The sequence below is a fragment of the Ornithinimicrobium murale genome, assembly GCF_003352835.1.
Taxonomy (GTDB): domain Bacteria; phylum Actinomycetota; class Actinomycetes; order Actinomycetales; family Dermatophilaceae; genus Ornithinicoccus; species Ornithinicoccus muralis.
This window is the reverse complement of the sequence record NZ_QLVD01000008.1, coordinates 1-56363: the sequence shown is the minus strand read 5'-3', so window position 1 is coordinate 56363 and position 56363 is coordinate 1. Positions and strand designations below refer to the sequence as shown.

At 69.3% G+C, this 56363-nt stretch carries 52 protein-coding genes, 3 pseudogenes and 1 riboswitch (1 of these 56 running past the window's edge); of the genes and pseudogenes, 21 read left to right on the top strand and 34 right to left on the bottom strand.

The window, feature by feature from the left end; translation table 11 throughout:
- The 8 genes from DPQ65_RS03060 to nrdR all read right to left on the bottom strand — a co-directional run.
- Positions 1 to 1841, bottom strand: the beginning of a protein-coding gene (locus DPQ65_RS03060; protein ID WP_114905915.1) for a hypothetical protein. It extends 2434 nt beyond the left edge of the window; only the first 1841 of its 4275 coding nucleotides appear in the window; its start codon is at positions 1839 to 1841; the stop codon falls past the left edge of the window.
- Positions 1842 to 1981: 140 nt separating this feature from the next.
- The gene (locus tag DPQ65_RS03055) at positions 1982 to 3208 is read right to left on the bottom strand and encodes a hypothetical protein (protein WP_114905914.1); all 1227 of its coding nucleotides are present in this window, start codon (positions 3206 to 3208) and stop codon (positions 1982 to 1984) included.
- A 139-nt stretch (positions 3209 to 3347) separates the two neighbouring features.
- Positions 3348 to 6005, bottom strand: coding sequence for a DUF3427 domain-containing protein (locus DPQ65_RS03050; RefSeq protein WP_420330064.1), 2658 nt, complete (start codon positions 6003 to 6005; stop codon positions 3348 to 3350).
- A 525-nt stretch (positions 6006 to 6530) separates the two neighbouring features.
- The gene (locus tag DPQ65_RS03045) at positions 6531 to 7676 is read right to left on the bottom strand and encodes an LCP family protein (RefSeq protein ID WP_114905912.1); all 1146 of its coding nucleotides are present in this window, start codon (positions 7674 to 7676) and stop codon (positions 6531 to 6533) included.
- A gap of 113 nt (positions 7677 to 7789) precedes the next feature.
- Positions 7790 to 8077, bottom strand: a complete 288-nt coding sequence (locus tag DPQ65_RS03040) for a WhiB family transcriptional regulator (protein WP_238146649.1) — start codon at positions 8075 to 8077, stop codon at positions 7790 to 7792.
- A gap of 293 nt (positions 8078 to 8370) precedes the next feature.
- Complete coding sequence (locus tag DPQ65_RS03035) at positions 8371 to 9048, bottom strand: hypothetical protein (protein WP_162801988.1); 678 nt, start codon at positions 9046 to 9048, stop codon at positions 8371 to 8373.
- A 98-nt stretch (positions 9049 to 9146) separates the two neighbouring features.
- Positions 9147 to 12032, bottom strand: coding sequence for a vitamin B12-dependent ribonucleotide reductase (locus DPQ65_RS03030; RefSeq protein WP_114905909.1), 2886 nt, complete (start codon positions 12030 to 12032; stop codon positions 9147 to 9149).
- Between the two features lie 159 nt (positions 12033 to 12191).
- Positions 12192 to 12680, bottom strand: a complete 489-nt coding sequence (gene nrdR, locus DPQ65_RS03025) for a transcriptional regulator NrdR (protein ID WP_114905908.1) — start codon at positions 12678 to 12680, stop codon at positions 12192 to 12194.
- A gap of 440 nt (positions 12681 to 13120) precedes the next feature.
- Between nrdR and DPQ65_RS03020 the strand changes: the two genes are divergently transcribed.
- Positions 13121 to 13498, top strand: a complete 378-nt coding sequence (locus DPQ65_RS03020; protein ID WP_114905907.1) for a hypothetical protein — start codon at positions 13121 to 13123, stop codon at positions 13496 to 13498.
- Between the two features lie 130 nt (positions 13499 to 13628).
- Here the strand turns inward: DPQ65_RS03020 and DPQ65_RS03015 are convergent, their stop codons facing one another.
- Positions 13629 to 13880, bottom strand: a complete 252-nt coding sequence (locus DPQ65_RS03015; RefSeq protein WP_114905906.1) for a hypothetical protein — start codon at positions 13878 to 13880, stop codon at positions 13629 to 13631.
- A 34-nt stretch (positions 13881 to 13914) separates the two neighbouring features.
- Between DPQ65_RS03015 and DPQ65_RS03010 the strand changes: the two are divergent.
- A pseudogene (locus DPQ65_RS03010) lies at positions 13915 to 14421 on the top strand (IS5 family transposase); the annotation flags it as partial.
- 459 nt (positions 14422 to 14880) lie between these two features.
- Here the strand turns inward: DPQ65_RS03010 and DPQ65_RS03005 are convergent.
- Entirely contained in the window at positions 14881 to 15108 is a 228-nt protein-coding gene (locus DPQ65_RS03005) for a hypothetical protein (protein WP_162801987.1), read from the bottom strand.
- Positions 15109 to 15461: 353 nt separating this feature from the next.
- On the opposite strand from DPQ65_RS03005, the gene DPQ65_RS03000 reads away from it, so the two are divergent.
- Positions 15462 to 15836, top strand: coding sequence for a hypothetical protein (locus tag DPQ65_RS03000; protein ID WP_114905904.1), 375 nt, complete (start codon positions 15462 to 15464; stop codon positions 15834 to 15836).
- 192 nt (positions 15837 to 16028) lie between these two features.
- On the opposite strand, the gene DPQ65_RS15475 is transcribed toward DPQ65_RS03000, so the two are convergent.
- From DPQ65_RS15475 to DPQ65_RS02985, 3 genes are all read right to left on the bottom strand, one after another.
- Positions 16029 to 16538, bottom strand: coding sequence for a hypothetical protein (locus DPQ65_RS15475; protein ID WP_162801986.1), 510 nt, complete (start codon positions 16536 to 16538; stop codon positions 16029 to 16031).
- A gap of 278 nt (positions 16539 to 16816) precedes the next feature.
- On the bottom strand, positions 16817 to 17122 hold the full coding sequence (locus DPQ65_RS02990; protein ID WP_114905902.1) for a helix-turn-helix domain-containing protein: 306 nt from the start codon (positions 17120 to 17122) through the stop codon (positions 16817 to 16819).
- 5 nt (positions 17123 to 17127) lie between these two features.
- Complete coding sequence (locus tag DPQ65_RS02985) at positions 17128 to 17478, bottom strand: type II toxin-antitoxin system RelE/ParE family toxin (RefSeq protein ID WP_114905901.1); 351 nt, start codon at positions 17476 to 17478, stop codon at positions 17128 to 17130.
- A 530-nt stretch (positions 17479 to 18008) separates the two neighbouring features.
- On the opposite strand from DPQ65_RS02985, the gene DPQ65_RS02980 reads away from it, so the two are divergent.
- The 5 genes and pseudogenes from DPQ65_RS02980 to DPQ65_RS15995 all read left to right on the top strand — a co-directional run.
- The gene (locus DPQ65_RS02980) at positions 18009 to 18488 is read left to right on the top strand and encodes a (2Fe-2S)-binding protein (RefSeq protein ID WP_272947629.1); all 480 of its coding nucleotides are present in this window, start codon (positions 18009 to 18011) and stop codon (positions 18486 to 18488) included.
- Positions 18485 to 20956 carry a xanthine dehydrogenase family protein molybdopterin-binding subunit gene (locus DPQ65_RS02975; RefSeq protein WP_114905900.1) on the top strand — a complete coding sequence of 824 codons (2472 nt, stop codon included), beginning with the start codon at positions 18485 to 18487 and terminating at the stop codon, positions 20954 to 20956. Before DPQ65_RS02980 ends, DPQ65_RS02975 begins: the two co-directional genes overlap by 4 nt.
- A complete protein-coding gene (locus tag DPQ65_RS02970) occupies positions 20953 to 21813 on the top strand; it encodes an FAD binding domain-containing protein (RefSeq protein WP_114905899.1) in 861 nt (286 codons plus the stop codon). Before DPQ65_RS02975 ends, DPQ65_RS02970 begins: the two co-directional genes overlap by 4 nt.
- A gap of 4 nt (positions 21814 to 21817) precedes the next feature.
- On the top strand, positions 21818 to 22612 hold the full coding sequence (locus DPQ65_RS02965; protein ID WP_238146648.1) for an SRPBCC family protein: 795 nt from the start codon (positions 21818 to 21820) through the stop codon (positions 22610 to 22612).
- 60 nt (positions 22613 to 22672) lie between these two features.
- A pseudogene (locus DPQ65_RS15995) lies at positions 22673 to 22816 on the top strand (ISL3 family transposase); the annotation flags it as partial.
- Between the two features lie 49 nt (positions 22817 to 22865).
- On the opposite strand, the gene DPQ65_RS02955 reads toward DPQ65_RS15995, so the two are convergent.
- From DPQ65_RS02955 to DPQ65_RS02945, 3 genes are all read right to left on the bottom strand, one after another.
- Positions 22866 to 23372 carry a DinB family protein gene (locus DPQ65_RS02955; protein ID WP_114905897.1) on the bottom strand — a complete coding sequence of 169 codons (507 nt, stop codon included), beginning with the start codon at positions 23370 to 23372 and terminating at the stop codon, positions 22866 to 22868.
- A 247-nt stretch (positions 23373 to 23619) separates the two neighbouring features.
- Complete coding sequence (locus tag DPQ65_RS15470; RefSeq protein WP_162801984.1) at positions 23620 to 24033, bottom strand: hypothetical protein; 414 nt, start codon at positions 24031 to 24033, stop codon at positions 23620 to 23622.
- The gene (locus DPQ65_RS02945) at positions 24030 to 24647 is read right to left on the bottom strand and encodes an IS607 family transposase (protein ID WP_114905895.1); all 618 of its coding nucleotides are present in this window, start codon (positions 24645 to 24647) and stop codon (positions 24030 to 24032) included. The genes DPQ65_RS15470 and DPQ65_RS02945 overlap by 4 nt, the downstream gene beginning before the upstream one ends.
- Positions 24648 to 24801: 154 nt before the next feature.
- Between DPQ65_RS02945 and DPQ65_RS02940 the strand changes: the two genes are divergently transcribed.
- A complete protein-coding gene (locus DPQ65_RS02940) occupies positions 24802 to 25107 on the top strand; it encodes a hypothetical protein (RefSeq protein WP_114905894.1) in 306 nt (101 codons plus the stop codon).
- A gap of 107 nt (positions 25108 to 25214) precedes the next feature.
- On the top strand, positions 25215 to 26264 hold the full coding sequence (locus tag DPQ65_RS02935) for a zinc-dependent alcohol dehydrogenase (RefSeq protein ID WP_114905893.1): 1050 nt from the start codon (positions 25215 to 25217) through the stop codon (positions 26262 to 26264).
- A 39-nt stretch (positions 26265 to 26303) separates the two neighbouring features.
- Here DPQ65_RS02935 and DPQ65_RS02930 read toward each other — a convergent pair whose 3' ends face one another.
- The 6 genes from DPQ65_RS02930 to DPQ65_RS02905 all read right to left on the bottom strand — a co-directional run bounded on the left by DPQ65_RS02930 (position 26304) and on the right by DPQ65_RS02905 (position 33432).
- On the bottom strand, positions 26304 to 27443 hold the full coding sequence (locus tag DPQ65_RS02930) for an XdhC family protein (protein ID WP_114905892.1): 1140 nt from the start codon (positions 27441 to 27443) through the stop codon (positions 26304 to 26306).
- Positions 27436 to 28587 (bottom strand): vWA domain-containing protein, encoded by a 1152-nt coding sequence (locus DPQ65_RS02925; protein ID WP_114905891.1) that lies wholly within the window; start codon positions 28585 to 28587, stop codon positions 27436 to 27438. Before DPQ65_RS02925 ends, DPQ65_RS02930 begins: the two co-directional genes overlap by 8 nt.
- Positions 28584 to 29501, bottom strand: a complete 918-nt coding sequence (locus DPQ65_RS02920) for an AAA family ATPase (RefSeq protein WP_114905890.1) — start codon at positions 29499 to 29501, stop codon at positions 28584 to 28586. Before DPQ65_RS02920 ends, DPQ65_RS02925 begins: the two co-directional genes overlap by 4 nt.
- A 9-nt stretch (positions 29502 to 29510) precedes the next feature.
- Positions 29511 to 30113, bottom strand: coding sequence for a nucleotidyltransferase family protein (locus DPQ65_RS02915; protein ID WP_238146647.1), 603 nt, complete (start codon positions 30111 to 30113; stop codon positions 29511 to 29513).
- Between the two features lie 42 nt (positions 30114 to 30155).
- Complete coding sequence (locus DPQ65_RS02910) at positions 30156 to 32672, bottom strand: DUF6351 family protein (RefSeq protein WP_202862986.1); 2517 nt, start codon at positions 32670 to 32672, stop codon at positions 30156 to 30158.
- A 208-nt stretch (positions 32673 to 32880) separates the two neighbouring features.
- Positions 32881 to 33432: a glycine cleavage system transcriptional repressor gene (locus tag DPQ65_RS02905; protein ID WP_238146646.1), complete on the bottom strand. Its 552-nt coding sequence runs from the start codon at positions 33430 to 33432 to the stop codon at positions 32881 to 32883.
- A 39-nt stretch (positions 33433 to 33471) separates the two neighbouring features.
- Here DPQ65_RS02905 and DPQ65_RS02900 point away from each other — a divergent pair, with 39 nt between their 5' ends.
- On the top strand, positions 33472 to 33909 hold the full coding sequence (locus tag DPQ65_RS02900; protein WP_114905889.1) for a YdeI/OmpD-associated family protein: 438 nt from the start codon (positions 33472 to 33474) through the stop codon (positions 33907 to 33909).
- Positions 33910 to 33921: 12 nt separating this feature from the next.
- Here DPQ65_RS02900 and DPQ65_RS02895 read toward each other — a convergent pair whose 3' ends face one another.
- Entirely contained in the window at positions 33922 to 34707 is a 786-nt protein-coding gene (locus DPQ65_RS02895; RefSeq protein WP_238146645.1) for a helix-turn-helix domain-containing protein, read from the bottom strand.
- A gap of 137 nt (positions 34708 to 34844) precedes the next feature.
- Between DPQ65_RS02895 and DPQ65_RS02890 the strand changes: the two genes are divergently transcribed.
- From DPQ65_RS02890 to DPQ65_RS02875, 4 genes are all read left to right on the top strand, one after another.
- Positions 34845 to 35192, top strand: coding sequence for a DUF1330 domain-containing protein (locus DPQ65_RS02890; RefSeq protein ID WP_114905887.1), 348 nt, complete (start codon positions 34845 to 34847; stop codon positions 35190 to 35192).
- Positions 35193 to 35347: 155 nt separating this feature from the next.
- Positions 35348 to 36178: an amino acid ABC transporter substrate-binding protein gene (locus tag DPQ65_RS02885; RefSeq protein ID WP_114905886.1), complete on the top strand. Its 831-nt coding sequence runs from the start codon at positions 35348 to 35350 to the stop codon at positions 36176 to 36178.
- A gap of 51 nt (positions 36179 to 36229) precedes the next feature.
- Positions 36230 to 36901 carry an amino acid ABC transporter permease gene (locus tag DPQ65_RS02880; protein ID WP_114905885.1) on the top strand — a complete coding sequence of 224 codons (672 nt, stop codon included), beginning with the start codon at positions 36230 to 36232 and terminating at the stop codon, positions 36899 to 36901.
- Positions 36891 to 37667: an amino acid ABC transporter ATP-binding protein gene (locus DPQ65_RS02875; RefSeq protein WP_114905884.1), complete on the top strand. Its 777-nt coding sequence runs from the start codon at positions 36891 to 36893 to the stop codon at positions 37665 to 37667. The genes DPQ65_RS02880 and DPQ65_RS02875 overlap by 11 nt, the downstream gene beginning before the upstream one ends.
- A gap of 40 nt (positions 37668 to 37707) precedes the next feature.
- Here DPQ65_RS02875 and DPQ65_RS02870 read toward each other — a convergent pair whose 3' ends face one another.
- The 6 genes from DPQ65_RS02870 to DPQ65_RS02845 all read right to left on the bottom strand — a co-directional run bounded on the left by DPQ65_RS02870 (position 37708) and on the right by DPQ65_RS02845 (position 44017).
- The gene (locus DPQ65_RS02870; RefSeq protein ID WP_162801983.1) at positions 37708 to 38973 is read right to left on the bottom strand and encodes a cytochrome P450; all 1266 of its coding nucleotides are present in this window, start codon (positions 38971 to 38973) and stop codon (positions 37708 to 37710) included.
- A gap of 94 nt (positions 38974 to 39067) precedes the next feature.
- Positions 39068 to 39550: a 6,7-dimethyl-8-ribityllumazine synthase gene (gene ribH / locus DPQ65_RS02865; protein ID WP_114905882.1), complete on the bottom strand. Its 483-nt coding sequence runs from the start codon at positions 39548 to 39550 to the stop codon at positions 39068 to 39070.
- Complete coding sequence (ribB, locus tag DPQ65_RS02860; RefSeq protein WP_114905881.1) at positions 39547 to 40779, bottom strand: 3,4-dihydroxy-2-butanone-4-phosphate synthase; 1233 nt, start codon at positions 40777 to 40779, stop codon at positions 39547 to 39549. Before ribB ends, ribH begins: the two co-directional genes overlap by 4 nt.
- Complete coding sequence (locus DPQ65_RS02855; protein ID WP_114905880.1) at positions 40776 to 41381, bottom strand: riboflavin synthase; 606 nt, start codon at positions 41379 to 41381, stop codon at positions 40776 to 40778. Before DPQ65_RS02855 ends, ribB begins: the two co-directional genes overlap by 4 nt.
- Positions 41382 to 41384: 3 nt before the next feature.
- Positions 41385 to 42416 carry a bifunctional diaminohydroxyphosphoribosylaminopyrimidine deaminase/5-amino-6-(5-phosphoribosylamino)uracil reductase RibD gene (ribD, locus tag DPQ65_RS02850; protein WP_114905879.1) on the bottom strand — a complete coding sequence of 344 codons (1032 nt, stop codon included), beginning with the start codon at positions 42414 to 42416 and terminating at the stop codon, positions 41385 to 41387.
- Between the two features lie 123 nt (positions 42417 to 42539).
- Positions 42540 to 42668: riboswitch (FMN riboswitch) on the bottom strand.
- A 125-nt stretch (positions 42669 to 42793) separates the two neighbouring features.
- The gene (locus DPQ65_RS02845) at positions 42794 to 44017 is read right to left on the bottom strand and encodes a phage tail sheath subtilisin-like domain-containing protein (protein WP_114905878.1); all 1224 of its coding nucleotides are present in this window, start codon (positions 44015 to 44017) and stop codon (positions 42794 to 42796) included.
- A gap of 109 nt (positions 44018 to 44126) precedes the next feature.
- On the opposite strand from DPQ65_RS02845, the gene DPQ65_RS02840 reads away from it, so the two are divergent.
- Positions 44127 to 45143, top strand: a complete 1017-nt coding sequence (locus DPQ65_RS02840; protein WP_114905877.1) for an LLM class flavin-dependent oxidoreductase — start codon at positions 44127 to 44129, stop codon at positions 45141 to 45143.
- Positions 45144 to 45225: 82 nt separating this feature from the next.
- On the top strand, positions 45226 to 46752 hold the full coding sequence (locus tag DPQ65_RS02835) for an FAD-dependent oxidoreductase (RefSeq protein ID WP_114905876.1): 1527 nt from the start codon (positions 45226 to 45228) through the stop codon (positions 46750 to 46752).
- Positions 46753 to 46770: 18 nt separating this feature from the next.
- Here the strand turns inward: DPQ65_RS02835 and DPQ65_RS02830 are convergent, their stop codons facing one another.
- Both DPQ65_RS02830 and DPQ65_RS02825 read right to left on the bottom strand, forming a co-directional pair.
- Positions 46771 to 47172 carry a type II toxin-antitoxin system VapC family toxin gene (locus DPQ65_RS02830; protein WP_114905875.1) on the bottom strand — a complete coding sequence of 134 codons (402 nt, stop codon included), beginning with the start codon at positions 47170 to 47172 and terminating at the stop codon, positions 46771 to 46773.
- Positions 47169 to 47444, bottom strand: coding sequence for a FitA-like ribbon-helix-helix domain-containing protein (locus DPQ65_RS02825; RefSeq protein ID WP_114905874.1), 276 nt, complete (start codon positions 47442 to 47444; stop codon positions 47169 to 47171). Before DPQ65_RS02825 ends, DPQ65_RS02830 begins: the two co-directional genes overlap by 4 nt.
- A 72-nt stretch (positions 47445 to 47516) precedes the next feature.
- On the opposite strand from DPQ65_RS02825, the gene DPQ65_RS02820 reads away from it, so the two are divergent.
- From DPQ65_RS02820 to DPQ65_RS02805, 4 genes and pseudogenes are all read left to right on the top strand, one after another.
- Complete coding sequence (locus tag DPQ65_RS02820) at positions 47517 to 48110, top strand: GNAT family N-acetyltransferase (RefSeq protein WP_238146643.1); 594 nt, start codon at positions 47517 to 47519, stop codon at positions 48108 to 48110.
- 91 nt (positions 48111 to 48201) lie between these two features.
- A pseudogene (locus DPQ65_RS02815) lies at positions 48202 to 48725 on the top strand (O-acetyl-ADP-ribose deacetylase).
- A gap of 94 nt (positions 48726 to 48819) precedes the next feature.
- On the top strand, positions 48820 to 49194 hold the full coding sequence (locus DPQ65_RS02810; protein WP_114905873.1) for a YidH family protein: 375 nt from the start codon (positions 48820 to 48822) through the stop codon (positions 49192 to 49194).
- Complete coding sequence (locus tag DPQ65_RS02805) at positions 49191 to 49547, top strand: DUF202 domain-containing protein (protein ID WP_238146642.1); 357 nt, start codon at positions 49191 to 49193, stop codon at positions 49545 to 49547. Before DPQ65_RS02810 ends, DPQ65_RS02805 begins: the two co-directional genes overlap by 4 nt.
- Before the next feature lie 166 nt (positions 49548 to 49713).
- Here the strand turns inward: DPQ65_RS02805 and DPQ65_RS02800 are convergent, their stop codons facing one another.
- The 3 genes from DPQ65_RS02800 to DPQ65_RS16260 all read right to left on the bottom strand — a co-directional run bounded on the left by DPQ65_RS02800 (position 49714) and on the right by DPQ65_RS16260 (position 56177).
- A complete protein-coding gene (locus tag DPQ65_RS02800) occupies positions 49714 to 51081 on the bottom strand; it encodes a dihydrolipoyl dehydrogenase family protein (protein WP_202862985.1) in 1368 nt (455 codons plus the stop codon).
- Between the two features lie 39 nt (positions 51082 to 51120).
- Positions 51121 to 51624, bottom strand: a complete 504-nt coding sequence (locus DPQ65_RS02795) for a pyridoxamine 5'-phosphate oxidase family protein (RefSeq protein WP_114905872.1) — start codon at positions 51622 to 51624, stop codon at positions 51121 to 51123.
- Positions 51625 to 51779: 155 nt separating this feature from the next.
- The gene (locus DPQ65_RS16260; protein ID WP_114905871.1) at positions 51780 to 56177 is read right to left on the bottom strand and encodes a S8 family serine peptidase; all 4398 of its coding nucleotides are present in this window, start codon (positions 56175 to 56177) and stop codon (positions 51780 to 51782) included.
- Positions 56178 to 56363 lie beyond the last annotated feature (186 nt).

The following is a 56363-nucleotide window of genomic DNA, read 5'->3' as shown; positions in this document are numbered from 1 at the left end:
CGCGGGCCGGGTTCGGCATCGACCAGGTAGGTGTGCAGTGTCGGCAGGATGGCCTGCAGCACCCTGGGCTGGTTTCCGTGACGGCGACCAACCTCGCCCAGCGTGGCCAGGAGCGGGTACACGACGTCGGCCCCCAGGTCGCTGTCGCGTTCGTTGGTGATGAGCGCCGTGATGGTTTCGCACACCGCCAACGGGTCGGTCGATGATGCGGACTCGACCGCGCTCAATAAGCGTCGGGCCGACTGGTACAGGCTGTTCTTGCGCGACCACGCCTCCATTCCCGCGAGCGGGTCCGGTGGTGCGGTCGAGGTGAGCACAGTCGGCTTGTCGGTGAGCCGGTGCCGGGTGAGCGTGACGAAGGCACCCAGGGTTGCGTGCAGGTGCGTTGCCAAGGCGTCGCCGTGCCAGCGGCCCATCCGCTCAATGGACTCGGCTGCCGAGAACGTCACCTCGTGGCCCCACGATTCATCGGTGCGCGCGAGGAGGAACGCGAACGCCGCGTCGGTAACCGCTTCCGCTTCCTCGGGCGTGGTCACCGGATCGTGGGGCTGACGATGGACGTACTCGGTGTCGACCATGTCCAGGGCATACCGCACCGAGCCGACGAGACCGTTGCGGGTCTCTTTCGACGCGTGCCGGCCTGCATCCTCCAGCAGTCCGGCGACCCGGACGGGTGCCGCAATGAACATCCGTGCGAGTGCCCGTTCCGCGGTACCGACCGTGCCCGGGTCGTAGCTGTCCTCCGGCGGAACGCCGAGGGAGACCGTCAGTCTCGGCAGCAGATCGACTGCAAGCTCGAGGTGAGTGCTCGCGAGATGCTCGATCGCGCCACCGGCGGCTCGCCGGTCGAAGTCGGAGACCCGTCGCGGCTGGTGCGCCGGGCTCACAATGATGCCCGTCACGGCCGGCCGCGGAAGCATGCCGCCCAACTGCGCCGTCACTTTGTCCGGGCACAGCTCCGCGAGGACCCGCAACGGTCCTGGGTCGTTGGCTTGGACCACGGACATCGGGCCCGACAGATGATGTTCGTCGGGTGTCTTCGACCCCGCCAGGGCGACAACCGACCAGATAACCGCATCATCGACCGTGCCGGCGTCCACGAGTTCCGGGTGGTCGGTGAGGCAGCGCCCTGCTTCCAGCGACGGGAACCCCCGCAAGGCTCCCAACGCAGCCGCCACCAGGCGTCCGGCGAGCTCGGGGCGTCGCGCAGTCAGGTGCCGCAACGGCTCCAACAGCTCCGCCAGCCCGACGCTCTCGACCGCATCGAACAGCTCGTCGATGATGCGCTCATCGAATCGGTCCGCCGCACGACCAGCGACTGTCGTCAGCCGGCGCCGTGCTGCTGCAGTCGCGTCGGGATCCGCCTCAACGGCCGGATCCGGATCAAGAACATCGAGGTCATCCAGGATGCCGGCGATGGCCGGGTCCGCCGTGGCCCGCAAGCTCCGTCGGCGCTCCACCCGCCCGGCTCGCGCAACACCCCGGACTCGCAACTCCTCAGCCCGCTCTGCTTCCTCGGCCTGGGTCCGCTGTTGACGTTCCTGAGCCTCACTTTCGAGGTTCGGCAGGCGGCCCGTCGGGTCCCGCATGTCGCAGCCCACGCAGTGCTCGCCGTAGAACCCGAACGTGACGTGGTCCAACTGCATACCGGACATGTTCCCGATCGCGACTGGGCACTCCACCCGCCGCGAATTCAACGGAAGCCCGGACATCTCCTCGAGCATCCCGCGGCCGCCGGACTCCACGAACCGCATGTGCCGGCAGTGGTTCGCAGCGAGCTCGATGATGCGAGCGTTCTCGCGCCCGAGGTCCAACTGCCTGGCGAACTCTGCTTCGTCCAACCTTCCGCTTCCGCTCGTGTGTCACCACCGATAAGACCAGTCTGACGCACGCCGCCGACACGATGGCGACGTGCGATCTCGCCGTCAACCACGGGCTGGTCGCTGGCGAAGCACCGCAGCGCCCGAAACGGCGCAACGGTCTAGTCGGGACTGGCTCGTTCGGATTCGGCTCGGGCACCGTCGCTGCGAACTGCGGTGACCAGCTCGCTCAGCGTGGTGAAGACCGTCTGCGGACGCCCGAGCGCGCGCTGCGCGTCTCGGAGTTGTGTGCCGGTGTGAGTCTCAGCGCACACGTAGTCGGCGTACCCGGCGGCGCTGGACAGGTGGAACATATCGACCAGATCGTTACGGCCCCACTTGCTCATGTGGTCGATGAACCGGCGGATGAAGAGCTCGGACACCAGGCCAACCATGCGCGACTCAGCGAACAGGCGTGCCAACTCACCGTCGCTGAACGTCGGGAAGTCTGCGGCGTACGACAGACGCCGGTACGCCGCGGTGTAGTAGCCGATGTTCTCGTTCCAGTAGCGACGCCTGGCGAGCCGACGACGCTGCTCTTTCGGCTGGTGCTCCGCATGAATCTGCGCAGTGATGGCGGTGTGGTGGGTGACCCACTTCGTGAGTGGGTTCTTCGGCATCCGCTCTGGGTCGATGAGCACATCGAGGATGACGCTCGGCATGGTCAACATCGCCATGAACTTGTCCGAGTCCGGGGTCTCATCAGTGATGCCTAACGAGGTGTCCTTGCCGAAGAGCGCGCCGGGCTCGGTCACGATGGGGTGCAGGACGGGTGCGTTCTCCATCAGGCCTAGGTGCCGTCGGATGGACAGCTCGACCTCGTGCTGCCACAGGTCCAGCGGGTGCCGGATCTGCCACCCGCCAGCCAAGTGAGCCATGGCCACGCCCACCTCGTAACGTCGGTCGCCGTGTAGACCGGCGGTCTCGAGAAGGTGCCCCGTTGATAGCGGCAGGACAATGCCGCCGTCGTTGGCGAGTCGGATGAGGTCTTGAGCTGCGCGGAGCTCGTCAGGATCCTTCACACGGGCCGGGTCGTGCAGAACGTCGGCAACGGTCCTCCACCGGTTCTGGTCGAGGTAGACAGACGGCCTGCCGTTGAGCGGGGGCGGGGAAGCGGGGTTGAACCCTTCGGTGAGGATGAGGTCGTTTCTCGTCGTGGTCGACCATATCCACCACTTCTCCCAGTCGAACGTGGACGTCGCGACCTGAGAATCCTGGCGCTGATGTCTGGGCTCGAGTTTGTCGTCGAAGATCTGCCCGTCCTGGCAGACGATTCGGATGGACCCGTTCTGGTAGTCGACGTGCCAGTACCTGTACAGGTCAGCGGAGATGACCAGCGATTCGTCCACGAACGCAGGCTAGCCGTGATCACCACCCGACCGGCTGCAGAAGGGTCAGCCGCCAGCGGGGGTCGTGCGCTCAAAGCAGTGACCACCCCTCTGTTGCTTCGGGCGCGTCATTCTGGGCGAAGTGACGCAGTCAGGTCTGCTACCCCGCGGCCACGGCCGCAGAGGCAAAGAAATCAGCCGGCATCGGAACGTCCAGACGCCACGTGATGGCGATGGGGCGCTCCCCTTCGTGCGAGAGGTAGCGGGCCGGGCCCAGGAGCAGGTAGGGGCTGGTCCCGAAGTCGTCCTTCTTCTCCTCGCGCACGAAGATCAGAACAGTCGACGTGCCGGTGAGATAGCGCTGGCCAGTCCTGGACGCGGCCGTTGTCACGGACTGGGACTCCCAGTGGAACAGGTCCCGACTGATGGGGTAGTCCCGATACATCGTCGTCGGTGAGAAGCTGTCGTCGGTCTTGCGCAGCGTCACGAAGAAGGCATCGACGTTGAGCTCTGGCACGTACAGGACACCCTCACGGAACGAGTTCGGTTTCCGCGCCGTCGATGCGTAGCCCAGAGCGGCCAACACCTCCTCACGCTGATAGCGCCCGTGAACGTGAAGGGGCACGTCGGCGAGACGGCCGGTCAAGGGCCGCACTGGATGATCCGCCTGGTCGAAGGCCTCGTCGATGACTTCCCAGGTGCTGGCGCGGACGACGTCGGACTGCCCGAGGCTGCGCAGCCCCTCCCCCACGGAGTCAAAGCCGCCACCGTCCGGCCAGAGCGAGAAGAAGAGCATGTCTGCGAGTCTGCGCTCCATGCCCGAAAGACCTTCGTACTCCGCGGAGGCACCTTGCAGGATCGAGCCGTAGGCGCGATGCCGCTGCGGGTCATCCACATGAGCAAGCGCACGCGCCCGGCGTCCGAGTTTCACCTCAAGCGGGGTCAGGGCAGGACTGTGAGTCGCGTCCGCCTGCAGTTCTGCCCAAGATCGCTGGCCGCGGCGCAGCACGTCGGCAAGCGCCAGTCCGGAGTCATCGAGGAACGTCGAGAGCGACGTCCCTGGACCCATCGCGGCCAACTGCTGGACCAGGCTTGGCCACCGTGCCGAGATCTGCGTGCGCAGGTTCTCCAGCACGACCTCCTGAGATCGTTCATCCAGGACGACTTGCGAGCCAGAGGGAAGGTACGGAAAGCCCTCCTCGATGTCTGCACGGAGGCGTCCACGCGGTCGACCGGTGAGGGCACTGAGCTTGGCATCGAAACGGAACTCGCGCCGCTGGTTGCCCACAAAGTCCAGCACCGTGAGCACCGGCTTGTCAGGCCGAGACCGTAGGCCCCGGCCGAGTTGCTGCAGGAAGACAGTGGCACTCTCCGTGGGGCGCAGGAACAGCAACGTGTCCACGTCGGGGATGTCCACGCCCTCGTTGAACAGGTCCGCCGCGAAGAGGACCTGCACGGTGCCCGATCGCAGGGCCGCGAGCGCGTCTCTACGCTCATCGCGAGGGGTGTCTCCACTCACGGCACGCGCCGCGATGCCCGCGTCGTTGAAGACCCGTGCCATGTACCGGGCGTGGGCAACGCCCACACAAAACCCGAGGGCCTTCATCTGGTGCACGTCCGACACCTTGTGACCCAGTTCCTTCAAGATCACTCGGGCGCGAGCGTCATTGCCCGTGTAGAGCTTCTGGAGAGATGCTTCGTCATAGCGTCCCCGAGTCCAGGCAACGGTGCTGAGATCGGTGCCGTCCGAGACCATGAAGTAGTGGAAGGGGCAGAGGATGCCAGCCTGCAGCGCCTCCCAGAGCCGTAGTTCGGCGGCAGTTCGCCCATCGAAGTAGGCCCGAACGTCGAACCCATCAGCTCGCTCAGGGGTCGCTGTCAGCGCAAGCAGCTCTCGGGGCTGCATGTGTTCCAGGAGGCCCTGATAAGTCGTCGCTGCGGCGTGGTGAAACTCATCCACCACCACGACCTCGAACGCAGCGGCCTCCAGAGACTTCACGCCGTAGGAGTTCAGGGACTGGATGCTGGCAAAGACGTGTTGCCACCGCTCGGGCCGGCTGCCATCGACATAGAGCTCGCCGAAGTTCGGATCGCCGAGCACCTCGCAGTAGGTCCGGCGCGACTGTTCGAGGATCTCCTTGCGGTGAGCGACGAAAAGGAGGCTGGGATAGCGCTTCGTCTCCGGATCGGCCAACCGCTTGTAATCCAATGCTGCGATGACCGTCTTCCCCGTCCCGGTCGCCGCAACCACCAGGTTGCGATGCCGACCGTGGAGCTCGCGCTCAGCCTGCACGGTGTCGAGGATGTGCTGTTGGTAGGCGTAGGGCCGAACTTCAAGGCCCGAGATGGTCCAGCCGCCGTCCTTCGGCCCGCCGCGTCCGGAGGCCTGAGACAGGGCATCGTCGAGACGGTCACGTTGGTCTTGGTTGTCCGGGTCGTACGGCTCGAAGCTTGGGTCATTCCAGTACGTCTCGAACGTGGCACCGAACTTCTCCAGGAGCGCCGGCGTCCCCACCCGGGACAGGCGGACGTTCCACTCGAGCCCATCCAACAGGGCGGCACGCGAGAGGTTGGAGGAACCCACGTATGCCGTGTCGTAACCCGTGGCGCGATGGAACAGCCACGCCTTGGCATGGAGTCTGGTGGTGGCCTCGTCATAGTGGATCCGCACCTCCGCCCCGAACTCACGCACGAGTCGGTCGAGGGCCCGACGCTCCGTGGCACCCATGTAGGTCGTGGTGATCACTCGGAACGGCACCCTTCGATCGCGGAGTGCTCGGAGCTGCTCATCGATGACCCGCAGGCCATGCCACTTCACAAAGGCACAGAGCAGGTCGACCCCGTCCGCGGCCCCCAACTCGGCCCGCAGCTCTGCACCAAGATTGGGCTCGCCCTTGGCGTTCGTCAGCAAGGCTGCCTCACTCAGAGGCGTTGCCGGCCGGGTGCCCTTGTTATGCGCATGGCCCGGCACAACCGGGCCCCGAACTGCCGTCAGGTGCCGGCTGGGGGTCGCCACCACCTCGTCGGCAGCCAGCTCCGCGAGCAGTCGGTTGGCAAGGGCCAGCCGTTCGGCGTCATCGCGGACTTCCCGCAGGACGCGCTCGACAACGACCGCCACATGACGGGCGAAGGCATGCGGTTGCTCCGCTGACTCAACCGCCTCAAACTCTGTGTTGACCTCGTCGGGCAGCTCAGCAATCCGCCCCAACAGACCTGTTGTGGCGAGCGCTTCGTAAAGTCCCTCCTGCACACCCGCAGCTTGCCAGGTGGGGCTGACGCCCGCTTGGTCTGGCCTGCGATGGCGTGTCGCCCCTGCGCGTGCTCAGCTTGCAGGGCCGACTCCTCAGCGTCCGGTCAGCTCCTCCGACGTGCCGTACTTGTCCACATACCCGGACAGGTCGCCGCCATCGCGCATCGCCTGGCCCAGCTCATTGGTCCGGCCCTCGTTGAGCCGGTTGATCGACATGCCGCCGGAGGTCATGTCGAAGTAGGCCACCGGCACCATCAGCGAGGTGATGTCCTCGTCCTTGAAGTCTGCACCGATGTCGACCATCGTCATGAGCTGCTCGACGGAGATGTCGCCCTCGATCTTGACGTTCTTGTGCAGCATCGGCAGCAGCTCGAGCAGCTTCTCCGGCTCCTCCTCGCGGATCTCCACCAGGCGCTCCATCATGCCCTTCAGGGCCGCGCGGTGGCGCTCGGTGCGGTCCAGGTCGCCCAGCGGGAGAGTCTTGCGCTCCCGGACATAGATCAGGCCGTCGGTGTTCTCCAGCTTGATGCGGCCCTCCTCGAAGACGACCTGGCGCCCGGTCGACCCGACGGTGACGGTGGAGTAGTGCTCGTTGTCGACGTAGAAGCCGTCCATCCAGCGGGTCAGCGCGATGAACATGTCGAAGTTGGTCTGTGCGACGAAGTCGATCTCCAGGCCGCCCATCAGCTCAGAGACGGTCTGACGCAGCAGCGGGATGCCGCCACGCGCGTAGGCCTCGTTGATCTTGTTCGTGCCCTGCCCCGGGATGTTGACGTAGGAGTCGCGCGCGATCGAGACCAGGTTGAGGTGTTCGCGGTCCTCGGTGAGCTGCACCAGGACGATGACATCAGAACGGCCACTGAAGTCGTTGCTGCGAGAGTCCGAGCCGATCAGCAGGGCGGTGATGGTGCCGTCGGGCAGAGCCTCCTTGGCCGCGTCCTTCTTGTCCTCGTCGTCCTTCTCGTCCTCGTCGGACTTGTCCTTGGTCGGCTTCGCCGTCTTCTTCTCGGTGTCCGACGGAGCGGCTGTCGCCGTCTTCTCGTCGGTGTCCGGCGATGGTGACGGCGGTGGCGCGGCCGTGACCGTGGTGGCCTCGGCGTCGGACGTGGTCGGGGCCGCGTCCGAGGTCGTCGGTGCACTGTCGGTCTCGACCGGGCTGTCGGTCTCGCCGTTGCTGCAGGCTGTCACAGCCAGGCAGAAGGCGACGATCAGTGCCAGGAGACGGCGGGTCAGAGTCATGAGGCTTCCTTCATCGCGCGGGTCTGTTGCAGGCTCCCCAGGTCGCAGGATCCCAGTCACGAGGACAGTCCACTCTGATCACTTTTCCCCCGAAAGTCCAGCCGACCAACCGCTCAGGCTGCCGTCCGATCCTTGCGCGGGCGACCTCGCGGTCGCTTGTGCGGGATGATCCGGCCGTTCTCCAGGAGCTCCCCGCCCCACACGCCCCAGGGCTCGCGCAGCTCGAGGGCCGTTTGCAGACACATCTCCCGCAGTGGGCAACCGGCGCACAGCGCTTTGGCGCGATCCAGGTCCTGCGGGCGCTCGGCGAAGAACAGATCCGGCTCGGTCCGGCATGGCAGACTGTGCGCCTCCCTCGCCAACTGTGCGAGTTGGCGCGAGTCACGTTGGTTGTGCGGCACCTTCCCCTCCCTCTCCCTGACTACCTCAGACTCCCCGCCTAAGGCACCCCGACACATCGGGCAAACGTCTTAGATTTCCCACCCTGCAACCCCGACCAAGGTCGTATCCGCCCCGACTTCCGGCTGACCTCTTCGCCCATCGTGAACCAGCAGGTGGTACGCGCACAAGCCCTGACACGACGGGAAAGTGCGGTGAACGGCGCTGGCCACAGCGCTGCGCTCTGTCAGCCGTCACCCGATAGGACACCCCCGTGACCGCTTCACCGATCGCTCGACGATCTCCTGAGGCGTGGCTACTCCTGCTCGCAGCTCTGGTTGATCTGGTCGAGGCTGGACTGGACCAAGTCCATGTCCAGTCGACTCACGCCGTCCATAAGGTCCTTGCCCGCTGTCGAGAGGTCGGCATGGGCCGACAGCAGCTGGCCGTTGGCAGCGCCGAGGAAGGCTGCGATGCTGGCGCTCTCGTGCCAGCCGTGGTCCTCGCCCAGGGACCCCCAGGACTCGACCACGCCGTGTTCCTGCTCCAGGTGGTCGGCCAGGGCGCACGCATAGCTGATCTGCCCCTCCTGGGACACGTCACCCTCACCGGTTACGCCGTCGCAGGCCGCGGTGAAGTCAGCAAGAGCGCCCTCCATCGCCGCCACATCTGCCTGCATGACCCCCTGGAAGTAGGCATGACCCGCGTCGCTGAGCTCCGGCCGGTCGGCCAGCACGAAGCCAGCGCCGCCACCGGCCAGGCTGCTCATGGCGACGGTCTGCCGCACCACGTCGTCCGCCTCGTTACCGACCACCGTCCAGTTGGCGATGTCGGGGTCCCCCTCCGCGACGTCATGGGCCAGTGCGCAGGCGTAGGCGACCTGACCCTCGTGCGAGACATCCGGATCGGCTGCACCAGAGCTGCACGCGCCGGCGACAAGTGCCAGGCTGATGATCGCGGTCCTGAGCACGCCGCGGGTTTCCCGAGTGGTCATGCCGGCCCACACTATCTGCCCCGGACATGGCGCCGCCGTGGTGCGGGGTGGGTTGGTTACCTCCCCGCACCACGGCGGAACTCGTGGGGCCCTGGGCCTCAGCTGCAGCCGCTGGTGGAGCCGCAGCCCTCGCAGACGTAGCAGGAACCGGCGCGCTGCATCTTGGTGCCGCAGGTCATACACATCGGGGCGTCAGCGGACTTGCCCTGGAACTTCTCCATCAGCTCGGCCGAGGAGTGCACCTCCGCCTGGACCGGGCGGACGGCGGCCGCAGGTGCCGTCTCCTCGGTCTCGGCCTTCTCCGCCCTCTTGGTGGAGGGAGCCACGGACTGGCTGTAGGACTCCAGCTCGTCCTCCAGGTCCTCGCCGTCGGAGTCGCTCGAGCCTGACCCGGCCTGGTAGGACCCGGTCTCCAGCTCGCGGGCCCGCTCCTCGGCGGAGTGGATGCCCATGTAGTCGCGGGTCTCGAAGTCCAGGTAGTCCAGCGCCAGGCGGCGGAAGACGTAGTCCATGATCGACTGCGACATGCGCACGTCCGGGTCGTCGGTCAGACCGGCCGGCTCGAAGCGCAGGTTGGTGAACTTCTCCACGAAGGTCTCCAGGGGCACGCCATACTGCAGGCCGATCGAGACGGCGATCGAGAAGGCGTCCATCACGCCGGCCAGGGTGGAGCCCTGCTTGCCGAACTTCAGGAAGATCTCGCCCAGCGTCTCGTCGTCGTAGGTGCCGGCGGTGAGGTAACCCTCGGCGCCACCGACGGAGAACGACGTGGTCTGGCTGGTGCGGCGCTTGGGCAGGCGCTTGCGGACCGGGCGGTACTCGACGACCTTCTCGACCTTGGCCTCGGCTGCTGCGGCGCTCTTGTCCTTGGCGGTGGACCCGCCGTCGGACAGCGGCTGACCGACCTTGCAGTTGTCGCGGTAAGCCGCGAGCGCCTTCAGGCCGAGCTTCCAGCCCTCCATGTAGACCTCGGCGATCTCCTCGACCGTGGCCTCCTCCGGGAGGTTGACCGTCTTGGAGATGGCACCGGACAGGAACGGCTGCACGGCGGCCATCATCCGGACGTGGCCCATCGGCTTGATGGCCCGCTCCCCCATCGCGGTGTCGAAGATCTCGTAGTGCTCGGTCTTCAGGCCCGGGGCGTCGATGACGTGGCCCTTGTCGGCGATGTGCTCGACGATCGCCTCGATGGTCTCCTCGGCGTAGCCGAGCATCTTCAGCGCGCGCGGGATCGTCTGGTTGACGATCTGCATGGAGCCGCCGCCGACCAGCTTCTTGAACTTGACCAGCGAGAAGTCCGGCTCGATGCCGGTGGTGTCGCAGTCCATCATGAAGCCGATGGTGCCGGTCGGCGCCAGGACGGAGGCCTGGGCGTTGCGGTAGCCGTTCTTCTCGCCGACCTTGACGACCGAGTCCCAGGCCTTGGTGGCGGCCTTGTGGATGTCGGAGTCCATGCCGTGCAGGGTGCGGATCTCGTCGTTGGCCGCCTGGTGCTTGCGCATGACGCGCTTGTGCGCGTCGGCGTTCTGGGCGTAGCCGTTGTAGGCGCCCACGACACCGGCCATCTCGGCGGAGCGCTTGTAGGCGGCGCCGGTCAGCAGCGAGGTCAGCGAGGCGGCCAGCGCGCGGCCACCCTCGGAGTCGTAGCCGCGGCCGGTGGCCATCAGCAGCGCACCGAGGTTGGCGTAGCCAATGCCCAGTTGGCGGAAGTTGCGGGTGGTCTCACCGATCGGCTCGGTCGGGAAGTCGGCGAAGCAGATCGAGATGTCCATCGCGGTGATGACCAGCTCGGCGACGGCCTGGTACTTCTCCACGTCGAAGGTGTTGTCATCGCGCAGGAACTTCAGCAGGTTCAGCGAGGCCAGGTTGCACGAGGAGTTGTCGAGCGAGAGGTACTCCGAGCAGGGGTTGGACGCGGTGATCCGCCCGGTCTCGGGGTTGGTGTGCCAGTCGTTGATGGTGTCGTCGTACTGGATGCCCGGGTCGGCGCACTCCCAGGCGGCCTTGGCCATCTTGTTGAACAGCTCGCGGGCGTCGACGGTCTCGATGACCGTGCCGTCCTTGCGCGAGCGCAGCCCGAACTCCTCGCCGTCCTCGACCGCGCGCATGAACTCGTCGGAGACGCGGACCGAGTTGTTGGCGTTCTGATACTGCACGGACACGATGTCGGCGCCGCCCAGGTCCATGTCGAAGCCGGCGTCGCGCAGCGCGCGGATCTTGTCCTCCTCGCGCGCCTTGGTCTCGATGAACTCCTCGATGTCCGGGTGGTCCACGTCGAGCACGACCATCTTGGCCGCGCGACGGGTCGCGCCACCGGACTTGATGGTGCCCGCGGAGGCGTCCGCACCACGCATGAAGGACACCGGGCCAGAGGCGGTGCCACCGGAGGACAGCAGCTCCTTGGAGGAGCGGATGCGAGAGAGGTTCAGCCCGGCACCGGAGCCGCCCTTGAAGATGAAGCCCTCCTCCTTGTACCAGTTGAGGATCGAGTCCATCGAGTCGTCCACGGACAGGATGAAGCACGCGGAGACCTGCTGCGGGCTGGAGGTGCCGACGTTGAACCACACCGGGGAGTTGAAGCTGAAGATCTGGTGCACCAGGGCGTAGGTCAGCTCGTGCTCGAAGATCTCGGCGTCCTGCTCGGTGGCGAAGTAGCCGTGGTCCTTGCCCGCCTTGACGTAGGTCAGCACCACGCGGTCGATGAGCTGCTTGAGGCCGGTCTCGCGCGCCTCGGTGCCCAGGGCCCCGCGGAAGTACTTGGTCGTGACGATGGTGGAGGCGTTGACCGACCAGAAGTCGGGGAACTCCACGCCACGCTGCTCAAAGATCGTCTCCTGCGTCTTCCAGTTCTGCTGGACGACGTCACGCTTCTCCCAGGTCACCTCGTCATAGGGGTGCACACCGGGGGTGGTGTAGATGCGCTCGATCTTCAGGCCCTTGCCGGCCCGCCGTGAACGGGAGCGTGCGGCGCTCGTCTCCGTCATGATTCCTGACTCCTCTGTGTGTGCTGACCTATGTGTTTCAACGTCTCGTGCTGCTCATCTAGTCCTGCTCCGGTGGCTCCCAACCACCGTCCCACCGCCCACCGACAGTCCCTCTCCCACGGGACAGACACCCTCGGTGACCTGCAGGTTTGCCCTGCCCTACGGCATACTCCCCGCCGTGTCGGGAGCACGCTCTGCCGCGTCCCGCTCGGTGCGCAGCAGGGTGATCGCCCCCTCGAAGTCCTCCAGGCTGTCGAACGCCTGGTAGACGCTCGCGAACCGCAGGTAGGCCACCTCATCCAGGCACCGCAGGGGCGACAGGATCGCCAGACCGACCTCGTGGGCGTCGACCTCAGCCTGCCCCTGGGAGCGGATGGCCTCCTCGACCTGCTGGCCCAGGATCTGCAGCGCGTCCTCGGTGACCGGCCGCCCCTGGCAGGCCTTGCGCACTCCGGAGAGCACCTTGTCGCGGCTGAACGGCTCGGTCGCGCCGGAGCGCTTGATGACCGAGAGGGTGGCCGTCTCGAGCGTGCCGAACCGGCGCCCGCACTCGGGGCACTGGCGACGGCGGCGGATGACGGTCCCGTCCTCCTGGACGCGGCTGTCCACCACGCGAGAGTCCGTATGCCGACAGAACGGACAGTGCATCTCGGGCCTCCTCGTGTGGTCGGGCTTGGGTGGTGTTGCTGGGTGTTTCTGCTGGTCGCCCTGTGTGCTGCGCTGGGGACGACCTGTGGAGAACGTGTGGGCCACGCCCCCCAACCTGTGCACAACATGTGGACGAACCACAGGTGTGTAACTACTAGATATAGGGATCATAGGCACGACTCGACACAAGACACAACAGGGCGCGCCCAGGGAGTTCTGGGGCTGGTGTGACTTCGCAGGTCAGCGCGTTGTGAGGGTCGCGAGGCTCGGCGTGGCGCCGCGCGTGCCGGCACCCGACGCGGCCCTGCGAGGACGTGCGCGCTATGTCGCGGGGCGCTCGTTGGCCCGGTGGACAGGTCCGAGAAGCCGTGCTTACGGTGTGGAACACGGAGCAAGAGAAGCCGAATCCGGCACGACCGTCCACAAGGGGGAACGGCATCATGAAGAGGATTCTCATCACCGTCACAGCTGCCCTCAGCCTCGCCGCTTCGAGCGCAGGGGCTGTCGCAACGGCCACCGGGCCAGCAGCACCTGACCACGCAGCGAGCGGCCCCGCCCAGGAGTCGCGGGACGACCTGCGGACAGAGCCGACAGGCAGCATGATCCTGGAGAAGAGCGACTGCACCAACAGTTGGTTCAAGCTTGCGGGGGGCCGGTTTGCCTGCCTGATGGGCCCGTACGACGAGGACTGGATCGCCAAGGGCGTGCAACACGGGTGGGAGGCCGGCGGAGCCAACGTCACCGGCGGCTGGATCTCACAGCACTGTCAGCCCTACCTCATTGTCGACAAGTGGTGTGCTGTGATCGCAGCCTACTGAGCCCCAAGAAACCGAACCCGAGCCAGGTGCCCGGCCCCCGCTGCGGGAGCCGGGCACCTGGCTTGTGGAGGCGGTGCTCAGGCGCTTCCAGGAGGCACCTTGGTGCGTTCTACCGATCACTGCCACCCCCCTACGTCCAGCGGAAGAACCGCCCGGCCAGCCCGCCGGCCACGACCGTCCAGGCCCCCAGGGCACCCAGGTCGCGCAGGGCCGGCGCCTCGCCGGTCCAGGGCGCAGCCAGTGCCTCGACGCCCGCGCCGTAGGGCAGCAGCACACCTGCCTGACGCAACACGTCCGGGAGGTTGTCCACCCCGCCGAAGCCGCCGCCCAGGGCTAGCATCAGGAAGAAGGCGCCGAGCCCCAGCGCCAGACCGGCGTTCACCGTCGGTGCGGTGGCGGCGCAGAATCCGCCGCCCGAGCCAGCTGACCACGCCCTGGGCCGTTCCCGTGGAGGCCTCTCCACGAAGATCCACACCCTGGCCGATGAGGCCACGGCCTCGGTCCAGATCCGGCTGACCGGCGGCCAGGCCGGCGATAACCCGCAGCTGATCCCGCTGATCGATGACTACCGCCGAGCCGGGACGCGTGCACCGTTCCGGCTTCTGGCGGACAAGGCCTACTCCCATCCCTCCACCCGAGACCAGTTGCGCCAGCGCAAAATTGCGCACACGATCCCGCAGCGCAGTGACCAGATCGCGCACCGGAAGGCAAAGGGCAGCCGCGGTGGGCGGCCACCCGCCTTCGACCCGGACACCTACAAGGAGCGCAACACCGTCGAACGCAGCTACCTACGCCTCAAGCAGTGGCGAGGCGTCGCCACCCGCTACGACAAACACGCCCGCACCTTCCTCGGCGGCGTCCTACTCGCCGCCACCGCCATCTACGTCAACACCCGCCGATCGCATAAAGGAGACACGCTCTAGGTCCTCCAGCAGCCCGGTCACTCTCCGCGGCACGAGCGAGTTGAGGGTCATGACTCGAATCTAGCAGAGCTGGGCACGCAAACCATGCAAACATGATCGCCCCAACTAGACAAATATGATCGCACTTGCTGGACAAACTTGAAGGCCGCTCATCGGCAGAGTAGTGATGCCACGACCTTGACGGCGGCGCGCGTCGGCGTGGTGATCCATAACATCCCGTTTGCCGCGCGGCCTGGCTCCAAACCTGCGGTCCGGTGACGATCGTTTTCGAACCATCACCCCCAACTGCTCGAAACTTTAGTCCGGAATCCCGAGCGTCGTGTTGAGCGGCTGACTTTCGGACCATAGGTTCTGAGCAGGGGCGCGCGACAGAACGGGCCGAGCCCCACATGACCTCCCCGCGGCATGAGCGAGCGCACGCAAAGGTACGCGCGCGAATGCCACTTCTATCCGTATGGCCTATTTCTGGAGTAGGGCGCGCCGACTGCGGCGGGCCTTGCCGGCCACGAGCACAACGGCCGCCACAGAGAAGAACATCACGCCAGCCTCAACAGTAGTTGTTCCTCCGAACTGCGCCAAGGCGACCACGGCAACCAGCCCGTAGGCGACTGCGGCGAGCACTAACCACCCGACGTGAGGTGCCCTGGCCGGGGGCCGGGGCACGGCGGCTGCTCCTGTTAGCGACATGGTTGAACAGTAGCGGGCCACCGTGCTCGCGGCTAGAGCCCTCAAGTCGCGCCCGGCTCGGGGCGAAAGTCGTCCCAGCGCGGCAGAACAGGACGTCTGGCCGAGTCGAGGTGGGGGTGATGAAGACGGCGCTGGGCATCGCAAACGGGGAAGGGTGATGATGCTGTGCCGCGAGGCACTAACTCCGTACCAGGGGACCTCGGCGGTTCGGTGTGTGGGGCGGCTGGCCACCGCGACCACCCCGGAAGGCAGTGCGGGAGGATTGCCTCGGTATATCGATGTGCCCGTTTGCGCGTCTTCGTGCCGCACCCTCCGGTTGGACGAAAATTGAAGCCCTGAAGCAAGGAGATGTGATGGAACTCGTTACCCGGGTCGATGTCGGGGACCCGAGACGGACCCGGGTGGATGCCAAGTGCCTGCTCTCCATCGAGTTGGATGACGGTGAGCGCGTTCCTCTGCTCACCGATCGAGGATGGGGGTCAACTGCGTTGTGGACCGAGACCAGCATGGAGGAGATGGAGGCAGACGCCCTGACGGTTGTCGGGCCTGACGCCCCCTTCGATGACCACACCGAGGAGGAGATGGCCCGCGGTTACTGGAAGACGTTGGAGCGTGAAGCACGGGACCGGAACCTGGCCATCACCGCAGAAGAACTCGCGGGCCTTCCGCACCATGTCGAGTTCACGGAGGAAGTCTTCACCCGAGTAGATGGAGGGGACGGGGCCTGACTAGGTGAGCGGCTCAACTTAGCCAGAGGTCAGGACCGGGCAGGTATCCCGACCGTCACATTTCGACCTCCCGGTAGTCCGCGCCACCCCGGTCACACCCGCTACCACCCTGCGGCGCGAGCGTGCTTCCACGCTGCATGCGGCAGATGAGTGAGCGCTGAAGCGCACAATCAGGGCTGTAGGTGATCCTCGTCAGTTCGAGTGACCAAGGCCGAGGGCGACAAGAACCGCCGCGCCGCCATCCAGAACACCACCGACCGTACCGTCCTGATCGAATTCTCCAGGTGGCGTGAAGTGTGGGTTGTCGGTCAGTCGGACGCTGCCACAGCCGAAATCGTCGACGACTACTCCGGTGAGATCGCCGTCGTGGGCGTACACCACCATCCAGCGCGGTCCGGCATCCGCAGTGCAGGGTTGGACAGGACCCACCAGGGCCAGGTCACCCAAGGCAGCACGCAGGTCCGGTAGGTCATCCGCGGTGACGGGCTCGAGCTGCCCCACGCGTTCCCATCCGGCGCTGCTGCCGTCAAGATGATCCATGAAGTAGTAACCGCAAACCCAAGCCTCCTGCGGTTCGAGAAGGTTCGGAAGCTTCTTCGCAGACTCCTCGACGCCAAAGCCGTAACCGGACGGGTCGTCCCCAATCGGCAATTCCTGGGGACACGGTCGACCGTCCGCTTCGGCGACCTCGCGGGATCGCACCGTGGGATGCTCTGCCCTCGTGCTCGTCTCGCATCCGGCGAGAACGAGACCCGCCATCGCCAGAGACAGGAACACAACCCCGCGACCGATCCGACCCCTAGCGCGGAATCTGGCAACGAGGGTAGTGGCACGGCCGATGCTGGGCGGCAACATGATCTATTAACGTTCCCACAACCTCAGCGGTTCCGAAGGGTGTCGCGGCTCCGTGTCCTCTTCCTGCCCTCGGCACGATCGCGACTCGCGACCAGCGGCAGTTGCGCGTAGGCCGCTCAGCCAGATCAGGCGACCTGAACCCTGTCGTCCCCGATGACGTATTCGATCGCCATGTCTCCGCCGACCGCCTGGAGGTAGTTGCGGATGGTGCCGATCTTGGCGCTGTCGAGGTCCCCGTTCTCGATCTTCGAGACCTGGCGCTGGCCGACACCGATTCGCTCAGCCAGCTGGGCCTGGGTCAGCCCAGCCTCCTCACGCAGCTCCCGCAGCCGGTAGGCGCGCACCTCGGTGAGCATGCGCCGCTTGTGCTTCTCGACCTGCTCCCGATCCACCGGGTGCTCGGTGAGGAAGTCGCTGATGGTCTTGGCCATGTCGCTCACTGTCCTTCCAGTCTGCGCAGGTGCTCGTCGAACAGGCTGTCGGCGAGGGGAATGTTCTTCTTGTACCAACGTTGCCAGTTGCCAGCCTTGTCACCAGCGATCAGCAGGATGGCCTGCCGCTCTGGGTCGAATGCGAACAGGATGCGTAGCTCGGACCTCCCCGACGACCCGGGCCGCAGCTCCTTCATGTTGCGGTGATGGGAGCGGCTTACCGTGTCGACGACAGGTCGTCCAAGCTGGGGCCCGCGGTCTTCGAGCAGCTCGATCGCAGCGACGACCTGCTCTCGTGATCCTTGGTCCAGCGAAGCGAGCCATCCCGCGATGAGCTCGATGTCAACGCTCCACATCACCCCACTCTAGACCCTCTAAGGTCTGAACATCAAACTGGAATGTGTGGCAGGAGACGTCCGCAACTCGGCAGAGTCGCAAGACGACTGGGGGCGCCGCCCCATAACATTCTGTTTGGGCATGGCCACGGTCCAAAACGCACGGTCCGGTGACGATCGTTTCCGGACAGGGCAATGACGAAGGGCCGTTCCTGCAGGCGGGCACTGTCCGAAAACCAGGGTCCGAAAGTGTTCGTGCCCGTAACCCCACCCAGAGGGCCAGTTCCGAGCAACCAGCAGCACGCTGCCCTTACCCTTCGTGGACGCCGCCGCGGAACCCGTGGCAGACCGCTGGGTGACCTCAGCTCGCGACCGCGTCGACACCCCCTGGTCCCTGCCCGCTGAGCCTCGCGCAATTCGCGGGCCTTCTCATCTGAGGCAGCGACAACGTTTCGCGGACACTTCGGTGAGTCTCGTCGAAACCTTGCGGGAACCCGCTCGGCAGGCAAGGATGACCAGGGACAACGAAGTCCCGCTCCCCGGAGGCCCCTGTGACCAAGATCTCCATGACTGTCGACGGCGTGAACTACCAGGACGAGGTGGAGCCACGCACTCTGCTCGTCCACTATCTACGAGAGCAACTGGGCAAGACCGGCACGGTGGTCGGCTGCGACACCAGCAACTGCGGTGCCTGCACGGTCCACCTCGACGGGCGCAGCGTGAAGTCGTGCAACGTGCTGGCCGTCCAAGCCGACGGCGGCGAGGTGACCACGATCGAGGGAGTCGCCGACGGCGAGACGCTGTCCCCGGTCCAGGAGGCCTTCCGCGACTGTCACGCCCTCCAGTGCGGCTACTGCACCCCCGGGATGATCATGCAGGCCACCGACCTGCTGCGGGAGAACCCCTCCCCCGACGAGGACTACGTCCGCCAGCACATGGAGGGCAACCTGTGCCGGTGCACCGGCTATCACAACATCGTCCGGGCGGTCCTGCAGGCGGCCGACGCCGGCACGGGGGGTGAGCAGGCATGACGATCACCGAGGAGCCCCAGACCGGCAATCGCGAGGTCGGCCGGGACCGGCGCCGCAAGGAGGACCAGCGGCTGATCACCGGCCGCACGCGGTGGACCGACAACATGCAGCTGCCGGGCATGCTGCACCTGACGATGGTGCGCAGCCCGTTCGCCCACGCGCGCATCACCAACCTCGACACCACCGAGGCCAAGGCCGCACCGGGTGTCATCGCGGTGCTGACCGGAGCCGATGTCACGGACCTGCAGGGCTCCCTGCCCAACGCCTGGCCCGTGACGCCCGAGCAGAAGGCCCCTCCGCACCCGGCGATCGCCGTGGACCGGGTCGCCTTCTCCGGCGAGATCGTGGCCGTGGTGATCGCCCGATCGGCGGCTGCGGGACGGGACGCGGCCGAGCTCGTCGACGTTGACTACGAGGAGCTCGACGCGGTCACCGACCTCAAGGCGGCCGCCGCCGACGAGGTGCTCGCCCATCCCGACCTGGGCACCAACGAGTCGGCCCTGTGGGTCTTCGACTCCGTGGAGGCCGGCACCGGCGAGGACGTCGAGGCCGCCATCCGCGACGCCGACGTGCTCGTCGAGCGCGAGTTCCGCCAGCAGCGGCTGATCCCCTCCTTCATGGAGCCCCGCAGCGTGGTCGTGGACCCGACCGGTGAGCAGTTCGTGCTCTGGTCCTCCACGCAGGTGCCGCACATCCTGCGCCTCATGCTCGCCCTGACCCTGGGGGTGTCCGAGTCCAAGATCCGGGTCATCGCCCCCGACGTGGGTGGCGGGTTCGGCGGCAAGCTGCAGGTCACCCCGGAGGAGGTCATCACCTTCCTGGCCGCACGGCACACCGGCAAGCCGTGCAAGTGGAACGAGACCAGGTCGGAGTCGCTGCTGTCCGCCCACCACGGGCGCGACCAGTGGCAGAAGCTGACGCTCGCGGCCCGGGCCGACGGCACGGTCACCGGCCTCAAGGTGCACCTGACCGCCAACATGGGCGCCTACCTGGGCCTGGTCACCTCCGGCGTGCCGATCCTGGGCGCCTTCATGTTCAACGCGATCTACAAGTTCCCCGCCTATCGCTTCGAGTGCCAGAACGTCTTCACCAACATGACGTGGACCGACGCCTACCGCGGCGCCGGCCGACCGGAGGCCACCTTCGCCATCGAGCGGATGATGGACGAGCTCGCCACCGAGCTCGGGCGGGACCCGCTGGAGGTCCGCGAGCAGAACTGGATCAAGCACGAGGAGTTCCCGTTCACCACCGTGGCCGGGCTGGAGTATGACTCGGGCAACTACGAGGCCGCCACCGCGCGCGCCAAGGAACTGTTCGGGTATGCCGAGCTGCGGGCCGAGCAGGCCCGTCGCCGGGAGAGCGGGGACCGGGTGCAGCTGGGCATCGGGGTCTCGACCTTCACCGAGATGTGCGGCCTGGCACCCAGCCGGGTGCTCGGTGCCCTCTCCTACGGCGCCGGCGGCTGGGAGCACGCGTCGGTGCGGATGCTGCCCTCGGGCAAGGTCGAGGTCATCACTGGCTCCTCCGCCCACGGCCAGGGCCACGAGACGGCCTGGAGCCAGATCGTGGCCGACGAGCTCGGCGTGCCCTTCGAGGACATCGAGGTGCTGCACGGGGACACCCAGATCAGCCACAAGGGCCTGGACACCTACGGCTCCCGCTCCCTGGTGGTCGGTGGCCAGGCCGTCATCGCCGCCTCCCGCAAGGTGGTCGAGAAGGCCCGGCCGCTGGCGGCCCACGCACTGGAGGCCCACGAGGACGACCTGGAGTTCTCGGCCGGACGGTTCACGGTCAAGGGCGCCGGCGAGGGACAGGAGGGCGTCGCGCTGACCGACCTGGCCCTGCGGGTCTTCGCCGCGCACGACCTGCCCGACGGCACCGAGCCCGGACTGGACGCCGACGCGACCTACGACCCGGTGAACTTCTCCTACCCGCACGGCACGCACCTGTGCGCGATGGAGATCGACACCGAGACCGGCGAGTCCACGATGCGCTCCTACGTGTGCGTCGATGACGTCGGGCACGTCGTCAACCCGCTGATCGTCGACGGGCAGATCCACGGCGGCCTGGTCCAGGGCATCGCGCAGGCGCTGTGGGAGGAGGCGGTCTATGACGACCAGGGCACACTGATCACCGGGTCGTTCGTGGACTACACCCTGCCCACCTCGGCCGACACGATCAGCTTCGTCACCGACCGCACCGTGACCCCGTCCACGACCAACGACCTCGGCGCCAAGGGCGTGGGTGAGGCGGGCACGATCGCCTCGACCCCGGCCGTCGTCAACGCCGTCCTGGACGCCCTGCGACCCCTGGGCGTCACGGACATCGTCATGCCGTGCACCCCCGAGCGGGTCTGGAACGCCATCCAGGGCGCCGCTCACCAGCCGCTCACCGAGTCAGCAGCGCCGCACTTCGAGGAGTCGGCGCCCAACCAGGACACCCCCGAGACGGAAGGCGGCACGCTGTGATCCCCGCGCCCTTTGACTACGCAGCGCCGACCACCGTCGAGGAGGCCCTGACCCTGCTGTCCGAGCACGGCGACGATGCCAAGGTGCTGGCCGGCGGGCAGTCCCTCCTACCCGTCCTGCGGATGCGACTCAACGCACCCGAGCTGGTCGTGGACATCTCCCGGATCGAGTCCCTCAAGGGGATCACCGACACCGGTGACGCGGTCCGCATCGGTGCCGCCACGACATACCAGGAGGTCCTGGACAGTGACCTGGTGCGCGAGCACCTGGGCCTGCTGCACACGGCCGTGGAGCAGATCGCCGACCCACAGATCCGGCACCGCGGCACGGTCTGCGGGGCGTTGGCGCACGCCGACCCGGCCGGTGACGTCGGTGCCCCCGTGCTAGCGCTGGACGCGACCATGGAGGTCCAGAGCCGCGGAGTGGTCGGACCGCGGCAGGTCAGCGCCGCCGACTTCTTCGTGGACCTGTTCGAGACCGCCGTCGGCGACGGCGAGCTGCTCACGGCAGTGACCATTCCCAAGCACACTGGCTGGGGCAGTCACTACGAGAAGTTCGTCCGGGTCTCCCACCAGTGGGCGATCATCGGGATCGCGGCGGCCGTGCGGGCCGAGGGCGGCGTGATCGCCGAGGCCAGGGTCGGCATGACCAACATGGGCGCCAAGCCGCTGCGGGCTCCGGCCGTCGAGCAGGCACTGGCGGGGCAGCCCGCCACCGAGGAGGCCATCAGCGAGATCTGCGCCCGTGCCGGCGAGGGGACCGAGCCGCCCTCGGACCTCAACGGAAAGGCGGACTATCGCCGACACCTGGCGGGGGTCCTCACCCGCCGGGCGGTGCTGGCCGCGGCAGGAGCCTGATCCGATGGGCATGGAGCTCCGCCACACGTTCAGCGTCCCCGCCTCCCCCGAGAGCACCTGGGCGCTGCTCACCGACCTGGAGCAGGTCGGTGGCTGCTTCCCCGGCGCCAAGGTCACCGAGACCGACGGTGACACCTTCTCCGGGACGGTCAAGGTCAAGCTGGGGCCGATCCAGATGCAGTATGCCGGCAAGGGCGCCTTCCTCGAGCGCGACGACGTCGCCCACCGGGCGGTCATCGAGGGCAAGGGCAAGGACAAGCGGGGCAACGGCACCGCCAACGCCACGGCGACCATGACGCTGACGCCCGACGGTGACGGCACGAGCGTGGAGGTCCTCACCGACCTGGTGGTGACCGGCAAGCCCGCGCAGTTCGGCCGGGGCGTCATGCAGGACGTCTCGGACAAGCTGCTGGGCCAGTTCGTCGAGTGCCTGGAGTCCACGCTCGGCACCGACGAACCCACGGAGACCACAGAGGCCGCCTCGACCGGGACCGAGCAGGCGGAGGCTCCCGCCTCAGCGGCTCCGATCGCGGAGACGGCGACGGAGACGACCCGATCTGAGGTCGCCTCGACGCCCGAGCCCACACCGGGGCCGAGCGGGGCGGAGGCCCCACCCCTGGCCCCGGCCGCGACGCGGGCCGCGGTCCGCAGCGGAGTGGAGTCCTCCGACGACGACGCGATCGACCTCGGTGAGCTGGTGGGGCCGGTGCTGCGCGAGCGCTACGGCATGGCCCTGGCCGCCGGTGTCGGTGGGCTGGTCCTCGGCATCATGATCGGGCGTGCCCTGCGCCGCGGGTGAGCGCACCGAAATGCGGCTTGTCGCAGCTGAGGGTGTAGTCCGGTCGGGCGATTCTGCGGGTGCCGGGTTGTCGAGCCCGTCAGATGGTGTCGTCGCTGCGGATGCCAGGGCGCGGCCAGGGACACGGTGGTCCGGGGGTGGCGCACGAGCCGTTCGGGTGGCGGCCCACGGTGTTGGAGATCAGCCTCCGCCGATACCGGTGCAACGCCGCTTCCGACGACCGGAACACGGACCGACGACGCGCCGCGAGCCGTCAGTCGCCGACGCTGCCGTCGATCATCTCGCGCAGGATGTCCGCGTGGCCCGCGTGCCGGCCAGTCTCCAGGATCACGTGCAGGTACACCCACCGCAACGTCAACTCGCTGCCCCGCGGTGCGTAGTCGAGGCTGTGCTGGGCGGCGATCTCGCGGGAGCGGTCGCACTCCGCCTGGTAGGCGCCGATGACGTCGTCGAGCGTCTCGTTCGGCTCCAGCCGCAGGTCGGCCTCCGGGTCTGCGTCGGTCCACGGCGGCGTGGGCAGCTCCGCGGCGGGGATCTGCCCGATCTGCTCGGCAAACCCGCCCAGTTCCACCCACCGCAGGTGTTTGATCAGGCCCCCGAGGTTGGTGCCGGTCGGCACCGGGCTGCGCCGGGCGTCCTCCTCCGACACCCCGCGGGCCTTGCGCACGACGGCATCGCGCAGGTAATCCAGGAACGTCTCGAGTTGCTCGCGCTCGCTGGCGGCGACCACACTGCCGAGAATCTCACCGGGTCTAGTCATCGCTCGAACGTAGCACGCGGGCCGACCCTCGCACCGGGGCAATTTGGGCACTTCGCACTCGCAGTTGAGGGCGTAGTCCGGCCGGCGCGTCGGTGGCCGGGTAGGGGTCGAGGTCTCCCGAGGATGGAGGTGACGCCGTGGTGGCGCTGTGCCCCCGACCGCACACACTCAGCCTGCTCGCCGGTGAGGTCGAGCGTGAACTGGAACGCCTGCGCGGTCCAGCCCTCGGGAATCTCGAAGCGGGCCATTACGGCCAGTCCTGCATCCTCTGCCACGACCCGAAATCCACACCTTCACGAGCCTCACGACTGGCGAGGTAGGTGACGGCCTCGTCCAGCATCTGAGGCAGGCTGGCGGGTGTGGTCCACGCGGCGTAGTCATCGCCATAGCGCTTGCGCAGCGCCTCACGCACTCCACCTGGGTTAGCGGCCTCCCCACCGTGCTGGCCACGGCCATTGAGCTGGACCACGCAGTCGTCACAGACCAGATGGCACGCCGGCGGACCAACAATCGTGACACCGCCCTTGCGCCGCTCAACAGTCGCTGGTTCTGAGGGCAACACCAGTTCATACTCGTCATCTGAACCGGTCGGGGTACGAATGGTGGCAGAGCACACCGCGCACGGCTGGATACGCGACAGCAGACGCCCAGCCTTGCTCATGACTCGCCACCTTGCCTGCTAGCACCGACAACAGCGGCGGGGCCGATGTCGCGCTGGGCGCAGCCGACGGCCTTCAACGCCCGGTTCCGCGCGAAGCGGCGACCATAGAGGCGGGCGCAGAACGAGGTGAGGACTTCCACCATGTCGCGCACGAGGTCGTCCTCAACCTCACCGTCATCGAGCACCACCAGCCTGCGGCCGTGGGCCGACAGCGCAGCCTCGATGAGTTCGGTGTTCATCCGTCCGAGCCGGTCTCGGTGCTCGACCACGACAGCAGTGACTCTGGGGTCCGCGAGCATCCTGCGAACCTTGGTACGGGAGCCGTTCATCCCGGACCCAACCTCGGCCTCCACACGCACCACCTGGCCACCAGCATCAGCAGCCCACGAAGTGAGTCGGGCTACCTGACGGTCCAGGTCATCCTTCTGATCATGCGAGGACACCCGCGCATACAACCCGAACGCAGTCCGAGCCTGGGTCGGCGCGTCCGGGGAGACAAGCACCGAGCGAGAGTTGATCCGCACAGCAGGCACCGGCAGCGTCCCCTCCCGAAACCACCCAAAGGCAGTCTGCGGATGGACGCCCTGCTGACGTGCCCACTCGGTCAGATTCATACATTCATCGCATCCCTAGAGCGTCTGTACGCGCGGTATTACTCACTATCCGAGGAGCTGCTACCAACCCTCCGAGAATGTCTGCACGGTTCGTGAGACCGGAGAGGGCTGGGTCGCAGACTGGCCCGACGAGGACCACCCACCCCTGCCCGAGGTGACCATCGCCTGGCTCCTCTGGCACATCGAGTGGTGGTGGAACGACACCATCTCTCGGGTCAATGGCCTGCCTCCCATCGCCCCACAGGACCACCACTGGACCGGGGGCACGTCGGGCATCGTGGCGGCCAAGGAGGAGTGGGACCACCTGTTGTCCACCGCTGATCTCGACAGGTCGGTCGATTGGCTGATGTCAGAGCCTCAGCCCCTGTGGTTCATCGCCTCCTGGGTCACTGTCGAGCTGACGAAGAACCTCGCCGAGATCAACCAGCTGAAGATCCGCTGTTCACAACTCGCTGGGTGAGGGCAGAGGGGCCTCGGCCCCGGTGACCGTCAGGCACGCCGTTCTCGTTACGGTGCTAGGTGCCCCCGTCGTGAGGCGGCCCCGTCCCCAGTGAGGAGCAACACAACATGTCCGACGCACAGCGTTTTCTCAGCGTGAGCGGCCCGCGCACCCTGGAAGAGTCGGCCTTCACCTCGCCGGAGCCCGGTCCTGGACGTGTCGTCGTCGACATCGCCTACACCGGCATCTGCGGCACCGATGTGCACGGCTACACCGATGGCAGCATGCTGCCGCCCGCGGTGTTCGGGCACGAGTGGGCCGGCACCGTCCGGTCCGTGGGCGAGGGGGTCAGTCTGGTCGCCCCCGGTGACCGTGTCGTCGGTGGTGTCGGCCCGGCGTGCGGACACTGCGGGCAGTGCCTGGCCGGGCACGCAAAGAACTGTGACGTTGTCTTCGCCGAGGCCAACGGTGTCGACGAGCAGGCACCCGACCACGGTGCCTTCGCCACACAGGTGGAGGTCTCGCAACGTCGGGTCATCCCAGTGCCGGACGCCCTCTCGGACATTGACGCGGCACTCGTGGAGCCGGCCGCGGTCACCTTCCACGCCGTCCGGCGGGCCAGCATTGAACCGGGCTGCCTTGCCGTGGTCGTCGGCGCCGGTCCGATCGGCCTGCTGACAGCCCAGAACGCGCGGGCGGCCGGGGCTGGGCGGATCATCATCTCCGAGCCGTCCGAGCCGCGCCGGGCCACGGCGCGGGAGCTGGGTTTCGAGGACGTGGTCGAGCCCGACGAGCTGCAGGGCCGGATGGACGCCGTGACCGCAGGCGTCGGTGCCGACATCGTCTTCGAGTGCGCCGGGGTCCCCACCCTGTTGCAGTCCTCGGCCGAGCTGGTCCGACGAGGCGGCACGCTCGCGCTGCTGGGGTTCCCGCTGAGCGAGTCGACGGTCAGCTACGCCGACTGGCAGCAGCGCGAGCTGACGGTCATCGGGTCGCTCGCCTACAACCGCGAGGACTTCGTGGGCGTCATGCGCCTGGTCGAGCAGGGCAGCATCTCGCTGGCGCCCCTGCACACCGGGACCATCGAGCTCTCCGAGGTCAAGGACATGCTGGAGGAACTGGACTCGGGTCAGTCCACCCACACCAAGGTCCTGGTCGCGCCGCGCGGCCAGGACTGACGAACGGGAGGCCACGCCTGCGCCGGCAGCTCGCGTCCGTCAGTGCTCGGGGTGCCGGTGGATTGCACCCTCGGTCTGGCTCAGCGGCTCTCCCTGGCCGCCCCAGCGCAGGGCGATGATCTCCGCCGCGACGCTGACCGCCGTCTCCTCCGGGGTCCGGGCACCGAGGTCGAGGCCGATCGGGCTGCGCAGCCGGGAGAGCTGCGCCTCGGTCAGCCCGCTCTCGCGCAGGCGGGCCAGGCGGTCCTCGTGGGTCCGGCGTGAGCCCATCGCCCCCACATAGGCCAGTTCCGGGGCGTCGTCCCCGAGCAAGACCTCCAGGAGCGGCACGTCGAACTTCGGGTCGTGGGTCAGCACACAGGCGACCGTCCGCGGATCGAGCCGGTCCTGCGCGACCTGCTCCTCGACATACCGGTGGGGCCACGTCACGACCACCTCGTCCGCGTCGGGGAAGCGGGTGCGCGTGGCGAAGACGGGCCGCGCGTCGCAGACCGTGACGTGATAGCCGAGGAAGGACCCGACCCGGGCCACGGCCGCCGCGAAGTCGATGGCACCGAAGACCAGCATCCGCGGGCGCGGGGCATAGGAGGCGACGAAGACCCGCATGCCCTCCCCGCGCCGTTGCCCCTCGGGGCCGTACTCCAGGATGGCCGTCCGGCCCTGGGCCAGCATGCCCCGGGCGTCGTCGATGACGGTGTCATCCAGCCGCTCCGTGCCCAGCGACCCGGCGGTCGGCTCGCCCTCGGGACGCACGACCAGCCGCCGGCCAACCTCGGCGGGGTCCGGGTGCTCGACGACGGTCGCGACCGCGACCGGGCGCCCGGCGGTGACGTCGGCGACCACCTGCCCCAGCTCGGGGAAGTCGTCACGCGAGACCCGCTCCACGAAGACGTCGAGGATGCCGCCGCACGTGAGGCCGACGCCCATCGCCTCGTCATCTGAGATCCCATACCGTTGCAGGACAGGCGATCCCGCAGAGATCACCTCCTCCCCGAGCTGATAGACGGCGCCCTCGACGCAGCCACCGGAGACCGAGCCGACGGCCTCGCCGTCCGGCCCCACGAGCATCGAGGCGCCCGGTTGACGCGGCGCGGACTTCCAGGTGCCGACCACGGTGCCCAGCGCGACCGTCTCACCCGCCTCCCACCAGGCCATCAGCTCCTCCAGCACGTCACGCACGAGAGACCACCTCCAGAACCTCCTCGAATGCGGCCAGCGAGTGCCCGGCCACGAAGTCGTCGACAGAGGGCAGGGCCGCGACGATCCCGGACTGCACGGGCAGGTAGCCGCTCTTGCCGCGGTGCGGGTTGACCCACACCACCCGGTGGGCCAGGGACCGCAGCTGCCGCATCTGCTCGCCGAGCTGCTCGGGTGCCTCTCGTTCCCACCCGTCGCTGAAGACCACGACGACGGCCCCGCGCGCCATCCCGCGGCGGCCCCACCGGCGCAGGAAGACGCCCAGCGTCTCGCCCAGCCGGGTGCCCCCGGACCAGTCGGGCACGGTCTCCCCCGCCGCCAGCAGCGCCCGATCGGGGTGGCGCTCCCGCAGGGCCCGGGTGAGGTGGGTCAGCCGGGTGCCGAGCGTGAACACCTCCGTGGTGCGCGGTGCGGCCTGCACCATCCGGTGCGCCAGGCGCAGCACGTGGTCGGCATAGGGGCTCATCGACCCCGACACGTCCACGAGCAGCACGACCCGCCGGACGCGCACCACCCGGCGCCGTCGGCGGATCCGGTCCGGCTCGCCCAGGGCACGCAGGTGGGCACGGACCGTGGCCCGCCCGTCGATGCTGCCCCGGTGACTGGCCGTATGCCGTCGCGCCGGCCGCGTGGGTGGCCTCGCCGTGAGTGTCGCGAAGGTCCGACGCAAGGCGTCCTGGTCCTCAGGGGACAGAGCGGCGATGTCACGGTGACGCAGCACCTCGGTGGCCGAGGCCGCTGCCCGCACCGCCTCCTCCTCGACCTCGTCGTCGCCACCGGTTGGGTCAGTCCCCGCCTCCTCCAGGGAGGCCTGCAGCAGGGTGGGGGGCGACTGCGCCGGGAGGGAGACCCCGTGCATCGCCCGTCCGCCGAACCAGCCAGTGAAGACCTGGTCGTAGGGCTCGATGTCGGACTGGGAGGCGGTCAGCGTCGCCCGACCGGCCCAGTAGACACGGTCCCGGTCACCCAGACCGACCGCGGCGCAGGCCTGCAGGAAGGTGCGCTCCCGGTCGGCGCTGACGGGCAGTCCGGCGGCGCGGCAGGCACGGGCGAAGCCGCCGAGCGTCTGGACCGCGCTCCACCCCGCTGCGCCGGCGCACGCCGCCCCGTCAGTCCCGACGGTCATCTCGTCAGCATCCGGTCGATCGCGACCCGGACCCGCTCGGTGTCCTCGCGGTGCTTCACCGCGGCGCCCATCGTGCGGGCCGCCACCTCGGGGTCGAACCGGCTGAGGCCGAGCGCGGCCACGGCGCGGGCCCAGTCCAGGGTCTCGGCCACCCCGGGCGGCTTGAGCAGGTCCTCCTCAGCACGCAGCCGTTGCACCAGGCGCACCACATCGGTCGCGAGCGCCTCCTCGACCTCGGGCAGCCGGACGCGGAGGATGGCCAGCTCCCGCTCCAGGCCGGGGTGGTCGATCCAGTGATAGAGGCAGCGCCGCTTGAGGGCGTCGTGCAGCTCCCGCGTGCGGTTGGAGGTGAGGACGACCAACGGCGGCGTCTGCGCACGGACCGTCCCGAGCTCGGGGATCGTCACCGACCAGGTCGAGAGGACCTCGAGCAGGAAGGCCTCGAACTCGTCATCTGCCCGGTCGATCTCGTCGACCAGGAGCACGCACGGCGCCTCGCGCAGCGCCCGCAGGATCGGCCGGGCCTGCAGGAACCGCTCGTCGAAGAGGTTCGCCTCGAGCTGCTCGACACTGTGCAGCGCGTCGGCTCCGTCGCCGATCGGGCTGCGGTCGGCGAGTGCCTGCACCGCGCGCAGGTGCAGGATCTGGCGGGGGAAGTCCCAGTCATAGAGCGCCTGGCCCGCCTCGATGCCCTCATAGCACTGCAGCCGGATCAGCGGGACATCCGTCAGTTGCGCAAGGGCCTCGGCCAGCGCGGTCTTGCCGGTGCCGGGCTCCCCCTCCAGCAGCAGCGGCCGGTCGAGGTCCTGGGCCAGCCAGGTGACCGTCGCCAGGCCTGCGTCGGCCAGGTAACCGGTCCCGGCTAGGGCGTCGGACAGCGACTGCGGGCTGGCGAAGACGTCCTCGTCTGACATGGCGACACGCTAGCGGGGAGCGCCGGGTTCGTCGACATCGGTGCCCTCGGCAAGGTCGCCGCACTCCACGAGGGCCGGCGGCACGGCCCGCAGGTAGCTCCGCGCCCCCGCGTCCCCCCGCGCACGCCCCAGGACACCCTCCCAGTGGTCGCGCCCGAGCAGCACCGGGTGTCCAGGACGACCGCCGTATGCCGCGCGCGCCAGGGCGCCGGTCCCGGCACCGGCGGCGTCCAGCACCCGGGCGACGACGTCGGCACCGACGTCCGGCAGGTCCACCAGATGGACGAGGGCCTGCAGCGGGATCGTCCGGCCCCGGGTGGCCAGCGCGGTCAGGCCGGAGCGCAGCGACTCCCCCATCCCCTGCTCCCAGGTGCCGCACCGGGTCGTCGTGACGTCCTCGAGCCCGGCGACCCGTGCCTCGACGTCCTCGGCCTGCGCACCGGTGACGACCAGGACGTCACCGCACCCGCCCTCGAGCAGTGCACGGGCGGCCCGGACCACCCAGGGCCCTTCGGTGTCCTCGACGGTGCCCTTGGGCTGGCCGTAGCGCCGACCGGCCCCGGCGGCCAGGAGCAGCCCGGTCGTGCGGCCTCGGGTCGCGTGCACAGTCACAGGGCCATCATGCCCCGCGCGTGCCCGTGCGTGTCCCGTGGCCTACGGCGTGCGATGGCGTGGCTTGCCGGCGTCCGGGCGGGTGTAGTCGCACACGCCGCTCGGGAAGATCTCCTGCAGCCGGCTGACCTCGGACCTGGTCGGTTCCCAGTCGCCGTAGAGGCCCTGGTTGACAGCGCGCGCGACCGGCTGGGTCGTGCACTTCCACACTCCGCCCTCGTAGGGTCCGCCGGCAACGCGACGCGAGGACGAGTAGCTCGGGAACTGCTCCGTGCACGCACCGGGCGCGGCGTCGTCGAGCACGCCGTCCCAGACATCCTCGCCCGCGGCCAGGAGCGACCCGTCAGTCGCGAAACAGGAGTCGACGGCCTGCCCCGGCTTGTTGCCCGCGACCCCGAGCCCGGGATGAGCCTCGATATTGGCCATCCACTGGTCGATCACCGCGAAGGCCTGACCCGTCAGGTCGGCGGCCTCCTGGGGCCGGGCGTCCACGAACCAGATCACCTGGTTGGAGGCATCGCCGTCGACGTTGAGCATCCGCTGGCGCGTCGCGAAGGACTGCTGCGTGTTGTGCATATCGAGCTCGTCCTCGAGGTAGTGCCGCACGTCGATGATCGGGATGTCGATGTCGCCCTGGAACTGCATGCCCGAGGTGTAGAGGGCGCGGATCGCGGCCAGATCGCCCGCGGCGCGTGGTGCCGGCGTGAGACCGTCAGGGCTGAGGTCCATGTTGCGCGAGCTCCACGGGTCGAAGCTCGCCGGGCTGACGTCACCGACGAACGGGAAGCCCTCCTCGACCAGGTCCTTGGTGTCCTTCCAGCTGCCGACCTGGGCGTTGAGGTCCAGGAACTCCTCGGGAGAGATGACACCGTCGCGGAGGGCCTGGAGGCCGTACTGCACGCCGACGTTGTCCCAGGGCACGCGCGCGTTGCCGTCGGCATCGGTGCCGTAGATCGTGACCAGGTCACCCCAGTGCGTCCACTCCACGCCGTCGATGCCCTGCTCGAGCTGGTCCAGGTCGTCAACGTCGGTGAACGTCGGGTTGAGAGCCAGCGGGGTGAGTCCGAACCAGCCTGGCTTGCACTCCATCAGCGCGGGGCCCGGCGAGGACGGGTCGCGGTCCATGACCTGGTAGCCCAGAAGCCTCATCAGCTGGTAGAGCCCGTTCCACTGTGCGAGCTCCCCGGTGGAGAGATTCTGGGGGTGATCCGTCCCGTTCAGCCCGATGATCGTCTGCCTGACCTCGGGGTCCTTCCACTTGTCGTTGTCGCGGTCGGTCACATCGAAGTAGTGCTCGAGCAGCTCACAGTCGGCCACGTGGATGATCTGCGTGACCATGTCCGGGTAGGAGTACTGCGGGATGGCGGCATCGATGATGCCCGGGTGGTTCTGGGCGTAGATGTACTGCTGGATGGCGCCACCCGAGCCCCCGACGGCGACCGTGTAGTCCGGCACGCCGTACCGCTCGACGGCCCGTTCCTTGACCATGAGGGCAGTCTCACCGCCGACCTGGAGGTTGTAGTGCGTGCTCGTGCGGGTGCCACTGGACCACATCACGCCGTAGCCCAGACCCAGCAGGTCGGCCGGCAGCATCGCCCCGGTCGATGTGGTGCCTTGGGTGTGCCCGATCGCGACCCCGCCCTGAAAGCTGAACACGAGCCGGCGGTTCCACAGCGAGGGGTCCGGTGCGGCGCCCGGGTCGTCACCCACCGGCGCGAGCACGGCGATGCTGTAGATGAAGCGGTTGATCGTGCCGCGCTCCCACCGCACGACGAAGGGCACCTGCTGACCGTCGAGGGTCGTGGTCGTCGCGACATCGGTCGGCAGGTCGGACGGGTCGGCCAGCCACTTGAAGGACCCGTCGGTGCTGCCGTAGACGTAGCCGGTGCGGGTCTGCGTGGCGCAGTTGGCGCTCCAACCCACGATCTCGGCCTCGTCGGTCGGATAGCCTCGAGCGTCCTGTGGGTAGTCGCCGTTCTCGTCCTCCAGCGCCACTCTGATGCCCTGGCTGTCCTGGTTGTCCACGAGAGGCTGACCCAGCAGCCGCTGACCGCCGAAGGTGCCTCGGGCCGTGGTGCACACGAACGGCTGCTGCTGCGGTCCCGAGAAGATTGGGCCCTGCGTGGGGTGGTTCTCGAGCGTGACCGTGGCGGGGATGGCAAACGATCCACCCGGCCGGTTGCCCGACGCGGTTGCCTCGGCACGGAGTGTGTTGGTCCCGAGGTCGAGGCCGTCCACCAGGCCGACGAGCGTGCCCTCCTCGGTGAGGTCAAAGGTTGAAGTGATGTCGGTGCCGTTGAGGGCGACCCGCAGGTCATCCGGAGCGACCGAGTCAGGGCTCGTGATCTCTACGAGGGCGTCACCGCCGGTCACCTGGTCAGCCGCTCCGGAGAGCACTTCGATCGAGATCGCCCTGGGTGAGGCGGTCGCTTCGGTCGGGGCCTCCAGTGCGGCCCCCGGGGCGACCGTGGGCGGACTGCCCATCGAGCTGGCGGCCATCAGCAGACTGCCGATGACGGCGACGGGCAGGACGAAGGACAGGTGACGTCGGACGGGCATGGGCGCTCCTCGGAAAAGACCACACGAACTCTTCACGCGTGGGCGGAGCACCCCCGTGTCGACGCACCTACTGCTGAGCGCCACGTCCTCGGTCCCTGCAACCTAGCGCCCCGCCCAGCGGGTGTCCAGGGCATCCGCGCCCCGCCAGTGTGAGGGGCCGGCGCTGGTGGGTGGCGGCGCTGGTGGGTGGCGGCGCTGGGTCGGGCTGCTACGCCGGGTCCGGCACCTCGCCCCAGGACAGGCCCTCGCCGTCATCGAGCTGGATGTCGAGGCTTAGCTCGGTGGACACCTCGTCGAGGGCGGTGCGTAGGCCGGCGAGGTCGGTGTCCCCGGGGAGTCCGACCACGGCCAGTGCCTCAAACAGCCGGTCGCCGGTCATCGGCGCGTCACTGGTGGAGGTGTGGAGCTCACTGATGCTCAGCCCACGGTCCGCGAGCGCCCGGGTGACCTCGCGGACGATGCCGGGCTGGTCCTGACCGACGACGTGCAGACCGACCGGTTCCTCCGCCGAGCCCTGCACGCCGGTCGCGGCCTCGGAGACGTCGACGACCCCGATGTCGCTGAGTCCTCGCAGTGCCTCGGTGAGCTCCTCGACCCGCTCGGCGGCGACCTCGATCAGGACGGCACCGGCGAAGGTGCCGGCCAGGCGTCCCATCTGACTCTCCAACCAGTTGCCGCCGTGCTCGGCGACGGTGCTGGCGAGCTCGGCGACCAGGCCGGGCCGCTCATCGGCAATCACGCTGACCACGAGTGTGCGCATGTCTGGAGGCTACCGCTCCGGCGGCGCTAGTGTGACGGGATGCTCACCGTGCGGCAGACACTGGAAGCCATGGGCCCGGCGACGGCGCTCGTGCTCACCGACGAGCAGGTCGCTGAGCTCGGGTCCACCAAGAACCCACCGGTGGTCGTCACCATCGAGGGCGCTAGCCAACGGCTGCGCGTGGCCAGGATGGGTGGGCAGAACCTGATCGGGCTGTCCAAGGCCGCCCGCGCCGCGCTCGGCGTCGAGATCGGGCAGACGGTCACCGCCACCATCGAGCCCGACACGGCAGAGCGCACCGTCGACGTGCCGCCCGCGCTGACCGCCGCGCTGGAGGCACAGCCCGGCGCCGTCGAGGCTTTTGCCGCGCTGTCCTACTCCGCCCGCAAGGAGCACGCCCGCCAGGTCACCGACGCCAAGGCCGAGGCGACGCGGGACCGGCGGATCGCCAAGATCCTGGACAGCCTGCGCGGCTGAGGCCCCGGGCGGTCAACGACCAGTCGGGCTGGCCGCACGGTCACCGTCCGGCCCGAAAGTCTGGAGCAGCATCCGCCGGGTGGCCTCATCGGCCGGATAGAACGCCTCGATGGCCAGCTCCGAGAGAGTGACCTCGTGGGGCGTCCCGAAGACCGTTGTCGTCGAGACCAACGACAACACGTCGGCCCCCACCCGCAGGCGCAGCGGGACGAGCAGGCCAGGTGGCGGGTCTACTTGCGCGACAGGTGGTTCAGGACCCGTGGTGAACTCCTCGAGCAGCCCGGCCACGAGCGGGTCCGCGCTGACCCCCAGCTCATGGCGCAGTCGGTGGACCAGGTGCGCACGCCACTGGACGAGGTTGATGATCCGGGGAGCTAGGCCGGCCGGGTCCAGGCTCAGCCGGATGACATTGACTGGTGGCTCCAGGAGGTGGTCCGGCAGGCCCGCCAACAACCCGTAGGCCGCCTCGTTGGCGGCCACCAGGTCCCACCGCCGATCAACGACGAGCGCGGGGAAGGGCAGGTGCCCGGCCAGGATGCCCTCGATGGCCGTCGAGATGTGTGCCATCGGCGGGTCGTTCAGGGCGTGCTGCGGGTGGGCCGGCGCATGGCCCGCGGCCAGCAGCACCTGGTTCTGCTCGCGCAGCGGCACGGCCAACTGGTCACACAGCCGCAGCACCATGTCAACGGTCGGCCGGGACCGCCCGGTCTCCACGAAACTGACGTGGCGCGGTGAGACCTGGGCACGGTTCGCGAGCTCGAGCTGAGACAGCCGCCGCCGGTGCCGCCAGGTCCTCAAGAGTACCCCCGCCGTCGTCACATCTGCGGACCTTACCTGCGAGGTCATCGACTGTTCGACCGATTTCTCGTGGACTGGTCCCCTCGCCACGAGCGTGGCGAGGCAACCAGTTCACACAGCAATCAGAGGAGTTCCCCATGAGCCTTCCCGCCTACGCCATTGGCTACCTGCGCGAGGTGCGCTTCGGTGAGGAGATCGCGACCTACATGCAGCGGATCGACGCCACCCTCGCACCGTTCGGGGGCCACTTCCTCGTGCACGGCGGGGCGCTGTCCCCGCTCGAGGGAGAGTGGGACGGCGACATCATCATCATCGCCTTCCCGGACCGCGACTCGGCCCTGGCCTGGTACGGCTCCGCCGACTATCAGGAGCTGGTCCCGCTGCGCACCAGCAACTCCGAGGGCATCGTCACGGTGGTGGACGGAGTGCAGCCAGGACACCGGGCCACCGACAAGCTGGCCGAGGTCCGGGCGGCGACACCCTGACGGCACGGGAGGGCGCCAGGCGCACGGTTGATCCATAAGGTGTGATTTGGATAACCATTTCGCCATCTAGGGCATGGAGTGCTTCACTGAGCCGTTGACAGATCTGGCTATGACAGCCCGTCAACTCCCTCTCCGTCACCCCGAAGGACACTCTTATGGCCCCCCAGCGCGCCCTCCTGGCCACCCTGACCACCTCCGCCCTGATCCTCGCCGCCTGCTCAAGCGACGCCGGCGGCAGTGCTGGAGGCGGCGCCGACGGTGAGGGAGCGACCGACGGCAACGGGTCGGCATACGGCCTGGCTCAGGAGGGTGTCCTGGTCGTGGGCACCGAGGGCACCTACCGCCCGTTCAGCTACCACGAGGGCGGCAGCGGCGAGCTGGTCGGCTACGACATCGAGGTGGTCGAGGCCGTCGCCGAGAAGCTGGACCTGGAGATCGACTACCAGGAGACCCAGTGGGACGCGATCTTCGCCGGCCTGGAGGCCGGGCGCTTCGACGTGATCGCCAACCAGGTCTCGATCAACCCCCAGCGCGAGGAGAGCTACCTGTTCAGCACGCCCTACACGGTCTCCCCCGGCGTCATCGTGGTCCCCCAGGACACCAGCGACATCACCGGCCTGGCCGACCTCGAGGGCAAGACGACCGCACAGTCGCTGACCAGCAACTGGGGCACGATCGCTGAGGACGCGGGCGCCAACGTCGAAGCCATCGAGGGCTGGGCCCAGTCCGTCGCGCTGCTGGAGCAGGGCCGGGTCGACGCGACGGTCAACGACAAGCTGACCTTCCTGGACTACACCAAGGAGCACCCGGACAGCCCGATCAAGGTCGCTGCCGAGCTGGACGAGGCCTCGCTGAACGCCTTCGCCTTCGGCCAGGACAAGGGCGAGCTGGTCGCGGCCTTCGACGAGGCACTGGCCGAGCTGGAGGCCGACGGCACCCTCGCCGAGCTGGGCGAGAAGTACTTCGGCGCCGACGTCTCCAACTGACCCGCCGGTCCACGACCCGATCCGGCCCGACCCTGACCCGGCAACGACCTGATGTCTGACTCCGCGCAACTCTTCCTCGACTCCCTGTGGCCGATCGTCAGGGGCGGGCTCACCGGCACCATCCCGCTGGCGCTGTCCGCCTTCGCCATCGGGCTGGTGCTGGCGCTGATCGTGGCGCTGATGCGACTGTCGGCCAACCGGTGGGCGTCGTCGCTGGCTCGCGCCTATATCTCGGTGATCCGCGGCACGCCACTGCTGGTGCAGCTGTTCGTCATCTTCTATGGCCTCCCCTCGATCGGGGTGCTTATCGACCCGTGGCCCAGTGCGGTCGTCGCCTTCTCGCTCAACGTCGGCGGCTATGCGGCCGAGGTGATCCGCGCCGCGATCCTGTCGGTGCCCAAGGGGCAGTGGGAGGCGGGCTACACGATCGGCATGTCACGCAGCCAGTCCCTGCGCCGACTGATCCTCCCGCAGGCCGCGCGGGTGTCGGTGCCGCCGCTGAGCAACACCTTCATCTCCCTGGTCAAGGACACCTCACTGGCGTCGATGATCCTGGTGACCGAGCTGTTCCGCGAGGCGCAGAAGATCGCGGCGTTCAGCCAGGAGTTCATGCTGCTCTATCTCCAGGCCGCCCTGGTCTACTGGGTGTTCTGCCTGGTGCTGTCGATGGCGCAGGGCGCCCTGGAGACCCGATTGGATCGCTATGTCGCACATGGACACTGACCCGCTCCTGAGGGCCAGCGGCCTGCGCAAGAGCTTTGGGGACCTGGAGGTCCTGCACTCGATCGACCTCACGGTCCGCAAGGGTGAGGTCGTCGTGCTGATCGGCCCGAGCGGCTCGGGGAAGACGACGGTGCTCCGCTCGCTGAACGGGCTGGAGACTCCCGACGGCGGCCGGATCGAGTTCGCCGGCGGCCCGGACCTGGACTTCGCCGCTCCGCTGCGCAAGCGCGACCGGCTGGCCCTGCGGGACCGCTCGGCGATGGTCTTCCAGCAGCACAACCTGTTCCCCCACAAGACCGTGCTGCAAAACGTCATCGAGGGCCCGGTCCAGGTGCAGAAGGTGCCGAAGGCCCAGGCGATCGCCGAGGCTGAGGCCCTGCTGGACCGGGTGGGCCTGCGGGAGAAGCGGGACGTCTACCCCTTCCAGCTCTCCGGGGGCCAACAGCAGCGGGTCGGCATCGTCCGCGCCCTCGCGCTCAAGCCCCAGCTGCTGCTGTTCGACGAGCCGACCTCGGCCCTGGACCCCGAGCTGGTCGGCGACGTGCTGACCGTCATCAAGGAGCTCGCGGACGAGGGATGGACCATGGTCGTGGTCACCCACGAGCTGAGCTTTGCCCGGGCCGCGTCCGACGAGGTGCTCTTCATGGACGGCGGCGTCATCGTGGAGCGCTCCGCGCCACAGCAGATGTTCACCAACCCCCAGCACCGGCGCACCCGGCAGTTCCTGGACCGGATCCTCAACCCGCTGCACGAGCGCCAGGACTGAGCCGTCCCCGGCCCGGGTCACACAGTGGATCTGTGTCGGCTCACGCCTGCCTGATCAACATGCCGTCCCGGGGCCGCATCGCTGCGAAGGACGTGGCCCGCACCCGTTGCGGCTCGATGGTGAAGGGCCCGCGCGCGAGCAGCCGGGCGAACATGACGGTCAGCTCCGTCGTGGCCATCGCCGAGCCGATGCAGCGGTGGGCCCCGCCACCGAAGGGGAGGAACTCGTGCGGCGGGCGCTTGGGCTGCTCCAGCCAGCGCTGCGGGCGGAACTCCAGCGGGTCGGCGTACACGTCGGGATCGCGATGGGTGACATAGGGGCTGTAGATCAGCGTCGCTCCGGCCGGGATGCGGTGCCCCGCGAACTCGAAGCCCTCGGCGACGTAGCGCGCCGACAGTGCCGCCGGAGGATAGAGCCGCAGCGTCTCAGTGACCGCGGCCGACAGCAACGGGAGCTCGCGCAGCTGCTCGGCGGTCGGTGCCGCTCCCGCGGTGACGCCGGCCAGCTCCTCGCGCAGCTGGCCCTGCAGCTGCGCGTCGGCGCCGACACAGTGGACCAGCCAGCCCAGCGCACCACTGGTGGTCTCGTAGCCGGCCGCGATCAGCGAGACGACCTGGTCGCGCACCTCCAGGTCGGACAGTCCGGAGCCCTGGGCGTCGCGGCCGTGGGCCAGCGTGGACAGCACGTTGGACGCCTCGTCCGGGCCGACCTCGCGGGCCCGGGCGATCTCGGCGTAGACCACCTCATCGATGCGGTCCCGGGCCTGCACGGATCGCCGCCAGCGGGGTGTGCCCAGCCGCTCGTGCGCCGCGACCAGCTGGGGCCACAGGTTCACCAGGTCCAGCAGCGGCTGCAGGTCGCGCCCCATCGTGTCGGCCTGAGAGGCGATCTGGTTGCCGAACAGGGACCGCATCGTCGAGCGCCGGATGGCCGCCCGGAACAGCTCATAGGCGTCCCACGGCTCCCCGGCCGGCACGGAGTCCAGGGCCTCGTCGGCGGTCTGGGCCATGATCTGCACATAGTTGTTGATCTGCCGCTGGTGCAGACCGGGCCGCACCAGCGCACGTCGCCGCGTGTGGTCGGGACCGTCGGTGACGATCAGCGCGGTCTCCCCGTCGACCGGGATCAGCGCCTTGAACGCCTCCCGCACCCGGAAGAGTCGGTCGTTGCCGAAGATGAAGGCATTGGCGCCGGGCCCGATGAGATAGCTGTTGCGCACCGGCCGGACGCCCACCGTGAACGCCGGACCCTTGCGACGCGACCAGCGGATGATCAGCTCTGCCAGGGGAAGGGTGACGGTCTCCACCCTCGCGACCATAGGTGGGAGCGGCGAGGAAGGACACCGAGTTTCGTCCGGACCCCCGGGCGATATCGCTGGCTGCCCTCCCCAGCGGTCTGGGTCAGGCTGGTGCGGGGACCGCGCGCAGCGCCACGACGGTCGCGACGGCCGCGGTGGCGGCCTCGTGCCCCTTGTCCTCCGAGGAGTCGGGCAGCCCGGCGCGGTCCAGTGCCTGCTGCTCGTCGTCACAGGTCAGCACCCCGAAGCCGACGGGGACCCCGGTGTCGACGGCGACCCGGGTCAGCCCGTCCGTGGCCGCCGAGCAGACGTAGTCGAAGTGCGGCGTGCCGCCCCGGACCACGACGCCCAGTGCCACCAGCGCGTCATACTCCCCGGTCCTGGCCAGGCGCGCGCAGGCGACCGGCAGCTCGAAGCTGCCCGGCACCCGCACCTCCACGACGTCGCTCACCCCGGCCTCGGCCAGTCCGCGGCGGGCACCGTCGACCAGCCCGTCCATGATCGTGGTGTGCCAGGACGCGGCGACGACGGCGACCCGCAGCCCGGCGGCGTCGACGGTCAGGGTGGGTGCTCCGGCCTTGCTCATGCAGTGCTCCTCATGGTGGTGGGGGTGGGTATGCCGTGGGGCAGGTGTCCGAGCAGCTCCGCCTTGGTCCGGAGGTAGGCGTGCGACTCCGGTGGTGGCACGGTCCGGGAGGGCTCGGTCGCCCCGATGGTCAGGCCGCGTGCCTGCAGGGCGGCGGCCTTGTCGGGGTTGTGGGTGATCAGCCGCAGCGGCCGGTCCGCCAGGCCCAGGTCGTGCAGGATCGCCGCGCCGGCCGAGTAGTCCCGGGCATCGACCGGCAGGCCGAGCACGTGCTGGGCGGCGACGGTGTCGACCCCGGTGTCCTGCACGGCATACGCCCGCAGCTTGTCGATCAGGCCCACGCCGCGGCCCTCGTGGCCGCGCAGGTAGACCACGACGCCGCCCTCGGTGGCGACCCGGTCGAGCGCGTCGTGCAGCTGCGGGCCGCAGTCGCAGCGCCGCGAGCCGAGCGCCTCCCCGGTCAGGCACTCCGAGTGCAGGCGGACCAGGGGGCTGGGGCCCGGATCCGGCCGGCCCACCAGCGCGAGGTGCTCGACGCCGGTGACCAGGTCGCGGTAGCCGTGGACCGTGAGGTCGCCGTGCGCGGTGGGCAGCACGGTGCTGGCCTCGCGCCGGACTCCGTCGTGGACGAGCCGGTGCGCGACGAGGTCGGCGATCGTGATCACGGGCAGGTCGTGCTCCGCGCCGAGTGCCGCGACCTGCGGGCCGCGCAGCATCTCGCCCTCGTCGTCGACGAGCTCGGCGATCGCCGCGACGGGCGCCAGGCCGGCCAGTCGGCACAGGTCGACCGCGGCCTCGGTGTGACCGCGCCGGGTCAGGACCCCGCCGTCGCGAGCGCGCAACGGGACCACGTGGCCGGGGCGGCGCAGGTCGGCCGGCACCGTCCCGGGTGCGGCGAGCGTCCGCAACGTGTGGGCGCGGTCACCGGCGCTGATGCCGGTGGTGACGCCCGCCGCGGCGTCGACGGTCACGGTGTAGGCCGTGCGCAGCAGGTCCTCGTTCTGCTCGACCATGAGCGGGAGCCCGAGCCGGTCGGCCCACTCCCCCGGCATCGGCGCGCAGACGTAGCCCGAGCTGTGGCGGATCGTCCAGCCCAGCCAGGCCGCCGTCAGGTTCTCGGCCGCAAGGATGACGTCGCCCTCGTTCTCCCGGTCGGCATCGTCCAGCACCAGGACGGGCCGTCCGTCGCGCAGGGCGTCCAGTGCCTCGGGGATGCTGTGCAGCTTCATGACGTCACCGCCCCGCTGCCGGCGAGCATCGACTCGACGTACTTGGCCAGCACGTCGACCTCGACGTTGACCTCGTCGCCCGCCTGGCGCCGCCCCAGGGTGGTCAGTTCCAGCGTCGTGGGGATCAGGCTGACCGCGAAGGTGTCCTCGGTGACCCCGGAGACGGTGAGGGAGACGCCGTCGAGGGCGATCGAGCCCTTGAGGGCGACGTAGCGGCGCAGCTCCGGCGGCAGCGCGAAGGTCAGCACGTCCCACTTCTCGCCCGGCTCCCGGGAGAGCAGCGTGGTCGTGGCGTCCACGTGCCCCTGGACGATGTGCCCACCGAACCGTGCGTCGGCGCGCATCGCCCGCTCGAGGTTGACCGCGTCGCCGGCCTGCAGACGCCCCAGGCTGGAGTGGTTGAGGGTCTCGGCCATGACGTCGGCCGTGAAGCCGTCGGCGGTGTGGGTGGTAACGGTCAGGCAGACGCCGTTGACGGCGATCGAGTGACCGTGCTGGGCGTCACTGACCACGGTCGGCGCCTGGATCTCGATGACGCTCGAGTCGTGGCCGTCCGTGCGCTGGGTGAGGGTGCCGAGCTCCTCGACGATTCCGGTGAACATCTGTCAGTCCTCCTGGTGGTGGGGGCGTGGTGGGGTGAGCGGCACGAGGCGCAGCCGCAGGTCGGGGCCGACCCGGGCGACGTCGACGAGGTCGAGCCGTGCGGTGTCGGTGATGGTGGTGATGCCGAGGTCGGGGACGGCGGACGGTCCGGCGCCCAGCAGGGCGGGCGCGAGATAGACGAGCAGCTCGTCGACGCAGCCGGCGGCCCAGAAGGCTCCGGCCAGCGTCGGGCCACCCTCGAGCAGGACGGAGTGCACACCGCGCTCCGTCAGGGTGGCGAGCACCTCCACCGGGTCGTGGGTGCGCAGCTGCAGGGCCGGCGTCCCGCCGGAGGTGAGCCGTGCTCCCGGCGCCAGGTCGCTCGTCCCGACGACGACGCGCAGCGGCTGGTCAGCCAGCTCGGCGCCGTCCGGTCCCCGGGCGGTCAGCGCCGGGTCGTCGGTGCGGGCGGTCCCGGTGCCGACCACGATGGCACCCACCCGCGCGCGCAGGTCGTGACCGTCCTGCCGGGCCTGCGCCGAGGTGATCCAGCGGCTGGTCCCGTCGGCGGCGGCGACCCGCCCGTCCAGGGTGCTGGCGACCTTCCAGGTCACGTGGGGGCGCCCCAGGACCGCGGCGCGGGCCCAGTCGGCCACCAGCTCCGTCGCACCGGGGTGGTCCTGCTGCTCGACCGGCACGCCCTGCCCGGCCAGCCACGCCGCTCCCCCGGCGGCCCGCGCGGTGGGGTCCGCCACGGCATACACGACCCTGGCCACGCCGGCCTCGAGCAGTGCCTGGGCGCAGGGACCGGTGCGGCCGTGGTGGTTGCAGGGTTCGAGGGTGACGTAGGCCGTGGTGCCCCGGGCCCGCGGACCGGCTGCGGTGAGCGCGGCCACCTCGGCGTGCGGGGTGCCGGCACCGGCGTGGTGGCCCCTGGCGACGACCTGCCCGGCGGCGTCGACGAGGACGCAGCCGACGCGGGGGTTGGGGTCGCGGGCCGGCCCCTGGCGGGCGCAGGCGAGCGCCAGCTCGAGGTGCTCGGTGTGCGTGGTCACTGCGTCCGCTCCGTCCGGTGAAGGCTCCGGAGCAAACGTGGGAGACGCGAAGTACGCCAACAGCAGGACCCCGGCACTGCGTCAGGGTCCTCAGACCCGGACGCCGACGGTCCTTCGTCGACGTGCGCGCTGCCTCCCGTCCGGACTTTCACCGTCGGTCCCGGAGTTTCACCGAGTCAGCCGGCCGCTGGCTGCGGTCGGGTCGCGGACTGTCACCGCCGGTTCGGAATTACACCGACCCCGGAGCGCGTGTCGTGTGTGGCACTCTATCAACTCCCTGCCCCGCGGGCAGCCTGCCACCCACAACTCCGCAGCGGGCCGGGCCGACGACGGCGTCCTCGTGATCGGGACCGAAGGCACCTATCGCCCGTCCAGGTTCAGTCGCCCTCTGTCCGCCTGCCAAACAGCGCATCAGCCTCATCGAACAACAGCACCCGGTCAACCCGGCGGGCGTGCCCCAGGACCCTGTCGAGGTTCTTCTCGGTCTCGCCGATGCAGCGTGACACCGCAAACTCGGCAGGTCGGCTGATCGCCATCCCCCACTCCACGATCACCTGGCCGTTCGCAACGTCCTGCGCGGTCATCGTCTGGCCCAGGCCGCACTGCACGTAGTAGGCGCTCCGCGGCTGCTGCCCCTGCAGCGCGCCGGCCCGCCACAGGCCGTCCAGGAAAGCCTCCACCCCGCTGCGGATCCGCAGCCACAGGTCCTCGTCACCACCATCCTCGAAGACCATTCCTGCCAGTGCCTCCTGCACGCTGCGCTGGACGTGGTCCAGGAGGCGTCGCATCGGCAGATAGCGCTGCTGCGGCTCGGCCAGCGCAGTCGCGGCCAGGGTCCGCACGCCCCACACCAGGACACCTTGTTCACCGAAGTCGCGCAGCTCGTTCACACCCGCGAGCATCATCGCCTCGCCGCCACCTCGGTCCACCTCCTCGGTGAGCCCAGCGATGCCGTGCACCTGCGCGTTCTGCCCAGCCGCGGCCTTCCACACACCGCGCTCCCGGTCGGTGCGCGCGATCACCCCCGCCACGGCCCCCGCGGGCGGAACGGCCACTCCATCGACGACCACCCACGGGTGATAGGCCGCCGCCCGCTCCCGGTGCGCTCCGACCCCCGCGAGGTGGCCCTGCGCTGCCTCCCACGGGCCGTGCGGGAGGTCCAACAGCAGGACCGCGGAGTATGCCGAGGCGCTCGCGAGCGCCTCCGTCACCTGCTCGGTGTCCTCGGTGGTGATCCCGGGGAGCACGAGCACCGTGCACCCGGTTCCGTCGAGGGCGTGCATGCCCTCGACGACATCGGGGCCCTCCGTCCGCACCACCAGGGCGCTGGCCCCGCCGTTGGCGAAGAAGAGGTCGACCGCGTGCCCCAGGGGCCGCCGCGCGTCCAGGCTCGGCCCGAACCGGGCGTGGTGCTCGGCTGCGCTCGTCACCGTCACCGGCTCCCCCACCGGCCCTTCGTTGCACTCTCCGACGAAGGCGATCACGGTCCTCGGCAGCGCCTCGATGTGGAGGGCCGCAAGCCTCGGCACGTCCTCGATGTAGACCCCGGGGGTGCGCACGGCCTTCCGCGTCGGAACCGGGTTCTCGTCGTCGGGCGCCATGCCTCATTCAACTGCCCCCAACCGGTCCGGCACAAGGACGCACGGCCCGACCGCAGAGACACCCGGGTGCCTGAGGGAACAACTTCCGCGCCCAGCGGTTGTCATAGGCATGCCCTCGACGAACCGTGTGCCCCTGTCCGTCCTTGAACTGGTCCCCCGGTCGCAGGGCATGACACCTGCGGACGCCATGCAGCACTCGACCGCGCTGGCGACCCGACTGGACGAGCTGGGCTACCACCGGCTGTGGGTGGCCGAGCACCACGGCACGGAGTCCTTCATGTCCTCGGCCACCTCCCTGATCCTGGGGCACTTCGCCAACCACACCCACGGCATACGGCTGGGGTCCGGTGGCGTGATGCTGCCCAACCACTCCCCCCTGATGGTCGCCGAGTACTACGGCACCCTGGCCACCCTGCACGGCGACCGGTTCGACCTCGGGCTGGGCCGCGCACCCGGCACCGACCCCCTCACCGCGGCCGCGCTGGCCCGCAGCGCCAGCGGCCTCAACGACTTCGCGGGCAACGTCCTGGACCTGGTCAGCTACCTCGGCGAGGGCAACACCACCCGGGTGCGTGCCCTGCCCGGTGAGGGCACCAACGTGCCGATCTGGATGCTGGGCTCCTCCACCGGTGGCGCGCAGGTCGCCGCGGCCCTCGGGCTACCCTTCAGTTTCGCCAGTCACTTTGCGCCGCAACAGATGCGGGAGGCCCTGGCGGTCTATCGCGAGCGCTTCAACGCCGACGCCGAGACCGCCCAGGTGGACAAGCCGACCGTGATGGCCGGCATCAACGTGCTGGTCGCGCCGTCTGAGGCCGAGGCGCACTACCTGTTCACCACCGCCCAGCAGATGGTTGCCGCCATCCGCACCGGCGGCTCCGCGCCGCTGGCTCCCCCGGTGGACGACCTCAGCACGGTCGTGCCGGAGGGGCTGCTGTCGATGATCTCCGAGTTCCACTCGGTCAAGGCCGTCGGTGACCCCTCGCAGGTCGTGCCGCAGCTCGAGGAGTTCGCCGCGGCCTACGAGCTGGACGAGCTGATCGTCACGACCTACACCCACGACCCGGCCATGCGGCGACGCTCCTTCGAGCTGCTCGCCGAGGCGTGGGGCATCACTCCCCGGACCTGACCGGCTGTCGGCAAGGGCCACCGCCTCGGGTGGCAGTCCCTCCTCCTCCACCACATGATGGAAGAGACCCCAGGAGGCACCCATGCTCGATCTCCCGACGCCAGAATCCTTGTGGCACAGCGACACCGAGACGCCAGACCGCCAGGGTCAGGCGCCACCCCACAGTGACGTCCTGGTGGTCGGCGCAGGGATCGCCGGACTGACCACGGCCTGCCTGCTGGCCCGCGCGGGCCGCGGCGTGACCGTGGTGGAGTCGCGTCACGTGGGAGCCGGGGTCACCGGCAACACCACGGCGAAGGTCACCGCACAGCACGGTCTGCACTACGCGGCCCTCGGTGGGGAGCGCGCCATGCGGTATGCCGAGGCTCAGGTCCGCGCGCTGGACTGGGTTGCGCAGGGGGCCGGGTCAGCCACCGACGCCTGCGGCTTCGAGCGTCGGGACTCCTTCGTCTACACCACACGCGCGGACCGGCGCGACGACCTGGCCCGCGAGGCGGAGGCGATGCAGTTGGCGGGACTGACCGACACCGAGCTGCTCGACGACCTGGACCTGCCCTTCGACGTGGCCGCCGCGGTCCGGCTGCCGGACCAGGCCCAGTTCCACCCGCAGCGCTGGCTGTTGCACCTGGCCGAGCAGGTCGAGGCCGCAGGAGGGCAGGTCCTCGAGGGGGTGGCGGTCCTCAATGTCCACGACGGGCACAACGGGCACCTCCTGGTCGACACCGCGACCGGCAGCGCGGCGGCGAGTGAGGTGCGCAGCGTCTCCGCCGAGCACGTGGTGGTCGCCACGCACTACCCGATCCTGGATCGAGCCCTGTTCTTCACCCGCCTCGGACAGACCCGGGACCTGGTGGTGAGCGGCCCGGTCCAGGGCACCGCCCCACGGGGCGTCTATCTCGACGCGGATGCCGGCTACTCACTGCGGACCCCGCCGGGCGCCACAGACCGGCTCATCATCGGGGGCGGCCAGCACGCACCGGGCACCCGACCCGACCAGGAGCGGTGCTTCGCCGAGCTAGCCGAGTGGGCGCAGGACCAGGTCGGGCTCCGGGAGGTGTCCCACCGGTGGGCGGCCCACGACCTGACCACACCGGATGGCGTGCCCTACGTCGGCCGCTACCTCCCGGGCAGCAGCAACCTGTGGGTGGCCACCGGCTTCAACTTGTGGGGCATGACCAACGGGACCGCCGCCGGGCTGCTGCTGCATGATCTGATCACCGACCAGGCCGACCCTGCGCAGGCTGACCTGATGAGCCCGAGCCGGGTGTCGGCCGACGTCGTCACCGGCGCGGTCAGGGACCAGGTCAAAGCGGGGTCACACCTGGTCAGCGGGCTGGCACGCGCCGTGACCTCCGGTGACGACGCAGCCGATCTGGCGGACGGTGAGGGTCGGGTGCGCCACGTCGGCACCCGCGCGGTGGCCAGCTATCGCGACGAGGACGGTCTGCTGCACGAGGTGTCCGCCAACTGCACACACCTGGGGTGCGTGGTGCAGTTCAACAACGCCGAGCGCACCTGGGACTGTCCGTGCCACGGCTCCCGCTTCAGCATCAACGGCAACGTGCTGAACGGTCCGGCCACGGACCCGCTGGAACCCTTCGAACCCTGACACCTCGTCCTCCCGCCGTCACGCAGGCAGTGCCAGTCTGATCGGGCACCGAATGGTCGAAGCCTGCGCCAGGCGGGCCTCAGCAGTCACCAGAGCACAGTCCAGAGCCTCCGCCAGCGCGACATAGGCAGCGTCATAGCCGGACACGTTGTGCCGAAGTTGCCACATCCTCACCAGCAGGCTCCGCGCCGGCACGAGGTCGAGGACCATCGACCCCAGGGCAGACACCGCATCCCGGGCACGAGCGTCGGTGAGCTGACCCCCGAGCCACTGACCCCGCACAGCGGAGAAGACCTCGGCGACACAGTGATCAGGGGCCGCCCAGTGAGAGTCGCGGCGTAGCTCCGACCGGGCCTTCCTGCCAAGGTCACCATCATCAGCCAGGGCGTTGGTCAGCGCCGAGGCGTCAACAACGATCACTCGCGCGTGCCGTCCTCGTGGGTCTCCAGCAGCCTGATCGTGCGTTGGGACCTCGCGCGATCAAGTGCAACAGTCGCCTCCTCACGCGGCACCTGAGACCCGTCGGCACGGGCCTCGAAACGATCGAGCAACTCCAGGTTCCTCGCGCGCTCGGCCTCCTCAGTCACCAGCCTCAGGAGCAGTGCCTGCAGCGACTGTCCCCGGGCTGCTGCCTGTTCCCGCAGAACTCGCCGGACACCCTCGGGCACATCACGTATCTGGAGGGCCACCATGCATGTATTTTACATGCATGGTGGCCGGAAAGGGGGTGGCCGTCCACAGGCATCGCCTGGGACAGTGAGGGTGTGACCACCCCCGATGCAACCTTCGCCGACAAGCCGACCCTCACCGGGGGTCTGGTGACCCTGCGCCCGGTGGAGCCGGCTGACATCCCGGTGATGGTCGGCATACTCGCCGATCCCGACGTCATCCGCCTGACCGGCAGCGCGCACAGCTCCACCGAGGTCGAGCACGAGGCGAGCCCGGACCTGTCGCGCCTGCTGCAGTGGTACTCCACGCGCAACGAGCAGACCGACCGGCTCGATCTGATGGTCGTGGACAACGCCAGTGGTCAGGTCGTCGGCGAGGTCGTGCTCAACGAGTGGGACCAGGGCAGCCGCACCTGCAACTACCGCACCCTCTTCGGGCCGGCCGGGCGCGACCGCGGCCTGGGCAGCGAGGCGACGCGGCTGCTGATCGACTACGCCTTTGCCCACCTGCCGCTGCACCGCATCGACCTGGAGGTCTATGCCTTCAACCCGCGGGCCCAGCGCGTCTATGAGAAGGCGGGGTTCGTCGTGGAGGGGACCCGCCGCGAGGCCCTGGAGTTCGACGGCGAGCGCGTCGACGCAATCATCATGGGACAGCTGCGCAGCGACTGGGAAGCGGCCCGGGGCTGACCCCGGGTTCACCCTGGGGCTCCCTCTCACGGCACCCGTCGAGGCCCCCTGTTCCAGGTGGCGGGAACTGCCCCCTTGGCATGATGGTGGCATGACCGACATCGAGGCGATCGAGGGCGATATCACCACCCAGGGGGTGGAGGCGATCGTCAACGCCGCCAACGCGCTGCTGCTCGGAGGTGGTGGCGTCGACGGCGCGATCCATGCCGCTGCCGGACCGGCTCTCCTGGAGGAGTGTCGACGACTGCGCGCCGGACGATGGCACGACGGCCTCCCGGTCGGCGAGGCCGTGGCGACCGGCGCCGGCGACCTGCCGGCACGGTGGGTGATCCACACGGTCGGGCCGACCGGCACCGCGGTCAGACCGACCCGGCCCTGTTGGCCAGCTGCTTCACCCGCAGCCTGGAGGTCGCCGCCGACGTGGGTGCGCGTTCAGTCGCCTTCCCCGCCGTGTCCGCAGGCGTCTACGGCTGGGACGCCCACGAGGTGGCGACCATCGCCGTGACCACCGTGCGCGCCTGGGTTGCCGACCACCCGGGTGACCTCGACCTGGTGCGGTTCTTGCTCTTCGGCCCAGCCGTGCACCAGGCTTTCGTGGACGCGCTCGCCGACTGACGGCATACCGCGGCGTTGCGTGCGCCGCCCCAGCGGCGCTGGCAGGGTCCACCCCTGTGGTCGTCGTGAGCGGGAACGTGGTGGACTGGCACCTATGGACGATCGGAGTTGGCTCGCGCGGCGGCTGCTGCCCGGCGGCGCCGAGCCGGACCCGCGCTTCTCGCTGGCCAACGAGCGGACCTTCCTGGCCTGGATCCGAACCGCGCTGGCTCTGCTGGCCGGCGGCATCGCGGTCGAGGCGTTCGCGGTCGGCATCTTCGAGCCGACCGTCCGCAAGGGCATCGCCGTCCTGCTCATCCTGCTCGGCATGTTCGTCAGCGGTGGCGCGTTCATGCGCTGGCTCGGCGTCGAACGTGCCGTGCGACACGGCCGGCCACTGCCGCTGCCCCTGATCGCGCCCGTGCTGGGGGTGGTGGGTGCGGTCAGCGCCATCGTGCTGGTGGTCTTCATCCTCACCCAGGCACCGTGACCTGGCGTCCCCGTCCGCCGGTCCGCGCCACCACGGCCGCGGACCTGGATCGCGGTCTGCAGCCGGAGCGGACCACCCTGAGCTGGGGTCGCACCAGCATGGCCATGGTGTCGGTGAGTGCGATCTTCCTGCGGTGGACTCCGCACTACGGGCTGATGATCCTCGCCCTGCCGGCGCTCACGCTGGTCTGTGCCCTGGCCATCACCGCCACGCACAACCACCGGACCAACGACAGTGTGCGCGGCATCCACTCCGAGGCCCTGGAGGTGCGCCCGGGCGAGCTGCTCGCACTGGTGGCCCTGCTGATCGCCGTCGGGGGCGCCGGGCTGACGCTGGTGCTCCTGGCGCCGTAGCGACGGCCTGCCCGCCCCTGCACGACACCACCGCACCTCCACACCTCCACACCCAACGTCGTGCACAACCGGGCACCCCTGCCCGCCCCCGCACGACACCCCCGCACCTCCACACCCAACGTCGTGCACAACCGGGCACCCCTGCCCGCCCCTGCACGACACCCCGTCAGTCGCGGGGCGTGGCTAGCACCTCGTTGAGCGCCTCGGTGCTCGAGGGGTGCGTCCAGATGCCGTCGAGCAGGTCCTGGTGGGTCGTGCCGGTGCGGATCGCCAGTGCGACCAGGTTGACCAGCTCCTGGGCGTCGACGGTGTGCAGGGCCGCCCCGAGCAGCTCATCGCTCTCGCGGTCGACCACGAACTTGATCAGCCCGTGGGTCTCCCCCAGCGTCTTGGGCCGGGGCATGACGGCAATCTTCGCGACCGGCTTGGCATAGACCTCGAAGCCGTGTCCTGCCCCGGCAGCCTCGGCCTCGGACAGCCCGACACGGCCCAGGGGCGGCGTGGTGAAGATGGTCGTCGGCACAGCGACCCGGTCCGCGCGGGACCGGGTGCCGTCACCGGTGATTTGGGAGAGCACGATGCGGTGGTCGTCATAGGAGATGTAGGTCTGCTGCGGGCCGCCGTTGACGTCCCCGACCGCCCACACCCCGTCGGCGCTGGTCCCCAGGGTGTCGTCCACCACGACCTCACCCCGCTCCCCGACCTCGACCCCGGCCAGCTCCAGACCCAGCCCGGCAGTCGCCGGGACCCGCCCCACCGCCACCAGCACAGCGTCGGCGACCACGGCCTCCCCCGTCGTCCGCACGGTGACCGTGGCACCGTCGTCCTCCAGGGCGGTGGCCTCCACGCCGGTGGCGATGTGCACGCCCTGGTCCGCCAAGGCCTCGCGAACCGAGTCGGCGACATCCTCGTCCTCGCCACGCAGGATCCGCTCGCCGCGCTCCAGGAGGGTCACCTCGCTGCCGAACTGCGCGAACATGCTGGCGAACTCCAGGGCGACCGGTCCGCCCCCGACGATGGCCAGCCGCGCCGGGAACGGGTCGACGTGCTGGATCGAGGTCGAGTCGTGCACCCGGGGCCCGTCGGCCCCCGGCACCTGCAGGGGTCGCGGCACCGCTCCGGTGTTGAGGATGACGGTGTCCGCGGCGATCTCCAGCTCGTCGGCGCCGCCGGTGACCCGCACCTGGCGCGGGCCGGTGAAGGTGGCCGCGGCGCCGACGACCAGGCGGACCTGGTCCACCGGCTCGAGCATGGCCCGGTTAGCGGCGTTGAGCCTGTCGATCAGGGTGTCCCTGCGCTCGACCGCGTCGCGGGAGTAGGCCGCGGCGTCGTCCTGCTCGCGCCGCACCTCGGCGCTGTGGACCAGTGCCTTGGTCGGGACGCACCCGATGTTGATGCAGGTGCCGCCGATCATGTCGGCGGTCTGCTCGACCAGGGTCACGCTCCGCCCGGCTCGTCCGAGCACGCCAGCGAGGGTCTTGCCGGCCTTGCCCCAACCGATCACCAGGATGTCGGTGTGCAGCGTCTGCGTCATGGCGCTGACGCTACTGGCCCGCGAGCGGCCCGCGCGAGGTCAGCCCGGCGCGGTCCCCACGGTGCCGTAGCCCACGAACCAGCTCGGCTCCACGCGATACATCCTGATGTCGTCGCTCCACGTCGTCGGGTCGGAGCCGTAGTGGGCCGTCCAGTGCGCGATCGTCTCCTCCCACGCCTGGTCCTCGGGAGAGAGTCGGACCACCTGCCCGTGGCAGAAGATGCCGAGACGCTCCCCGTCGACGTGCGCGAGGCTGACGGCGGGCCGGGTCTCCAGATGTTTCGCCTTGGCGGCGCGGCCGTCCGTGCCGAACGTCCACCGTCCGTGGAGAAAGTGGCCGTCCACGGCGCTGACCCGCGGCTCACCGCGCGCCGTGACGGTCGCCAGGCTGAGCACCTTCATGCCCTCCAGGGCCGCGACGACGGTGGCGGCATCGAGGCGATGCTCACCGCTCACGATCTCACGCAGGTGGGGTGTGGCGTCGCCGTGCGAGACGTCCATCAGCTCCTGCAGCGCCGCCATCTCCTCCGGTGTCTCCTTCACCCGTTGACCTCCTCGGGAAGCTCGTTCATGACAAATCGAGGCTAGCCCGGGGCACCGACAGCCCGGCGGGATGCCCGGGCCGCAGCGGAGGACGTCGCGACCGCTGGTCTGCCGCCCAGGTGGCAGGCAGACCAGCGGTCGGGAGCACGGTCAGGTCACAGGTCTGCGCACTGTCCGGACTGCCGGCCCTCCACCGCGTTGGGACGGTCGTCGTTGGTCGGCGGCGGGGTGTTGCCCCGACAGGTCAGGGCACCGTCGATCGTGTTGTCCGCCAGCAGGATCGGCACCTCACCGGTGCTGTTGCGGTCCAGCGTCGTGGCCCCACCGATGGTGTTGCCGTCGACCGTGACCACACCGGTGCCACCCCGCAGGGTCAGCGGTCCGTTGACCACCGAGTCGGTGACCTGGACACCGCCGGCCCCGTTGCCGGAGAGCGGGCCCTCGATGGTGACGTCATCGGCATACAGGCTGCCGCCGCGGGCGGTCACCGGTCCGGCCACCTGAGCACCGGCCGCGAGGCAGGTCAGGCCGCTGCTGACGGTGACCGGGCCGTTGTGCACACCCTCGATCGTGGTGTCACAGGACTGGCCGGTGACGGTCATCGTGACGACGACCGGCACATAGGGAGTGGCCGGGTCGTCGCTGCTGACACAGAGGTTGGCCGTGTAGTCACCGGCCGCCAGGCCCGTGCTGTCCAGCAGCACCCGGACACCGGACTCCTGGCCGCGGGCGGTCTGCCCGGAGGCCGGGTCGACGTCCAGCCAGGCGACCTCGCCGGGCGTCTGGCACGGCATCAGGTCCGGGATCTGGATCTCGGAGATGAAGCGCGCCCGGCCGGACTCCACCTCGGGCTCGACCGTGCCGTCACGGCCGACCTCGAAGACGCCGTCCTCGGTGGCCGCGAGCAGGTTGCCGTTGCCCAGCGGGTGGACGCCCGCATAGGACGTCGACCCCGGGACCGTCCAGCCCTCGAGCAGCTCGCCGTCGGCGCTGAACTCATAGACACCCCGGTCGAGGAAGTCACGACCACTGAACAGGTTGGCGACCAGGAGGGTGCCCTCGTCGGTCTCGACCATCTGCTCGGGCCAGCGCATCTGTGTGCTGAAGGTCCCGTTGGCCGTCGTCCCGCCCGGGCTGTAGGAGTGGATGGCCTGACTGCCGCTGGCGGACACCAGGACGTCATCGGCCCGGAAGGTCACGAACCAGGGGCCGTCCAGCCCGCCCAGCTCAGGCTCGATAAAGTGGCCGAGGTAGTTGCCCTCGGCATCGAGCTCGACCACCGAGTTGGCGTTGTCGCCGCTGGCAACCGTCACCAGCAGGGTCCCCTCGGGGGACCAGGCCATGCCGCGGATGTTCTGCATGACCGTGCGGTCCTCGCCCTCGGCGCTCGGGGCGAAGTAGCCCACGAAGTTGCCGTCCAGGTCATACTCCGTGATCACGTTGCGCACCTGGTCCGAGAGCAGGAACCCGGTCCCGTCGGCGTTCAGCAGGGCGTGGCTCGGGGTGTAGAGCGTGCTGTCGGCGTGGTCGAAGTGCGGGATGAACTCCGGGTCCAGCAGCGTGCCGTCCTCGGCGTCGAAGGCCATGACCCCGCGAGCGTCGCGGGAGGAGTTCGGCACCAGCAGCAGGCCCTCGCGCAGCTGCTCGATGCGCTCCTCGGAGGGCCCCGCCTCCGGGTCCTCGAAGGTCCAGTCCAGCACGCCGTAGCCCTCGTTGCCGATGGTCAGCGGCTCGGAGGTCACCGTGCCGGCCGGCTGGGTCGCCGAGACGTCCCCGGCGCTCACCGCGATCACCGGGATCTCGACGACCTCGAGCGCGAGCGCCACCGTGGCGACCGGGGTGTGCGGGTCGTTGCTGGCCAGGCACAGGCTCGCGGCATAGTCGCCGCCGGTCATGTCCGAGGAGTCGAAGGAGACCGCGACCTCCTGGGACTCCCCCGCGGCGAGCGTGCCGGAGGCCGGCTCGACGGAGACCCATGCCGGGAGGGTGCAGTCACCGTCCTGGGTGAGGGACCACTCCATCGGGGCGCCGCCCTCGTTGCTGACGGTGACTTGGTGCGCCTCCTGCTCATCGACCCCCAGGAGCGAGGAGAGCTCGGCCTGCTCGAGGACCATCTGCGCCTCGCCCTTGACCAGCACGACGGGGTAGTGGACGTCGGCGATCTCGGCCCCACCGGAGTGGGTTCCCTCGGTGGTCACCTGGACGTCACCGAACAGGGCCTCGCCACCCACCAGGGAGCTGACGTCGGCCGTGACGGTGATGGTCTGGGTGGCGCCGGGCTCGATGGTGAAGGTGGCCGGCTCGACCGTCATGGACACGCCCTCGGGGGGAGTGACCGAGGTGCTGTATGCCGTGGCCACGTCCGCGACGTTCGTCACCTCACGCGTCCACGAGCAGGTGCCCAGGCAGTTCTGGTCGACGAAGGCGGGCAGGTTCAGGGTCTTGGGGTCGCCACCCAGGTCAGGGTCGGCGGCCTGGAAGTCCGCGACCGACTCATCCATGACCAGCCCGACCCGTCCGGCAGCGTCCAGGTCCAGCAGACCCGACCCCACGTCATACGGATCGGCCGGGGTCACACCGTCGTCCTTGATCATGCCCTCGGGGTCGGCGGTGGACGCCAGCGCGGAGCGGATCTGGGCCGGTGACCAGTCCGGGTGCAGGCCGCGCAGCAGGGCGCCGGCCCCGGCACCGTGCGGGGAGGACATCGAGGTGCCCTGCATGAACTCATAGGTGGCGGTCTCGGTGTCCGAGGCCATCGTCGCGGCCAGGATGTTGCGTCCCGGCGCGGCGAAGGTGGGGGCCAGCAGGTCGAACTCGCTGGGCCCGCGGGAGCTGAAGTCGGCCACCATGGTGGACCACGCATCGGTCATCGTCAGGACGCTGCCGCTGTCCAGGACCGAGGTGGTGCCCGGGTTGGCGACGACGAACTCGCGCAGCGCCACGCCCTCCCCGTTGGCCAGCATGACGGCCGGGATGTCCGTGCTCTCCAGCCCGCCCATGACAACGGGCGGCCCGGGGAACTGGTTGACCATGATGACGCCGACGGCGCCCGCGTCGGCGGCGTTGTCGACCTTGACCGCGAAGTTGCACCCGCCACGCTCGAGGAGCGCCAGCGCACCGTCGAACACCGCCGCGGGGAAGTCCTCACACGCTCCGCCGTTGCCCGGGTCGACCACGGAGGCCTCCCGCAGCTCGGCCTCGATCGGGCTGGTCACGCCCGGACCCGAGCCGGGCACACCGGCCAGGCCGGTGAGCTCCTCGGGCACGGGGGTCGGGCCGGTCACCGAGACGTCGTGGGCGATCAGGCGGGGGCTGTTGGTCGCGGCCACCGCAGCGTTCCAGGGCGCGGTCTTGGCGACCGTGCCGACACCGGGGCCGTCGTTGCCGGCCGAGGCCGCGACATAGATGCCGGACTCGTAGGCCGCCAGGAAGGCCAGGTCGACCGAGTTGCCCCACGGGTTGTCGGGGCCGGAGATCGAGTAGTTGAGCACGTCGGTGCCGTCGATGATGGCCTGTTCGACGGCCGCGACGCTGGCCGTCGAGCTGCACAGGAAGCTGCAGACCTTGTAGGAGATGACGTTGGCGTGGGGGGCGACACCCGAGACGGGGAGCTCATAGGTGTCGGCGCCGACGTCGAAGACCGCCGTGTGCTGGTTGCCGGCCATGGTGGAGCCGGTGTGGCTGCCGTGACCGTTGTCGTCGGTGGCGCTGAACGTGCCGGTGAAGTTGTGGACGCCGATCAGCTTGTCGTTGCAGATGTCCTCGTGGTTCGGGTCGTCCGGTGCACAGACGCCGACGTAGGTGCCGGCACCGTAGGGGTTGGTGTGCGTGTAGCCCTCCCCGTCGGTCGCGGCGAACGAGGGGTGGTCGGGGTTGACACCGGTGTCGAGCATCCCCACGATGACACCCTCACCGAGGGTGCCCACGTCCTGCCCGGTCTCACCGGCCCAGATCGCGGGGCTGTTGATGATCTCGTTGCTGACGTCGGTGTCCAGCTCCCACTGCTGGTCCGGCTCGACCGCCGCGATGCCGGGCAGGCCGACCAGGGCGGCTGCCTCCTCGGCGCTGAGCTCGAGGCTGAAGCCGTTGAGGGCGTGCGTGTAGCTGTCGGCGACCTCGACGTCCCGGGCCAGGAGAGACTCGATCTGCAGCCCCGCCTCCTCCTGGAGCTCGGCGAGGTGCTGCAGGTAGGCCTCGCTGTCGTCGCTGGTGACGTCCAGGTCGGAGCGCCCCGTCGCCTGCGGGCTGGTCGCGGCCAGGCCGTCGACACCGCCCCGATAGGTCGTCAGCGGCGCCTGTTCCAGGCGGATGATGTAGAGCCCGGTCGCGGACTCGGGCATCTCCTCGGCGGCGGGGGTCGTCCCCGTCGTCCGGGAGGAGACCTCCGGGGCCGTGGACGCGGGGCCGGCTGTCGGCATACTGCCGTGGCTGGCTGGGTCATCGGTGACGTCGTCGACGACGCGGGACTGGGCGATCTGCGGGCCGGCGATCGTCACTCCCAGGGCAAGGGCGAGGGATGCGGCGACTCTGCCGCGATTTCGAGGGGTTGGCATGGAGCGGACGTTAGGCCGACTCCCAGCCTCGAACAACCCCCAAATGGTCAGGAGTCATCGACATTTTCTGGCTCTTCTGACTCACCTGTGGGTGTTCTGAGGGTGCCTGGGTAGGGCGCACGCCGTTCCCTGCATAGGTTTCTGAGCTGTCAAGGAACAGAAGCCAGTGGTCAGGAGAACGGCGTG

Coding starts and splice junctions, on each gene's coding strand:
- DPQ65_RS03045 (WP_114905912.1), bottom strand. CDS start 7,676: ATGACTCTGACCCGCCGTCTCCTGGCACTGATCGTCGCCTTCTGCCTG.
- DPQ65_RS03035 (WP_162801988.1), bottom strand. CDS start 9,048: ATGACCACTCGGGAAACCCGCGGCGTGCTCAGGACCGCGATCATCAGC.
- DPQ65_RS03030 (WP_114905909.1), bottom strand. CDS start 12,032: ATGACGGAGACGAGCGCCGCACGCTCCCGTTCACGGCGGGCCGGCAAG.
- nrdR (WP_114905908.1), bottom strand. CDS start 12,680: ATGCACTGTCCGTTCTGTCGGCATACGGACTCTCGCGTGGTGGACAGC.
- DPQ65_RS03020 (WP_114905907.1), top strand. CDS start 13,121: ATGAAGAGGATTCTCATCACCGTCACAGCTGCCCTCAGCCTCGCCGCT.
- DPQ65_RS03005 (WP_162801987.1), bottom strand. CDS start 15,108: ATGTCGCTAACAGGAGCAGCCGCCGTGCCCCGGCCCCCGGCCAGGGCA.
- DPQ65_RS03000 (WP_114905904.1), top strand. CDS start 15,462: ATGGAACTCGTTACCCGGGTCGATGTCGGGGACCCGAGACGGACCCGG.
- DPQ65_RS02990 (WP_114905902.1), bottom strand. CDS start 17,122: ATGGCCAAGACCATCAGCGACTTCCTCACCGAGCACCCGGTGGATCGG.
- DPQ65_RS02985 (WP_114905901.1), bottom strand. CDS start 17,478: ATGTGGAGCGTTGACATCGAGCTCATCGCGGGATGGCTCGCTTCGCTG.
- DPQ65_RS02975 (WP_114905900.1), top strand. CDS start 18,485: ATGACGATCACCGAGGAGCCCCAGACCGGCAATCGCGAGGTCGGCCGG.
- DPQ65_RS02965 (WP_238146648.1), top strand. CDS start 21,818: ATGGGCATGGAGCTCCGCCACACGTTCAGCGTCCCCGCCTCCCCCGAG.
- DPQ65_RS02955 (WP_114905897.1), bottom strand. CDS start 23,372: ATGACTAGACCCGGTGAGATTCTCGGCAGTGTGGTCGCCGCCAGCGAG.
- DPQ65_RS15470 (WP_162801984.1), bottom strand. CDS start 24,033: ATGAGCAAGGCTGGGCGTCTGCTGTCGCGTATCCAGCCGTGCGCGGTG.
- DPQ65_RS02945 (WP_114905895.1), bottom strand. CDS start 24,647: ATGAATCTGACCGAGTGGGCACGTCAGCAGGGCGTCCATCCGCAGACT.
- DPQ65_RS02935 (WP_114905893.1), top strand. CDS start 25,215: ATGTCCGACGCACAGCGTTTTCTCAGCGTGAGCGGCCCGCGCACCCTG.
- DPQ65_RS02925 (WP_114905891.1), bottom strand. CDS start 28,587: ATGACCGTCGGGACTGACGGGGCGGCGTGCGCCGGCGCAGCGGGGTGG.
- DPQ65_RS02920 (WP_114905890.1), bottom strand. CDS start 29,501: ATGTCAGACGAGGACGTCTTCGCCAGCCCGCAGTCGCTGTCCGACGCC.
- DPQ65_RS02910 (WP_202862986.1), bottom strand. CDS start 32,672: ATGCCCGTCCGACGTCACCTGTCCTTCGTCCTGCCCGTCGCCGTCATC.
- DPQ65_RS02905 (WP_238146646.1), bottom strand. CDS start 33,432: ATGCGCACACTCGTGGTCAGCGTGATTGCCGATGAGCGGCCCGGCCTG.
- DPQ65_RS02900 (WP_114905889.1), top strand. CDS start 33,472: ATGCTCACCGTGCGGCAGACACTGGAAGCCATGGGCCCGGCGACGGCG.
- DPQ65_RS02890 (WP_114905887.1), top strand. CDS start 34,845: ATGAGCCTTCCCGCCTACGCCATTGGCTACCTGCGCGAGGTGCGCTTC.
- DPQ65_RS02885 (WP_114905886.1), top strand. CDS start 35,348: ATGGCCCCCCAGCGCGCCCTCCTGGCCACCCTGACCACCTCCGCCCTG.
- DPQ65_RS02880 (WP_114905885.1), top strand. CDS start 36,230: ATGTCTGACTCCGCGCAACTCTTCCTCGACTCCCTGTGGCCGATCGTC.
- DPQ65_RS02875 (WP_114905884.1), top strand. CDS start 36,891: ATGGACACTGACCCGCTCCTGAGGGCCAGCGGCCTGCGCAAGAGCTTT.
- ribH (WP_114905882.1), bottom strand. CDS start 39,550: ATGAGCAAGGCCGGAGCACCCACCCTGACCGTCGACGCCGCCGGGCTG.
- ribB (WP_114905881.1), bottom strand. CDS start 40,779: ATGAAGCTGCACAGCATCCCCGAGGCACTGGACGCCCTGCGCGACGGA.
- DPQ65_RS02855 (WP_114905880.1), bottom strand. CDS start 41,381: ATGTTCACCGGAATCGTCGAGGAGCTCGGCACCCTCACCCAGCGCACG.
- DPQ65_RS02845 (WP_114905878.1), bottom strand. CDS start 44,017: ATGGCGCCCGACGACGAGAACCCGGTTCCGACGCGGAAGGCCGTGCGC.
- DPQ65_RS02840 (WP_114905877.1), top strand. CDS start 44,127: ATGCCCTCGACGAACCGTGTGCCCCTGTCCGTCCTTGAACTGGTCCCC.
- DPQ65_RS02835 (WP_114905876.1), top strand. CDS start 45,226: ATGCTCGATCTCCCGACGCCAGAATCCTTGTGGCACAGCGACACCGAG.
- DPQ65_RS02825 (WP_114905874.1), bottom strand. CDS start 47,444: ATGGTGGCCCTCCAGATACGTGATGTGCCCGAGGGTGTCCGGCGAGTT.
- DPQ65_RS02810 (WP_114905873.1), top strand. CDS start 48,820: ATGGACGATCGGAGTTGGCTCGCGCGGCGGCTGCTGCCCGGCGGCGCC.
- DPQ65_RS02800 (WP_202862985.1), bottom strand. CDS start 51,081: ATGACGCAGACGCTGCACACCGACATCCTGGTGATCGGTTGGGGCAAG.
- DPQ65_RS16260 (WP_114905871.1), bottom strand. CDS start 56,177: ATGCCAACCCCTCGAAATCGCGGCAGAGTCGCCGCATCCCTCGCCCTT.